Raw genomic sequence first — 57,671 nt, 5'->3', positions numbered from 1 at the left:
ATGGCGGAGTAATATAATCCAAAACCCAGAACCAGCTCCCGATCTGAAAAGCCAATTTGCTTTTTCAGTTTAAAGTCGGGTGAGTCGGCCAGGCTTATCTTTTCTCTATGCGCACGCCATAAGCGATCAAAGATGGGCATGTCCAAAACATTTTTTTGGGTTTGGCTATGCGTATAGAAGAGGGCAAGATCATGAAATTGCCAGTCAGACAACTCCGAAATAATTTCATCCACCGGTACTTTTGGCTGTTTTAGCAACTCACGTATTTGGGCTTGACTCTGCGGCATGATTGCTCGTTTTCATAACTATTTGTATACAGTGTAGAACTTTTTTGTATTTATGGCACACGCCTTGAATTTCACCGACTATATTTAAATTAAGAAATCTTAGAGGAAACTTGTGTGTTATGGACCCTACACAAAAAAATCGCATAATGATCCGCTTCTTAAAAGAAATCAGCGTGAATAAAGGGATTGACATTTCCGCTGAACAATTAGCGCCGTACCGAGATCTTGATACAGCCCTTGAATCCATTGAAGCTCATGGCGTGGGCGTAATCGATTATACCACCGTCGAAAATTCCGCCGGCCAGTGGGGACGCCTCAAAGACATTCTGCTTAAAAATGTAAAATTTGCCGATGGAAGCCCGCCAAGACCTGCCGGCTATAATGCTGGCGGACTACGCAGGCGAATTGAATTCTGGCGCAGGGACGACCGGCTAAGCGCCCTGCCGCAGAACGATTACTATAATCGCAATACCGTGGCTACGCCAGACACCCTGGAGTTAACCCAATTAAAAGCAGCTGCCCGGGCAAAGCTAGAGCCCATCATCAAGCAGTTTCTTCACCGGGACCACCCTTTTAGAGCGGCTAATGATGCCCATGTAAAATCCGTCATTGCCCAATTAGAAAAACGGATGAAAACGCAGACAGCAGGTTCTCCTGAGAACAATAAAGACAAAGAGCGCCTGGACATGATGAGAGATCTCGACAAGATAAACAACCTGAAATTAATCAGGGTTCCAGATGAAGTCGGAGGTTCGGCAACTTACTGTGAACTGGCGGAAAGTGCTGGCGGGGTCACTGAAAAAGTATCCCTGGTCAGTCTGGCCACTGTCAGACAGCAATTGGGTAATTTAAGGGATGGAAACCCAGTAAACCGCGCAACTTACACAGCAGCCAGAGGGAATTTTAAATTGGGTACTGAGGCAATTATCAAACTGCCTAAGCATGGAGAAATTGCAGAAGTTCAACGGGAGGCAATGGCTTTAAACGTATCCCGGATGCTCGGACTGGATACAACCCGCGCCACCACGATGACGCATAATGGCCAACCTGCTCTGTTTGTGCCATTTGACAATATTAGATTACTTAAAGATTTCGCTAAAGGAAAAACGTTTTCCTCTTTCGGGTCGAGTAAAACCTACGAGCATTATTCAACACTTAATCCAGTGGGCGCTGGTCTGCAACCCAATGAATATATAGACGATTTTGGCCCTTCTCTCGGTCTTTTCTATTTATGCAGCGATACAGACGCGATAGGCGGATATAATCAGAATAAAGCATTGCGCAATGCGCGAAGTCTTTTTGTGTTTGACCAGGTTATTATGAGCAAAGACAAGCTGGGACTGGACTCAAGGCTCAGCATGCAACCGATTGAAACCCTTGTCAAACACACGAGGCATGGACAGGGAAGAAATCGAACACTCATAGAGGACTCCTCCTTTAATGCAAAATTTGACAGTCTCGAACAACTGAAAAACCAGAGCGCCTTACTGCTGCAATATGCCGATCGTGTTGCCTGGCAACACAGCATCAGGGAGCAACAGTTGAACCGGCTTTTGCAACGTCGCGATCTGACAACAATCCAGCGCAAGACAGCTGAAAAAGAATTAAAAGATGTGACAGCCCTCAAAAAGGATGCAAACGAATTGCGTACTGTCATGTCAGAACGGATTAGAAAAATTGACAGTGTTCTTCCCCGGCATAATCCGGCACACATTAGCCGCCCAGAGCTTAGACAAGGGTTGATCCTTGAGAAACTCCTTCATAACCCGGTGCTGTTTACTTCACAGGGAAGACCTTATAAACACCCCTGGACAACCAGGCAAAATAACCCGGTTAAAACCATCGAAGCCATAGACGGGGGCAGAGTAATGCTCACCTTTGGAAAGGACTTGTCTCCTGATATGGTCAACTTTCTCCAGCGTCAGGGAGCGGGTGCCTCTTTAGCTTTACGTGGAAATCGTCAGCTGGTTATCAGCAGGGCCGATTTAGCCAATCTTAATGAAAAAATGCTGCATCCGGAGGCGCAGGCTGCTTATGCACATGATAAAAACTATCTGGATATTCGCGACTTACGCGCTATTAGTCCAGCCTATGAGGATGGTAATAAAGAAACAATATTGACCAGCGTGACCAATTACCATCGTATTATGGCCAGCCACATACCTGCCGATCAGAAGATTCAAGCCATGCAAGCCTCCCAGAGAGAGATTCAGGATGCGATTAATGGTACTGAGAATAAAGGCTTTGGCATGCATGTAATGAAAAAGCTGCAGTTTGATATGCAGCAGAAATTGCAGGGGATGATTCCACCCCTGGACAGACCCGGTAATCTCAATGCTGCCTTTAATGCAGCAGTCAGACTGGATCGTGTCAGTGAATTTAATAAAGTGCTGCAGGAAGCAATTCTTAAAAACAGAGTGAACTCCGCGGCATTTATAAGTTATCTGACTGACTGTGTGCAGGCTGCGGGTCTTGCCACAAATCATACCGAAGCAGTTGCACGAAGCCAGGAAATCAGTGATCGCTCAGCTGCTGCCCTGCTTCAGTTCAGCCAACCCTTACCTGCACCGGTAATGCCGGTGGTTCCCGTAGTTGATGTGCTCAGTGATGACGATGAAGACCTGGAGGTGCTGCCCGTTAGCCTAGTAGAAGTTTTGAGGGAAGATCAACAAGTACAGCGAGAGCTTGTGAGTGATGCAAGAGCGCCGACAATGATCATTCAACCAACCGATGGTACATTAAATGATAAACCCGAGGATCCTACAATTGAAGTTTCTGTTTAACTATGTCTGTGCTTAACTTAAAATGGATTTGGAGTAATTATGCCCGTACATGAACGAAGACAACATTTCAGAATTGATGATCAGGTCTATTTTGATTACAAGATTCTTCAGCCGGGAAGCCTTGTTTCTGATAAATCCCTGACTGAAGAGTTACTGGGGCAAAATGGCCAGCGTTTTCTGGAGACTACTCAATACTTTCAGACAATCGACTATGAATTAGCCGAACTGACGCAGTCATTAGCGCTGAAAGAACCAGCACTAACCCACTATCTCAATTTACTAAACGCCAAAATTGATTATCTTGCCCGCCATTTACTTATGGGCGATAAAATTCATTTGCGTAAAGTGAATATCAGCTTGGGCGGCATGGCATTCAAAACAAAAGAACGGATTAAGGAGAAGACCCTTTTAAAGCTGGTAATTTATACTAAACCCAAGATGGTACCTATCGTAGTGGATGCCATCTGTGTGTACAGCCAATATTTAAGCGACGATTTGTATCGAACTGCAGTCCAGTTTGATACGCTTTCGCCAGATCAGGAACAATTGCTTTCACAGCATATTATGCTGGCCCAGGTAAAATGCCGTGCTGATTGAGCGTGATATTGTTACACTGACACGGGTTCGCTGACAGATATTGTACGATAACAGAGGGCCGCTTTGAGAAAAAAATGGCCTTTGTTGTCAATAAAATTTCTTGTCAGGTATTTATAAAACTTGTAAATCTGGAATTTTGCTAATGACTCACCAAGTGTATTGTTTAAAACTAAAAAAGGAGGCCGAAGGCCTGGACAGAAAACCATTTCCCGGCACACTGGGCGAAAAAATATTCAATAATATTTGCAAACAGGCATGGAACATGTGGCTTGCCCATCAGACCATGCTAATTAATGAATACCGATTGAGTTTAATTGATCCCAAGGCGCGGGAATTTTTAACGCATGAAATGGACAAGTTTTTATTTGGGGAAGGATCGGAAAAACCGGCAGGTTATACTCCAGAAGAGAATGAATAATATGTTTCATGAGCTGTTACAGATTAACCCGGAGGTGGCTGAGGCCATTATTACTAATGAACCGGTGGTTGTGTTGGAATCGACATTAATTTCACACGGCATGCCCTATCCTGAAAATCTGGAAACAGCGCGAATCATTGAAGAGACCATTCGCTCGCTTGGCGCCATTCCGGCCACCATTGCCCTGCATGGGGGCCGCATTCATATTGGTACCAGCGATTCGCTCATGGAGGAACTTGCGCACTCGCCGCAGACAATGAAGGCGTCAAGAAGTGATATTGCCTTAGTCCTCAGTAAAAAACTGACTGCCAGCACCACAGTGGCTGCCACAATGTTTTGTGCCCATCTCGCTGGTTTATCCATCTTTGTAACCGGAGGGATTGGCGGGGTACATCAACATGTTATTGAGAATTTTGATATCTCCGCCGATCTTATTGAATTGTCTACAACCCCGGTTACGGTGGTCTGCTCAGGAGCCAAATCGATACTCGACTTACCCAAAACACTGGAAAAGCTGGAAAGCTATGGGGTTCCGGTTGTAGGTTACCGTACCAATGAATTCCCCGCTTTCTATAGCCACTCCAGCGGCCTTCCCCTGGTTCACCGCCTGGATGAACCACAGGAAATTGCTGACTTGCTTCATTATCAGCACCAGTTAGGAATGAGAAACGGCGTGGTTGTAGCCAACCCCATTCCCAGAGTAGCGGAAATTCCTGAGGCACAGATCAAACCAGTCATTGAACAGGCAAGAGAAGAAGCCAAAGGATTGCAAGGAAAATCCATTACTCCCTTCCTTCTGCAACGAATCAATGAACTAACTGCCGGTGAAAGCCTGCGTGCCAATATAGAACTAATTAGAAATAATGCCCTATTGGGGGCGCAAATTGCTGTTTGTTATTACCAGGCACTAAAACATTTAAGCCGTTAGGCTACTAAATAAAAATCCAACTAGACATCAAATTAATCAACTTAATGAGTATCTTTTCAACAGCTTAAATAATTTTGAAAATTTATAAATAATTCTATTGACTTCAAACCCAACAAGGAGTTTAATAGCAACCTCTTGACGCGGCCAGATAGCTCAGTCGGTAGAGCAGAGGACTGAAAATCCTCGTGTCGGCAGTTCGATTCTGCCTCTGGCCACCATTAGAATCAAAGAGTTACATTAAAATCCAAAAAACCTCGAAATTTTCATGTAGACGCAATGTAGACATTAAAAAATTCTTCTAGAAACTTAGGCATACCTGTTTTAACTATCATTTCAAATATTAACTTTTAGTCTATGCTATAATTATCATGTATTAATGTATGGAAATTATCATGGATACGGATTTTAAAAGTAAATTATTTAAGTTATTTGAATTCCACAGTTGCCTGAGCAATGGTATATGTGATCGCGATGGTTATTACGTTCCCATTGTTGATGCTATAAATAACGATTTTACTACAAACAGAAAACGTTACCGGGAAGGTGACGAGTTTCCTGATCATAACCCATGGATCAGAGTTCCTGAAGAAATTGGTGCATATAGCGAGTAAAGTAACTTTGTTTACAAGCAAGCTATAGAACAGTTGATCGTAAACAGATGCAAAAATGTAAATAGTTACTACGCTATTTGCAGATAGGCTTGGGTATAGGGATTGAGTTTCAAATAAATGTAGGAAATCTCTTATTTGGGTTGATTGTATGGCCAATCTTGAAAATCATTAGGGAGAGGCATATGGTTAATATAAATTCAATCGTAACAAGCATTTGGTGCGGAGCATGGTTTTGGGGGCCAGGCGGAAAGCTCTCAACCTATGAGGGATTTTGCATAAACATGAATTTTAGTCCTCCAGGAAAAACCATCGAGAGGTTCAAGTCCTCTCCCCCGCTTTGTTAACCACTATATCGTTTAATGATAGTTCCAGATTCACATCGTCCGAAGCTATTTCAAATTTCAATTGATTTTATCGATAACCTTAAAAGATAATTTACGAATTCAAATTTGTTATGGAGTTTCTTTTGTCTAAAGAAATAATTATTTATTGCGACGAATCAAATATCTCAGGAAGGTTTTTTTCCCATTTCTATGGCGGTGCTTTAGTCAACTCAAAAGACTTAGAATATGTAAATGAGCGATTAATTCAAAAAAAGATGCAATTAAATCTTCATGGCGAAATTAAATGGTCGAAAATAACTGAAAACTATCTGAATAAGTACATCGAATTTATTAACTTACTTTTTGAGCTTATTGCAAATGGCCATATAAAAATTCGAATAATGTTTACTCAAAACAGACATATTGCACAAAAACTATCAGAATATCATCGAGAGCATGAGTATTTTCTTCTCTATTATCAATTTATAAAACATTCCTTTGGTTTGATGTATTTGAATTTACAACAGCCAATGACACACGTTAGATTATATTTTGACAAAATTCCTGATACTAAAGAAAAAGCAATGATGTTTAAATCGTTCTTACTTAATCTAAATCACAATAAACAAATAAAGAAAAATGGGCTTATATTTACTCCTGAAAATATTACTGATGTTCATTCAGATGATCATGTGATTCTTCAGTCTGTAGACATCATACTTGGGGCTATGCAATTTAGGTTAAACGATCACCATAAGGACAAACCAGAGGGGCAACGAAAAAGAGGTAAACGGACTATTGCTAAGGAAAAGGCTTACAAACACATAAATAGCCACATACGAAAAATTGATCTTGCCCGGAAAAATCAGACACCTTGCTAAGCAACTTTTCTAACTTCATACGAATCTGGTGTTTGATACCCCAGCCTTGAATGAAGCCGTTTTCGATTATAGTAAATTTCAATATATTCGAATATATGATTTTTAGCGGTAGCGCGTGATAAAAATCTCTCCCCATGAATAGCCTCAACTTTGAAACTGTGATTCCAGCTTTCCATTGCAGCGTTGTCATAACAATCGCCGCGTTTGCTCATGCTGCAAACAAGACCATGACTATTCAAAAGTTTTTGATAATCATTCGAACAGTACTGGCTGCCTCGATCCGAATGAATAATCAATCCCCGCGAAGGTTTACGTCTCCATATAGCCATTTGTAATGCATCAATCACCAGTTGTTTGGTCATGCGTTCAGATAGCGCCCATCCAACGACCTTTCGAGAATATAGATCCATCACCACCGCCAGATAAAGCCATCCTTCTTCTGTATGACAGTAGGTGATATCACTGACCCATTTTTCATTTGGGGTATCGGTATTGAAATTTTGTTGTAACAGGTTCGGCGCAACCGGTAATTGGTGATTGCTGTTGGTTGTTGCCTTGAATTTTCTTGAGGCTTTTGCACGCCAACCTTGTTCACGCATTATCCGGGCAACACGTTGTTTGCCGACCCGCTCACCTTCATTGTTTAATCGTTTGGTAATCCGGGGTGCGCCTACTCTGGAGCGTTCCTCATTAAAGATACTCCTTATTCTTTCAGCCAAATCACGATCCCGCTCAGACCATCTTGATGGCTTGCGGCCAGCCCAGGCATAATAACCACTGACTGACACGGACAATACCCGGCACATTAGTTTGATTGAAAAGTGTTTCGATTCTTCCTTTATCATCGCGTACTTCACTCCGTTTCCCTGGCAAAGTACGCCGCCGCCTTTTTTAGAAAGGCATTCTCTTCTGCAAGTCTTGCACATTCTCGCTTTAAACGTGCCAATTCAGCCTGCTGAAGCTTTTGGTGTTCAAGTGTAGTGCCGCCTTGTTGCTTCTTTGATCTCCACGAATACAATATCGCTTCGGATACACCAAGATCTTTCGCCACTTGGGGGACACCGTCCTTCTCCGCTCGCTCTACCGCTTGATCTTTAAACTGTGGACTATATTTATTTCTGCTAATCTTTTGTTCTGTTTTATTATTGTTCATTCTTCACCTCTGTTAAGATTTTACTCTCTTAACAGGGTGTCTAACAAATCAGGGCAAGATCATATTGGTTTAAGCCCTATTTTTCAAATAGTCTCGAAACCTCCAAGCTTGAGAGTAAATATAAAGAAAATGAGTTATTTAACACTATTTCGAAAAAGCATCCCAAGGAATTTAATGACTTCATCAATCAATGTAAAAACTCTATAAATAAAAATGAACCGCCAGGAACAATTAACAGCTACGCCACCTCTTTAATTAGACGTGTTTTGAACAAACACCTTAATACCGCCTCTGATGAAGCCATTGTCAAGTTAATAACTGCCCAGCGTGATATGTATCAAACTCTCCTTAAAAAACATCCTGCAGCCGTTGCAAAATTTGAGCTGAACCAACTGGACGATTCGATATTCGATTTGGAAGATTTATATTCCGGTTTCTTAACTCAGATACAAAAAGTCGAAGCCGAAGTTATCCTCTCAGGAAATACAGCAAAGTCCCCAATTGATACCACACTCGCCAAGAAAAAATTAGCCAGCATTTATTCTAATCTGGAGAAAAAATTTGGCGAACAAAATGTCTTCCTGGCTTTCACCTTTCCCAACTCTCTTCCTCCAGCCACATCTGCAGAAATAATAGTGTCCTATTACCAGGCCTTGCTCGACAGCGGTAAAGAAAATACTGCATTGATTATTAAATATACCATGGCCACCTAAATAAGAAGGCAGTGTAGGTTGGCGCTGAACGGAGTGAAGCCCAACATTCGATTCCTATGCGGGATGTTGGGCTTCTGCTTTGCCAATAGGTTTATTTTTAAAATAAAAGCAAGAAGCATATTATTACAAGCCTCTCAACAAAAACTCACGTGTCAAACGATTAACCAACTTTTAATTACTGGTTCTTTATTAACAGTTTTAGCTCAGTAAGTTGGAATTTTGGTTGAATTAATTTAATATTCGCCATTCGCTATTTTTTTGAAGTAAGCAATGAAAAACATACTCGACGCTATCTACAATGATGATCTGCAAACTCTAAACACACTATCTCCTAATCTGCCAGGTTTGACGGATGTACATTCCCATCAAGATTTTGCAGGTACTTTGTTGATGCATGCAGTGCGAGCAAAGAATATTCATGCTTTACAATTACTATTAAATTTACGCGATAGTGATAATCAAATGCTTATCCCTATTAATAAAATCGTTAATGATAAAACAGCATTAGATTTGATTCTCGATGAAGAGCCATCGGTTGTCGGCAATCATATTAAAAAACTATTAAGAGACCATAAAGCTCAATCATTTGTAGAGTTATCACAAAATACTCATGACACAGTGGTTAATAGAACAGCTCTTGCTGCTGTCAATTTTTTACAAGAAAAATATGAAGTTATTAGTTCTGATTGGGAGCAGGATTTTAACAATTATAAAAAACATTTTTCATCATTAGAATGTCAAACAATTAAAATCGCATTTAAACGAATTCACCAGATAGACACTCAATTTTCGCACTTAGGAAATCGAACCCTTTTAATGGTGATGAACCTGGTTTGGACTGCAATCAATGATAAAAATAGCTTAACCACCGAACAAAAGGAATTACTAGAGAAAACTGCCATCGATAAACAAGATGCGGTATTAGATGAAATAGTTATTAATCGAAAACTATTGTTATTTCGTAACCTCTATGTTCTACAAAACGAATACGGATTTCAGTTAGAAAGTTGTCCTCATGGGCTTGCCAATGGGATTATTTCCTCTCTTAATGGTGTTTATCCAAAAGTACTTGTGTTAGATAAAACTGATCTGGATCAGTTAATTATTAATGACATCAACAGTTGTATCAGAGCTGTATTAAATGAATATTCATTTCAAAAATTATTAACCCTCTATAAAGCAAAATATGAAGATGAAGCTTTAGAAGATTTTTATCTGCAGGTAAAAGAGCGGTTTCGCGCTTTGGTAAAAGAGCAATATTTCTTATCCATTCTGGATGAGATGACGGTGTACAACCCGTTCAAGGATGAATTTGATGTAGTAATTCAGCAATTTTCTTTCCCTAATGAAGAATTTAAAATGCTGGAATATCTATCCTTACTACTCACCAACACCAAGCAAAAAATTGATTTTTTATATCAGAGTGAAGAAGAGCAATTCGATACGCATCTAGAGAAAAGCTTACAGCAGACAGCTAAACTCATGCGCGATAATTTTCAAGATTCACCCTTACTGGCAAATCTCAGCGATGAAGAAATAGAACAAGTTTTCTTAGCAGAAATGCGGCGCCAATCTTATTTAATTGATTATAACGGCAAGGTCAATCCGATCAGCTTGTTTATTGGTATCGCTAAGTATTTAGGGGATTCTCGTTTTTCACAATATTTACCTACAGTAATTAGCTGTCTTGAGTTCATTGGTCCAATGGAATTGTTGACCTGCTTCAAGTCGATTCAATTACCTAGCATTTGTGAACAAATATATAATGCGCTAAAAGATAAACTCACACTGAATCTAAGCCATAAAATTAAAATACTTCCATATATTAAATCTACTGAATTGAGAAATAGTATAATTAATGAACTTATTGAATCAGACATCGATACTATTCAAAAACTTCAAGAATTTTATCTAACTGATTTAGACGATCTATCAGATGAAACGATAAAACTATTACAAAGTCGTTTTATTAAACAATTTACTCAACTCAATTTCCTGGAGTTGTTGGAAAAGTTACCACCCAAGAATCGCATTCGTATTTGTATAAATACTGAAGAAAAATTTATTTATGACTTCCTGGAGAATGAAATTTTATTTTCCGCATTGTTGGAGAAAATTCCACCAAACGATTGGGGTCGTTTTTTCGATCTTTATCATCCATTTTTAATAGGAATTCTAAAGCAGTATCGATTGTTTACTTTAGCGCACATTATAAATGTTATTACCCCTGAGAATTGGGATGAGTTATTAAAGCAATTTAAAGAAAAGTTTAATTATCAGATAACCGACAATACGATCCATTTCTTAACCACTCTAACCTTATTAAGGCCAGAAAGAAGACTTCATTTATGTCGTATTATCCCTGCAGCTGAATTCCAGGAACTTCTCCATAGCCCAATTAATCTTGCGGTATTTTTTTCATTATTTAATGATGATCAGTTTCTTGACACATTAAGCACACTTGATTTAACCATATTGAGAGAGGATTTATCCAAAAATGAAGCCCTATTTATTGTTTTAACTAATTTATCTTTTGAAAAACAAAAAATATTAATCAATCACATTGGATTGGTGGAGCTAAAATCATTTATTTCTTCTATAGAAAAGCTCATCTTATTACACCAACGGATAGATATTTTTTCTAATAATCTATTCAGTTTTGATGAGATTTGCACGCTCATTAAATCAGTTGATGATTACAAAAAAGTGTTTGCCATTATCCCACAGCCCTCTAAAGAAAGTTTTTTCAATCATAACGATAGTTTGAAGGTACTGGGTGCAGATGAAACAGATTATTATCTTGTCCAATCGCAGTTTACTCAAATTGGATTAATTAAACCAAAGTCTTTTATTCAGTATATTAAGCTTATTAATTCAGTAAATATAGAGCAACGCTATGCTTTGTATCAGCAGTTAGGCGGCAAGGGTATGCTGCTTAATCTTGTGCAAAGTCTAGTCGAAGTCGGAACGTTCTTTGCAGCACTTCATGGGCATGGCAGTGAGAGGGTTTATCGAGAGATAGGTGGATTTGAGTATATCACCAGTTTGCCTTATGAGTTTTGTGGTATTTTTTTAGTATTGATAGAACTTTCTTCCGCTGAGCAAAATAAACTGATTCGAATGATTGGGGGAATAAATTCCCTTGAATCATTGGCAAATGCACTGGAGCCGGAAGAGGCACAAAGGCGCTTTCCGCAATTACTAAGTTTGCTCGATGAGTCGCTGTTACTGCAATTATTTGAAGAGAAAGATTTAGATAATGTTTCTAATTTTTATGAGCTTCTGGCATTACCAAGAGTTGTTTTCAATGCCTATATCAAGCATCTTATAAATACCAGAAAAATTGAGCATTCATTTGATTTTAATGCGCCTCTAGACTTAGAAAAATTGTCAAATTATATTGAACAATTTCATCCTGATAGTGAGTATTTTTTACAAAATCGAGGTTATCAGAATATCACTATCTCCGATCTCGAGGAAGTAGAGCTTTTAAAGCGGACAAAGCCTGCCGTGATTAATATTTTAAGGCATACTCTTAATCCATTTTATCTGTTAATGGAACAAACTCAAGCCTCTAGCCGAAAAGATCTATTACTCAATTTCGGCCAAGATTTTGTATCAAGGCACCATCAAAGTGTTACTCATTTTTCGCAAATGTTAATGCTTTTTCCAGAAAATGAAAGAAAGGATATTATTCAGTTTCTTAATTATACAACCCTTGTTGCTTTATTTGAGCCCAATGATTTATTTGAGAAAATAATTACCGAAATGGTTGCTATCTATTCTTGTGCACTAGAGTATGGTTTTAACTATCTATTGAGAAATGGCTTGGTGGCAGTTTTAGGTAAGTTTCCCTATTCCTCTTCTCTAATCTATTCTGAAAAACTCATCAGCGAGATGGTTAAGGATGCAAGAGACTTCTCTGGTACACCTGCATTTGGTTTTCTTTTTATGCTCTTGCAAGCTATACCAAGGGATGACTGGTCTTCGATACTCGCAAATTATGAAGTGGAGGATCTTCAGCAATATTGTAATGAGAAATTTTTTAAACTTGCCTTCGCTTATATGCCCTACCAAGATCAACAATTAATCGATTTGATTGACTCTTTGTTGCAACATCCCAAGCTTACTCCCTTGCGCAATGCCATTGTGAAGGCAGTACTGAGTGAGTTAGTAGCTGTAAAGCTATCGACCTTTGAATATCGCAGGAAATTCCTATCTTTGTTTTCTTCCAACGAACTTACTGAGATTTTGCGAAGAAACTCTCTTTTCCTTGACCCAGAAACATCACCAGTAGTGGCTATTAATATTCAGATGTGGGGTACTATAAAAGGACAAGATGATTCGATGGTGGTCTTCCTAGACTGGTTATTAACCCATTTTAACCAAGATGAATTATCGACATTATTCGCGAATTCTTTAGATTTATCTTATTTATTAATGGCTATACCAAAGTCTTATCAGGTTGCTTTTTTTAGTCATTTGAAATCCATCATTTTATCTACACATCGGGATCTATTGCCAAATCTCTTACGTTTATTGTCAGGTGATTCATTAATATCGATTGTAGAATTAGGAGGTTTCAAGGATCATGTAGCTACTTTTAATGAACTTTGCCAATTAATAAGAACTATCCCGTCTAAAGTACATAACCAATTTATTAATCAGCTTAAATACACAGCTCAAGAGATGGAAGCTGGCAGTCTCTTTTTTTTACATTCCATTATGGAAGGAACGGTTGAAGAGAAAAAATCTGTTTTTCAAAATATTCCTTTTGCGCGAATATTCAACACCCCTTTTCAATTTAATGCAACACGAGAGGTGGTATTTTTAGATAAGGCAATTCGTCCGATAGTATTCAATAGAATACTACAACTCGTTGATAAAAATGATATTCCTTCTCAACAAGATATTCATGTTTTAGCGTTTAGTCTTGGAGACGACTTTCCTAGTTATTTACCGGAGATCACCCGACATTTTGATCATGATATTAAATTTGAACTAGTATTATACACTTTATTTGTCGCTCACAATTCAATTACTCCCCGTAAGCATTTCTGGCCGGCATTGGCAGCAATTTCTCCCAGATATCTATTGTCGCAAATTCAACTAGAGGATTATATCTCAGTTCTAGAATATGAAAGTCGGCGTTTTTTCGAAACTATTTTTAGAGAAGACTCCAACCTGACTTTAGCGCATATTAATCTCTTCTATCGTCAGCTTAAAGACAGTAGATGGCTCAGAACTCCAGATCAAATACCCTATAAAAACATCAATTACAAAGAATCAACTACTGATGATCTCAATGAATTATTTAATTATCAACATCAAGAAGATTATTTGTCATTTTTTAGAGCTGTTTTTGGAAATTGTCCCGCAGATAATCTTCCAAGCCTGTTAGGTAAACCAGGTAATGCTTTCAGCTTTTTAGAGGAATTCCAAAGCCGACTTGCAGATAAGCATATCCATGGTTATCAAATGATCTTGCAACAGGAACTATTTCCTCGCTTATTACCCTTAGTTGCTATAATTCAAAACAGACTGAATGGGGATAAAAGCGATATACGGCTTCGATTTATCAGGTTCTTAAAACAGCAGCTGCAGGTTTCTCAAAATCCTGCTGAATCCATTAAGCTACTGGACTTTATCCTCGTTCATGACAACAATCCTAAGGAAACGGAACAAACTTGCAGCAAGTTATTTGTGGATAAATTAATCTCACAAATGCTTCAAGCTGATGATATGACCCCTTTTGTTCATTTGTTAAAGATAATTAGAAATAATAATCAAAGCCAACTGATTGACCAATATCCTTTTATCTTCAATAGAAAGACTGTAAAAGATCCCGCCTTTTTTAGTCCTCCAAAAGATACGCTGTATCTATACATTACAAACATGACTATGCATTGCGATGTGCCCTTGTTTGAGCAAATATGCGAAAAGATTGAGCAGTATGCTCAAAACAATAGGCACTCATTAGACGAAACCCAATACAATCAATTATCGCTTTGCATTTCCGAAATAAAAAATGTCCCCTATTCTCAGATAGGTGGACCATCAACTCCCAGTGAAAGAGATTACCTATCGCCTACAATGTAATTATGCGCTTAACGAAATGAAGCCCAACATTCGATCTTGTTCGAGATGTTGGGCTTCGCTTGCTCAGCGCCAAGCTACATAAAAATATCAAGTATCAATTACGAGGCCGGTGCGAGGGCTTTTGGGCATACGGGTTGATCACAATCCAGGTCTGGCTTGAATAATCCGAATTTAATAAGAATCCTGCGTCTGAATTGTTCATCGGGTTTAATTACCAGCTCCTCAGCCTTTTCAGGGTATCGCGGCTGTTTGGGCATGTTTCCCTGATGTTCGTTAAAACCATCACGTTTGCGTTTCACGCCTTCACTGTATGAATTGGAAGAAGGTTCGGGGATGGGTAATCGATCTAATAATTGCGCCGGCATCACTGGTGTGTATTGGGCACTCACCAGATAGGTGCCTTCCGTTCCATATCGGCCTTTAGAGAAACCAGTGTACTCTATCAAGGTCATTCTTGCATTGGAAAACAGGGAAGGATTTTGCGTAAAGCATTTATACAACTCTCCTGAATAGTCATATTTGAATTCCTTGTGTTTAACCGAAGAACCATTTCCTTTAATTTCATAAGCCACTACTCCGGAAGCTTTTAACACCACTTGTGCACAATGAACAAGACGGACCAGAAATTTGTCTATATATTCCCGGGGCGTCTTATAAACCTGACAGGCTTGCCCTTCAAAGTCACCATAACATTCCTGAGTCGTAGGCGGGCTGCTGATCAGCGCGTCAAAACGCATTGGCCCTCCATTTCTCCAGGGTAAATCTTCAGGCTGTATATCCTCCAGAGGCTTACGCAGGTAAGCAATATTTTTCTGCGATTTAAAAAATTGCCGCATGCGTTGATAAATCGGTTGCAGGTCGGCAATATCATTAACCATTATCCACTCAATCTGGGGGCAAGCCATAAAAGCGGTGAAACGATCCCCCCACCCGGCACTATTGTCCATTACAGAACGAATCACTAATGGGGAGTAGACACATTGTAGATATTGAAGAATATCAATGGTCAGTTGCGGGCTGAATTGCCCACAGCCTCTTCGTCCGATGATATCTTTTATGAGCAGTTTGTTACTTATCCTTCTTTGGCTGCCTTCACGGCAGGGTTTCTCAAGTTCTCGCAGATAGCGCTTAAGAGTATTTTCAAAAAGACTCATCTTTGTCTGAGTATCCTTCCATGCAAGAGCAGGTGACAATTTCTTTTGGGAATAACGCGCCTCTAACCGCCTGGAATCCATAAAATAGCCTGAAGCCATCTTCCCGTTAGCAAGCAACCCAAGAGACTCATTATATTTTAGCTGTGGCAGCTCAGAAGGAGCTGCGGATCCTAATTTTTCAGCAGCACGCTTTTCAAGATTTTTAAATGATCTTTTCACATCTCTTGGAGAAGCTTCCTGTGCCGCTGTTAAAGGCAGCGGCACATTTTGACATGTCAGCACCGCCTTTATTGCAAGCATTCGGCAGAAAAGACGAAAGGCTTCATTAAAATTACATTCGCGTTCTTTCGCCTTGCTATTCAAACGCAGCGCATCTGAAAATTGGCTTAGGAAAATATCCAGTAAGGGATTTACATGAATACTGATTTGCTCTTTCCCCAGCTCCTGGACAAAGACATTTTTTGGCAAACGCATCACCCTGTGGAAGCATTCAATTATTCTTTTCTCAACTGCGTCTTCCAAAGAAGATTTATCATTTTCCTTGGCATTAGCCTTAATGAAATTCCCAATAAGCTCTGCCGCTTTCTCGTATTGAAATCGCTTTATAGGAATATCCATTAACTGCAGAAATAAGGGATCGGTGCTGTATTGGTCAAGCTCCGTTTGCGGAATATATTTTCTAAGGGAATCACCAGCATTTTGGCTATTTTGGCTATTTTGGCTATTTTGGCCTTTCGGAATATATTGGATAAATTCGACTACTTTAGGCATGGTCATTTAAAAAAACTAAAGAACCAAATATTATCACCCTGCTCACTAAATGTCCACGGAATCACTTTCTAACCCAATCTCTATTACTTTACGTGTAGGTTGGCGCTGAACGAAGTGAAGCCCAACATTCGCTACTGTACGGGATGTTGGGCTTCACTTCGTTCAGCACCAACCTACAAAATCAGCATCTGTCTTGAACGCTCAGATTCCTTTATTAAGATCCGATATTACCCGCTCTGTTTCCTTAATCTGCTCTTTACGCGCCTCTGTAACTTCGGCCATAAAAAATCTTACTTTGGAAAACCATCCCTTATCCCATCCAGGATTACTATTTGCCGCGGCCTCCAATGTATGCCAGTTTTCCTCACTTAATTCATTGGCATAATTTTTCATAGCCTTCATAACAGCGACTTTGGGTTTATGGATTTGATCAGTGTTTTCACCCTTGTCATATTTCTTTAAATAGATTTCAATCGCCTTATCAACTTGTTGTTTTATAATTCCAAGACCTTTATTCAAGTCCCTGAATTTTTGATCATTCCTTGCAAGCCTTTCTATTAATGATTCCAGCTCGGGGCTTTTCTTTTCTGTGGGCTGGTTTTTATGATAGTGACTTCTCGCTTCCTCTACCCGTGTCCAGCCCGCTGATGTCGGATTTTGCTGGTCGCAATAAGCCTTTAGTTCAACATATAAATTTTTGAGGGGGAGATCAGTACTTGTCTCCTGAACCACTTTTTTAGTTGCGCTGAAAAGGTTACCAAAATGGGTACTCGTTCTTGTCTCCGTCAACCTTCCAGCCTCTATGTCTTTTTCTTCCTGGCAACGAATGAGGCCAATGATGTCTTCGCGTTCTGCTTTTGCATAAAGGATCTGCGTAGAGTGGCGTTTCAGGTTGATACGTAAGTCATTTATAAACGCTTCAGCCCCATAAATACTTCGCCAGAATTTATCGAAATAACTATCTTTTTTAAGTAATCTAGCCAAATACTCTTGGTCTCCTTCGATTTTTGGGGTAATGGACTCCAATTTAGTAGGGCGTACAGCAAGGTTCATTGCTATCGTTTTTGTCTTTAGGGATTGGGAGAGTTCATCTTTAACTTCCTTTCTCCAGCCGGCATTTGTTCCCTTTACATTGATTTCCAGTAAAGCGAAAATTTCTGATCGCCCCTGTGAAGGGTTCTTATTAATTTGCTCAATGATCTGCGCATAATATTGGGCTTCTGTCTCATGATGCAGTAGATCATGTAATCGTTTTCTCTCTCTTAAAAAAGCCAGGGCAATCACTGCATCAAGGCTGACTGATGACTGGACACCACTGGCTGTATAACAATTTTGCGGAGCATTGAGGTCTTCAATATTATTCAGTAATTTGATAAGGCAGTAATCAGGTGATTTTTCACTAAACCCTATAAAATTATTATATTTATCAGCAAGATTTTGCATTTGCTGCTCTTGCTCTTCAGTTCGCCCACCCTGCGGGTTTCTTGCAGTTTTATTAGGGATACGCTTTAACTGTTTCCATTTTATGTAGTCAGCAGTCTTTTGATTGCCATACATGACCGCAGTCACCATCCCGTCCTCATTACCGGACAATACAGAGATTCCAGCCTGGGTTGTTACAGACACTACGCCGCCAATTTTACTTTCTTTAGGATGAGTGGCCGCTTTAACCACCACATTGGTGAAACCTTGTTTATATAATGCTTCTGCAAATTGCTGAGCTAAAGGCCTCTCCCCGTATCCTCCCTCGCAAGCAACCAGTTTGATGGACTTCAGCTGGGATAAATTCTGGCCTTTAAATTGCGAAGCCAGCGTTTGTGCTAACTGCGTTGGCGTGAGATCTCCAATGTACTGGCGGGTCTGGTCACTATGAGCCATCAAAATGATCTCTTCTGGTATTACTCTACCTTTTGTACCAAACTTTGATAAGGGAATATCATTGGCTTTGTTACCAGCATGTTTAGTCAGGTTCTCCTGAAGCTTTTGCGCCATTTTTAATTCGGACTGACTACCAATATAGTAAATTTCCACTTTTGTACTCATGTTTATTCTCAAAAAAACCCATCAAATTAACAACAAGTGCTCTGAGCCCCTATTATACTCATTGCTCTGTCAAAAAAACCTGTTATGAACTTATTTAGCGTAGCTGTTATTGCATTCATGATAACAAATATTAATCAACATGAGCAAATATATTATATATGAAATTAATTTAGAAGGCGGACTTTAGTGCGGGATAATTCCTGGCATCTAGAGTTTTATTGAGGTAATTAGATCGATTTGCTTTAGCATAATAGGATTTTTGGATTATTTTCCCCATAACGCCCCCTTCTTAAGTTAAGGTAAATGAAGCGGAATATATTTGCCTTATATTCCCTACTACATATCTATCACTTTCCGGATATATAATTGCTTATATAGCTTTTGGCCTATTCACTCTGATGACAAGAAAGATTATTCACATCGATATGGATTGTTTCTATGCAGCCATTGAAATGCGCGATTTTCCCGAGCTTGCGGATAAACCGCTTGCTGTCGGAGGAGATTCCCGGCGCCGAGGAGTGATATCAACCTGTAATTATAGGGCTCGCCAGTTTGGCGTCCGCTCGGCGATGGCGACAGCGCAGGCGCTTAAACTATGCCCTCAATTGGTTCTTCAGCCAGTGCGCATGGAAGTTTATCAACAGGAAAGCCAATATATCAGAGCTATATTTGCTGACTATACAAACCTTATTGAACCTTTATCCCTTGACGAAGCCTATCTGGATGTCACAGAATCCACAAAATGCCAGGGAAGCGCCACCTGGATCGCCAGGGAAATCCGTGCCCGGATTTATGAAACAAGACAACTGACGGCCAGCGCCGGCATCGCACCAAACAAAAGCCTTGCAAAAATTGCCAGTGACTGGAACAAACCCAATGGCCAAATGGTCATCCGGCCAGAGGATATTGCTTCATTTATTCTGAAGCTGCCAGTACGAAGGCTTTTTGGAGTTGGTCCGAAGCTGGAAGAAAAATTGAAATCCCTTAATATCAATACCTGTGCCGATTTGCAGCAATATTCTGCCGACTATCTGACCGCTAAATTTGGAATCATGGGACTGAGGCTTTATGAGCTGGCACGGGGCATTGATAATCGTCCCGTTAACCCGGAGCGAGTTAGAAAATCCATCAGTGTTGAAGAAACGTATTCCCAGGATTTGGCGGGGATTGACGCCTGCCTGTCGGCACTGCCTGCACTCATCGCCCGTCTTGAAATCCGGATACAGCGCAGTGGTGAGCAGTCAAACATCCATGGCTTGTTTGTTAAATTAAAATTCAGCGATTTCCAGCAGACAACGGTTGAGCGTCTTGGCAGTCAAATCGATTTGCGCCTTTTGCATCAATTAATACAGGAAGGTTTTTCCAGAAAAAGCATGCCTGTCCGTCTGTTAGGCATCGGTGTTAAATTGAAGCAAAATAATTCAAAAGAAAGCATACAACTCCCCTTATTCGGCTTGTAAAACATTTACTGCGGACAAGCCATAATAACTATCTTCCCGCCCCGAATCCCGCGGTGGAGACATTCTCCGAATCCCCGCGGCTTCGACCGCGGGGCCCATGCCGAGGTGGAACAGGCTCCCCAATGAATTTTCAATTTTACCAAAAAATAGAGATTGAAAAGCAATCAAACCGAGCTTTTTAAACATTACCCTAACTAGCAAGATCGATGTTCTAAATAGGCTTCGGGTGGGCCCTGCGGTCGAAGCCGCAGGGATTCGGTGGTCTGCATTGTGTAGGGCCCTCTGTAACCAGACGCCGGACGTAGATAGCAGATCCTGAGATTATTAATCGTAAAATGCACAGCATTTTTATCCTATGTTAAGTCTATGAGTATTCACTCTCTTTTTTAGATTAATTAAAAACCAAATAGATCAAATTGCTTACATTAACCATTAATTTGATTTACAATTGAACAGATTTTTTCAGGAGGAGATAGGATATATGCAAACCCAATTCAAAATTAGTTCTGACAAAACTTCCATGTATCTGCGAAATGCATTACTGCAGATGAAACTGATAACCCCAAAACATATTAAAAGAGATCCTCTGGACGGCAGCATGTATTTGGAAACAGCCACTACCCGGTTGCGTGTACAAGTAAAAAACAATGAAGCATCCCTCTATTACGATAATATTCTATTGGCGGAAACCCATAAAACGGAAGGGATTCAGGTAAACACAAGCGCTTTGCAAAGCTTACTTGGCAATTCCCTCAATGCGAAACTTGAGTTGATTACAGAGCATCATCAGGCGCAAAACTTGAATCGGTTTTTGACTGATTCCCCAAAAACCAGAACTGCTAATCTCACATCAGCGAAGGGAATATTAACCGAGAAAGAACTGCAGGACTTATCCCCCTACATGGTAGACATTCTTAATGTAGACGCCGGTAAACGTAATCATTTTCTCAAAATAATATCCAGGCATCGCATTCAGAATGAGAACGCAAAACCGGGTGAATATGCGTTTACCAACCCTTTTTTAACTAATACCTGCCTCTTATTTTCTGAAGGAATACCAGTCGATGACTTTTTGTGTCTTGATGAGAAAGATCAGGTAGGTTTCGCTACCCAAGCAAAACAGGTAATCGCCCTTTTGAAAAATGGAATGGGTGCTGAAACTTTAATGCAGACTGGCGCTGAGGGTCTGATCAAAATACGCGAGAATTTAGGCTCTGAGATCTGGGTTCTGTACAATGGTAATAAGGAAGCAAAAGCTATAGTAATTAACAATGCAATCTCGCTGCTTAGCGAATTGACTAAACAATCCGGTGCCTGCCCGACTCCTTTCTAATTCTGCTACTCGCTCTGGTGGGCCATCAGAGCGGCCACCCTGTTATCGAGGGATTTTTAAAGTAAAAACACTCCCCTGCTGAACTCCTTTAGATTGTCCGCGCAATTCGCCGCCTAATTCACGCGCCAGAAGCGCACAATTGTGCAGCCCATAGCCATGCCCTTCTTTTTTGGTGGTAAATCCAAAAGAAAAAATTCTGCTCAAATCCTCTTTGTTTATTCCAATCCCATTGTCGCCGACAGTGATTCGGGCTATACCGGATGTCAGCTCAATTTTGATGATTAAACGTTTTTCCCGTTGGTTAGCAGCAATCAATGCATCGATTGCATTTTTTATCAGATTAATTAATATTTGCTGGACTTTGGTTCTAATCGAAACGATTGGCGGGATATCCCTATATTGACGTTCTACATTAATACTGGCTTTGCGCAGACGATTAGCATACAAAAGAAGAATATCCTCAATCAATTCTTCCAGCTCAATTGACTCTTTGATGATAGAACTTGCCTGCCCCGAAGTTTGCTGCATGGCAATCACTTGATTAACATGGGTAAGGTTATTATTAAGTTGCCGTAATTCCTCATACATCCTCGACTTTTCACTTTCCAGCTGCTCTATCAGTTTTTTAAAATAGGGGATAAATAATTTACCGCGCTCGTCCTCAGCTAAAAAAGTATCCAGCCTATTCTGATTTTCTTCCAAAATCGATAAGAGCTTGGGCAGCTGAACTATATAGCTTTGCTGTGCAGTTTCTGAAAGCATGGCCACAGAAGTATTAACACTGTTTAAAACATTTCCCACATTATGTAAAATGCTGGTTGCTATCTCCGCGACACCTGCTGCACGCGAAGTTTCAATCAATCGTGCTTTTGCACGTTCAAGCTTCTTTAACATTTCATTCAAATGGCTTTGCAAGCCGCCAATTTCATCCCGGGTAAGAATTGGCAGCATGGGGGTTAAGTGATCATAGTCAATATTTCCTGCAAACTGACTTAGTTTTATAATTGGTTTTGAAATGATATTTGCTAAAAATATGCTTAAACCAAGCGTTATAAGAAATATAAAACCATTCAGTGTTAACAATAAATTGAGTAGTGCAACAGAAGCATTAATAGTTTTATCCCTTTCTTCTTCCAGGAGTGTGCTTTCCTGCACTAGCAGCATATCGATAAATTCATTTAAATTCTTTTCTTTTTCTTCCAGAAGAACAGCTTTATTCTGGATCTCCGAAGCGGGCCTTTTGTTTTCACCTGCCAGAAATAAATCCAGTGCGGTCAGTATAACTGAGTCACGCAACTGGTTAAGGCGAGTTGCATTTTTATCTTTTCCGACCGGTGCATATTTCTGATATACGTTTCTCTGTTCGCCCATTTCTTCAAGTATTGATAGAAATTCATCCTTTACCGCTGGTAGGTTTTTAATATTCTGGGGTGAGAACTTCTCGTCATAGCTCATGAAAAAATTAATTCGCGTAATTAAATTTTTCATGGTTAGCAAGGCCTCTAATCGCGGTACTGTCCTTTCAATAATTATCAGAAAATTTTCTTTCACCTCTGTGTAACGAGTAAGCATAAACAGATTAACCGGAATAAACAGAAAGGCGACCAATAGCATGCTTAATAAAATTTTATGACGAATACTCATTTTATTCCCAGGGAATTTAATTCAGGCTGAGCACTAATAACGGCCTCTCCAACCCGCTGCCCCGTTACCAATCCTTCCTTACCATCAATTGGAAAATGAATTCCACCCCATACCCGGCTTGAACTCGCTTCATGGGCTTTATCCCACCAGATCTTTTTATTTTCTGGAAAATAATAGGAGAGAATCACTGCCGCGGTTGCTGAAATTCCTGAATGCCCAGCCGGATAACTGGGATGATTGGGAGTAGGCATTACTGTTTTTATTGCCGGATTGAGCATATAGGGACGCTTTATCCAATAGGTATACTTTGAATAAAACAGGTTAATCACTTCGTCAGCTATCCCCATTGCCAGTACAGAGCGTATAAACAGCATTTTTGGAAAGGATACCTGTTTATTTTCCATATACTCATTGGCAAATTTAATCCAAATACCCGGCGGGGTTATAGTGGAAGGGTTTCCTGCCCAAAATACCACTTCTTTTATTTGCTCTGGACTAATCTTTTTTAAGGCATCCTGAGTTTGCTTTAACTGGTTCTGCCACTCTTTTGAATCCGGTGCCGGCGGTGGTTTTGCCACATACTGAGTGGGCGAATGAATAATCCAGGTTTTCCAGGAACCGACTTCCTGCCCAAAATAGGGAGAGTCCCCCCTCCAAAAAAGACTCCCTTTTTTCTCCTCAGACAGCTTCTCCCTCTTTTTATCGACTGCCAGACGATTTTTGATTTTACTTAGGACCAAGTCAGCAATTTTTTCAGAATAGGGATCTGAATGGGTTTGGAATAGTATGGTTGAGCAATCTTTTTCGAAAAACAGACAGAGTACTTTAGCAGAGATGACATCCAGATTTCCCTTAAAGGAATGTTTAGCATTATAAGATATATATGCCGCATCACGCTGCGCCGTATAAACATAAGCATAAACTTTTGAAGCCGGCGCATCCCCCAACTTGTTTGATTTGACCAAAGCAAACATTAGCTTATCCCATTTATTAAGAGAAGCTTCTGTCATAGACTGGTTTGAATTTAAGCCTTTTAATGAGGCTAGCTCTTCAGGGCTGTAATCAAAATAGGTGGGCAACGACATAGTCTGCGCAGAACGATAGAAGTAAACAATGGAAACGATGACCAGGACCAACAGAGAAACCATTATTCCTATTTTTTTCATATCATTCCTTATTGATATCTAGTATTTTTTCAATTTCCTCCGGATTCTTTAATATAAATGTCAATTCATCAGCCGGCATTGGTTTGCTAAAATAAAAACCCTGAATCTGGTTACAATGATGCTGTTTCAAGAAATCGAGTTGTTTCGCTGTCTCCACACCTTCGGCAAGGACCTCCAAATTAAGACTGCGCGCCATAGCGATAATTGCGTGGATAATAACTTCGTCATTACGATTAAACTGTATATTGCTTATAAAAGACCGATCAATTTTAAGCCGATTCAACGCCAAATTGCGTAGATGATGTAAATTAGCGTAACCGGTACCGAAATCATCCAATGCTATTTCAATACCGATTGTCCTTAGTTCGTTCATCTTTTGGACAATCGCATCATTAACTAATGAAGTTTCACTTAATTCGAACTCCAGATAATGGGGCTCCAATTGCGTTTCCTGTAAGATATTTTTCACTTTTTGTACAAAATCAAGCTGACTGATCTGCTGTGAAGTCAGATTGACAGCCATCCGAATAGGAGGCAAACCCATTTCCTGCCAGGCTTTATTTTGCATGCAGGCTTGCCTAATCACCCAATCGCCAATTGGAATAGTTAAACCGTTTCGTTCAGCCAGAGGAATAAAATCAATGGGCAAGAGCATACCCTTCTGAGGATGATGCCAGCGGATTAAGGCCTCTACTGCCTCAAGCTTATGATTCTCAATGTGAAGTTGAGGTTGATACCAAAGTGAAAATTCATTATTACTAATCGCCTGATAAAGAGCGGACTCCAACTCCAACTGATCGAGCACTTTTTCATTCATTTCCTTTGAATAAAATTGAAATTGCCCTCCCCCCAGTTTTTTAGCATGATACATAGCCGCATCAGCATTTCGTAATAAATCATCCGCTTCCACTCCATCCTGGGGATAGATTGCAATACCCATACTACTGGATATACTCAGGCTGCGATTCGCTATTGATACGGGTTCTTTGATCAGTGCAAGCATTTTTTCCGCTATGACAGGTGTATAATTAACATCTTTAAGCTCAGTTATTACAATAACAAACTCATCCCCTCCCAGGCGGGAAATCGTATCAAAAGCACGAACGGTTGGCAGCAACCGCTTAGCAATGCAGGTTAATAACTCATCGCCGGCAGAATGCCCCAGGCTGTCATTGATTAGCTTAAAGCGATCCAGATCAAAAAATAACAGGGCAAAGCTAATCTGATGCCGCTTATAAGCAGCGATGGCCTGCTGGATCCGATCATGCAGGAGTGCGCGGTTGGCTAATCCAGTCAACATATCATGCGTTGCCTGGTATTTTAGCACTTCGGTTCGCTCTTCAACCGCCTGCTCGAGTGATTTAGTGTAAACCTCAGACTCTCTGATTAATTTCCATTTTCGTGTTAATGCATAAGCTAATTGTCTGACTGCAATATGATCAAATGGTTTTTTTAGAATTAAAAATTTATCGCTATGTCCCAATTCCTGTATAGTCTCTTCCCAATTGTAATCCGAAAAAGCAGTGCAAATCACGACATGGATATCCGGATCAATAGTCCATATTTTTTGAATAGTTTCTATACCATCCCAGCCCGGAGGCATTCGTATATCGACGAATGCCAGGGCAAAGGGTTCTCCCTCATTGATTGCTTTTTCAATAAGGGCAGCCCCCTCTTCCCCCTGGGTGGCGGTATCGATTTTAAAACGAGGCAAAACAGGATCATTGGAAATGAGCTGGTTCGAATTAAATAACTGAGCGCCGAGGTCATCCAACTCATTTTTGACATTCTTTGTCAGAATTTTTAGAAAATCCTTATGGATTTCGATATTGTCATCAATGACAATAATTCGGAAATCATATTGAGTATTATCCATAGTTTTACAGTTTCATCCTGGAATATAATAAAATTATAGCAATAATAAAACTTTTAACTTCCAAGCCTTAATGGGATGTAAGATGTCTAAAACCCGAAAAGTCCTTATTCTCGCTAACGGCTCAATTTCCCTGACACAGAATAATAAAGAAATGGGGTACTTCAGTTTTTTTGGACTGCGTTACGCAGCCAACTGGCTTATGCATAACCCTATTAATTTTATTAGTCAGCTCGCCCGGTATTGCCATGAAAAAAATACGCTTATTTTGGATGGCCCAGGAACAGATATTGCGGCGCCTCAAGGTTCTTTAGTCAAATCGATAGCCGCGCTGGTTGATGGGCACATTGGCGATAATGGAATCAATAATAATCTTGAAAAAATTAAACATTTTCTGATTCAACAGTCGATAGAAGCTGAAAAAGCAGGCGAAACCTTATCTATTTTTGGCGTAGGCTGGAGCCGGGGCGGCTTTACGCTATGTCAAATGAGGCAATGGTTATATTCGCAAATTATTGACAAGACGATGAAAGTTGAAACACTTGAGCTCTATCTAATCGACAGTGTACTCGGAGGGCCAACCGATCGCTTGCGTTATCTGTTTAACGACAGGAAACCGTCTGGCCTTCTCTCCACCAATGTAAAAATTCATGGCTATTATTCTCATAATGGCAACCTGAATTTATGGGAAATTTTACTCCAGTACTTCCCTGAGAAATGGAAATTTAACACGCCTTTTTTTAGCGCTGTTATGGATAAAAACAGTAATAGCATTTATTGTCATGAAGACAAACGATATAGGCATATTGTCACTAACTGGTTATTTCCCGCTACCCATGAAGCATTAATTGGCCGCTCAAACAGCCCAGTAGAAGCCTGGTCTGGTGATATTGTCCTGGCTGATATTGTCCGCAATCTGGCTGAGCAATCGTTTGCTTTCCAGGAACAATGGCAGCAAGCTATCCTGGCAAAGGGACAACTGGCCCTGGAGCAGCTGCGAGAATCCAGAATCGCCTGTCTGTATAATAGAAAATTTTTAAATAATGAAAGTTTGACCAATACGATTTTTGGACAGAGCCTGTCAGCGGAGGACGATATTAATTTGTTTTCATCGATAAGGGATTTTTCGAGTTCAGTCGGGAGACATGGAGCCTGAACGTCTTTGCGAGCTTTGTTCGCAAAGACGGGGAGTCCTCATTGCGAGCCAATCAATCCAGATCGGCGCTCGAGAAGGATCGCTCTGGTTTCACTAGTAATAACAACCCACACTGTCCCTGCTAATCAGCTCACAGTGTTTATAATTGCTAATATCTCTGACATAACTGGCGCCCTGGTAATTCAACACGATTTGCTGCCCTTTCAAATGAACTTCAGGTGTAAAATAAGCATCCTCAGATTGGCAACGTTTATTAATAAGCTTCCATTCACTATTCGTCAGAGGCTGGGAGGTCAACTGATGATTCCTGCATTTTTTCAGGTTTAAATCCTGAAAGCTTGGCGGGCTGATAATTGCATCAAAATTGGCGGCAGCTGTCTTCACTGCGTTTTCAGCATCCAGAATACCGTGTCCGCAGGGTTTAGTACCCGTACAGGACTTATTGCTGTCTGAGGTCTGACCGAAGGGATGAGTGGTGGCATACAATATCTGTTCCACCTTCTCTGGAGAGATTTGGCCATCGCGGATAGCAAACACAAGACCGGCGACCCCTGCAGCATGGGGAGAAGCCATACTGGTTCCCTGATAAAAGTCATAGCCGCTGTGCTGATAGCCGCCCCCAGGTTTTACTGTAGACAAAATGGCGCCAGTCCGGCCATAGCGGGCATCACCACCCGGTGCGGCAAAACTTACACCCGGTCCATAATTTGAATAATACGCACGAAGTCCCTCGGGCCCGGTTGAAGCAACTTTGATTGCGCCATTACAAACACCTGGTGCATTGTAATGTTCCCATTCATTGTCATTTCCGGCAGCGACAGTAACCACAGCCCCCTGCTTTCTGGCGAAAAACATGGCCTCCTGCAATGCTTCATCACAGTGATCGACTTCCTTGCCAGGACGCTCGTCCACGCCAAAGCTCATGTTCAATACTTTTGCGGGATAAGGATTATGTGGAACACCCGGCACCTCCCCACCGACAGCCCAATAGATAGCATTGATAACCTGGCTCTCATAAAACATTCCCGATGCATCAGGAATTTTTAGAGGTAAAATTTTAAGCTGCTGCCCTACACCCAGCATGGTATCGCTGACAGCTGCAATGGTTCCGGCAACATGAGTACCATGGTAGGAGCCCGTTTCATCGGATAAATTCCTGTTATTGCCAGCAAAATTCCAGCCCCAGATATTGCCATCGGAATCTTTGAGTAAATTATACATCAGAGCCATATGCTGCTCTACGCCGGTATCCAGAACCGCTACCACCGTAGGCTTGGAGCTCTCGCCATTGGTGTACAACCAGGCGCCATCCATTTTACCTGGGCCGCTTTCAAGCATAATACCGCCAGGAGCAGTAAACTCGTCCCATTGCAATGCGTGGTTAAGCTCAGACAAGGATGAGTCATCCGGCATAGCCATCGGTTTAAAATGCCCGATTCGATCCTTTACTACATACAAAACCCGCGGATCTTTCTTTAACTGGTTGATAACTCTCTGCAGTTCATTTTCTGCTGAGAGATTTGATTGGGTATGCAGACTTAGGTTGTAGGCACCGCCGGCAATAGGTGTCAGGGAATCCACAGTCCATTCTTTTGAGGTCTGTAATTGCTGTAAAAGAGATGCCAATGAAGAGTTCTCTTTATATTTAATGATTAATTTAAAAGGATAATCTTGTGCGAATGCTGAAAACGATAGCACAGAACCCAGTAAAAGGGATGGTAATCGCATGAGTCTGCCTCCCTGGCATTAGTCATTTGGAAATAGGGTAGACATCATCGCATGATTAGAGGCCATCTGCCAACAGTGTGCAACATTTTTACAGTAATGAATGTCAGCCGCCGATTAAACGACTTGACCCGCTGCCCAGCCGGAAGACCAGGCCCATTGAAAATTATACCCGCCTAACCAGCCGGCCACATCCAATACTTCACCAATAAAATAAAGTCCGGGTACTTTTTTGGCTTCAAAAGTCTGGGAAGAAATCTCATCACAATCGACACCGCCCAAAGTGACCTCTGCGGTTCGATAGCCTTCCGTCGCATTAGGCTTGATTGACCAGGCCTGCAGACGCTGGGCAATCTGCTGCAATTCCTTATGATTAAATTGTTTTAATGGCTTTTCCAGAACAGCCGTTTTATAGAATACGTCAAGAACCCTTTTTGCTGTGAACCGGGATAACAAGGTTTTCAGGAAAATATCCGGAGAGGATTGACGAGCTTGCATCAGCTCTTCATACAGGTCAATCTGGGGCAGGAAAGTAAATTCCACACTCTGTCCTGGCAGCCAATAGGACGAAATCTGGAGGATGGCAGGACCACTTAAACCCCGGTGGGTAAATAAAACATTTTCCTGGAAGGAGATATTATTGCAGCTCACTGAACTTTCTATGGAAATCCCGGTCAATTCCGCCAGCTGTTCTTTATCTTTTTCATGCAGGGTAAACGGAACCAGCCCTGCTCTTGTTGGATAAACATTCAAACCAAACTGGGCGGCAACCTGATATCCAAACGGGCTTGAACCCAAGGTCGGAATTGATAAACCCCCGCTGGCAATAACCAGCGAATCACTCTGATAAATGCCCTGATCGGAACTGACTATAAATTGATCTTCTTTTTTTATAATTGAATTAATCGCATGGTTTAAACGGATATCCACTTTATTTTTCCGGCATTCAGCCAAGAGCATTTCAACGATTAAATGTGATTTTTCTTCACAGAATAGCTGGCCCGCTGTTTTTTCATAAAAAGCGATCTTATGGCGTTTCACTAATTCGATAAAATCCCATTGCGTGTAGCGTTTTAAGGCGGATTTGCAAAAATGAGGATTATGCGAAATAAATTGCTCAGGGCTTGCATACAAATTGGTGAAATTGCAGCGCCCCCCTCCCGACATCAGAATTTTTTTACCCGGCTTATTGCTTTTGTCCAGAATCAAAACCTTCCGACCCCGGGCGCCAGCCTCCATTGCGCACATCATTCCGGCAGCGCCGGCACCCACAATAATTACATCAACTTTATTTATCATACTTAATCAGCTTACACTTGGTGAAACAGGCCAGGATAAAGGTTCGCATTTATAGTAACGTTCTACCTGCTGCTGAAATTCCCTGGATTGCGGGCAATCGATTATATCAAACTCCATTGATTGATCCTCATTTCCATAATCAAGGATTTGCGGCATTGTTAAATGGGATAGCGTGAAATTCTTGAAATGCTCCCCCCACAACAGCTTTTTCTGAGAATCAATTTGCCCAACCATTGCCCCCAGAGTAAGTTCTCTTTGCACAGTCAGTCCAGTTACCTCTCTCGCTATCCATATTGCAGGAACAGGAAAAGCACCAGGAACAATGACTTGCCGCCATTTCCCTCCAGGCGCAAAATAATGCTCTAACACACAGGCATAGATGTATTTCTTCGGCTGAGAGGGAAGTTGATCATAAAAAACCGCTGCCACTTCAGGAAGTAAAGAGAAGCAAATGGAACCGCGGTTCAGGCCTGTTTCAGAATGACGCGCCACGAAAATATTATCCTTTGTTTGAAAACCACCCGCATGAATCATCTCTTCGGGTGAAGTGGTGCATAAGCGATAGACTATTCTTCCCGGCGTGAAACGTCCCCTCAGCACACCTGGGTATTGTTTTTCCATCCTGTCGGTCATTTTTTTCTGCTGTTCTACCAACTCCTGAACTTTTAAAGGATCTGGCTCTGCCCGAAACGTTTTGAAATTCGAATTAACTAGGGTATCGGGCAGTGATGAAAAAAATCGTTTCCCCTGAGTCATTATGTTGTTTTTGAAGACAGTAGATAAAGAGTACATATTACAGCCTTAAATCGTTAGGGGTTAACCTTTGCAAAGCGTTCGTTATTTTAACGATTTGATATAATATAGCCATATAAATTTCATTTAAAAAATATCAATGGCACAAAAAACGGGCAGCGCTAATCTTCCTCTACATTATGGCCGCGTGCCTCTCTGGCTGGCAGAGCGCATGGCTAAACTGGCTGCAGTTATGACTCAGGCAATTTGTGCAGCACTGGCAGAAGGGGCTTTGGGTTTGAATGAATCCAGGTTCTAAATATCAGGAGAGGTAGCCAGGCTACCTCTTGATAAGGTATAAAAATTTAAGGCGCGAAAGCCCGAACACACCGGATCCTGACCTCGCTGGTTTTAATGGCTGACGTGAGGAGGTTAGAAATGAAACTCTGGAACCAGGCGTTATCATTTGGATTAGCAAAATACTGGGTTGAGCTCCAGTATTGAGTACTGACAATACCCCCTAAATTATTCATATACAAGGTGGTGAATAAGTTGGCGTTAGTAGTGCCGCAGCCTGGATCCTCACCAAGACCAAGATACCTTCCCAACTCACAAATTGCCGGCAGGTACCAGTCATCAAACCCCTGGTCAAGCCTGTCTAGACAGGCCTGCGCTGCTGGATACTGGCCCACCGGTGTTGTAAGGGCGTTGGTATTGGACAGCCCATCCGTAATACTATTAGCCGTCGAAACCCCTGTTGAATTTGCCCATTTAACATTTGGCACATCCGTTCTGGCCATCACTTTTCCACCAATACCTCCAGTATCAGGGGTAGTGTCATCCACAGAGAACAAAAATCCCCCCTGGTAAATACAACCGTATCCCAGAACCAGGACTTTGATATTTGTAGAGGGGGCATTATCAGCACTGACTGTGACTGAGCCTGGCACAGGCGCAGTTCCGGGCGATGTGGTACAGGGGTTGGCATTGGTATCAAGGCTGGCTGTACCGCCAGGTGTTATTATAATGTCGCAGCTGGCTCCCCCATTCAGCGTGCCTGTGCAGCTACTACTGTTGACAGAAGTGTCACCCGGCAATGCAGATGTATTGACCTGTACGTTAAGGGCTGGTATTGAACCCATATTGAATATTCGGATGATGCGTGCATTACCGGTCAATGCAGGATCAGCGCCAGGGCTGTTGATTGACAAAGTCAGATTTTGGGTAAGTGGTGTTAGTGTTGCCTGACCAAAGGTGACTTCAATGCTGTGATTGGCCTGGATATTGTTGAGCTGGAAATTCGTTCCGCCATTTTGCACCACATTGCCATCCAGCAACCACTGGCTGACTCCGAAGCCTTGATCAGGTACGGCAGTAAAGGCCAGGTTAGTACCCGCATTGACGACCTGAGTTGTTGCAGGTGAAATTGAACCATTTGCACCCGCTGAAGACATAACAGTATATTGTTGCACCGGCGGCGGCTGCTGGCTTAGGCGGATACGCAAACTGTTGGCTGCACTTGGCTGGAAACACTGCAGATTATTGCCCTGTTGACACAAAACAGGTCCACCCAATACATCGCCTTGCAGGGCCGGGCCATTAATATTAAGTATCAGTGTACAACTTCCTTTTGCAGGAAGCTGGCAGACTCCTGCCTGGCTAACGCCTGCAATCGGTTTCATCACCAGCATTTTAGGCCGCAATGACTGATTCTGTACCGTGTAAATAACCTGCGCAGTCCCTCCCTTTGCCACGGTAATGTCGGTCGGGGTTTGCGGAAGAAAGGTCCATAAAGGATTGGCCGCCTCTACGCTCGACAGCGTCAGGCAGGAAAATAAGAATGTCAGTATTGTCTTGTTGAAAATGGTCTTTGCATTCTTTAGCATAATCATCCTTTTATTCATAATGCTCCTTATTCTGTCTATAAAATTGATACCATTTAGAACCCAGTCTGATCCATCCTATCAAAATCCATTAACTCATATAAAGAAAAGACTTGGTTTTTCTTGGCATTATGAATTGAAAGTATGAGCTGATTGACTGTAAATTGGTTTGCAATACACTGATGGTCTTTACAAAAACAGAACCTTGCAAGCTAAATGCTCTCATACGGCATCTATACTATACAGTAAGTCAAGTAATCATTAATTAAGCTGATGTACACTAAAAAAGAGGTAATCAATGGATTGCCCGCCACTATCACGAAAACATCTATATATCCGATTCCCTGGACTGGCAATAAGACAGACAGGCCGAAAGATTATTTTGAGCAGATTGAAACTCGCATACAATACAAAGAGAATGAAAGAGATATAGAAATTATCATCCCCAAAGTTTCAACGGCAGCAGAAAACAGGACACGAAAGTTAAGCGTCAAAGTGGATGGTAAAGATTATCCCTTCAATAAAGAGGGAGCCGCGGTTCTGGATATGGCTCAAACTTTTGATCTTCCTGAAATGGATAAATTGTTAGGACTTGTTAATACTTCTGTTGCCCCTCCTGAAAACGACTCGACCTTACGCGCCAGCCTCCCCTTTTTTTATATTCCAGATGCAAACTATGAATTGCCTGAAGAAAAAGCCAGACTCATTGGCTCTGGTGATGGAGAGTTATTAAGAACACATGGCGATATTGAAAAATTGGTGCTGCCCTATCTCAATGCCATGAAATACCATCCTGGCCAGAGGAAGGAAGTTTATATTCCCGTAGTCACACTAGGAATTCCACATCACTGGAATGTTTGCATATTAACAATTGATGAAGCGAATAAGCCTTCTCTGACTTATCTTGAATCAACAGCGAATCCAACAAGCGAGCTTTATCTGAACTTTTACAAACACAATATTCTACCAGGTGTAAATCATGCATTAAAGAAAAATGGTTATGAGACGATTGACGAGAATGACATCATTATTGATGCATCAAAGCAGTTTAGCCAGGACGGCTGCGGTATTGCGGCATCCTTGAACATACAGAATCTGCTTAATGGCAGCCTGAAAGTCAACGGAACCAGTGCAGGCCCCACCGAAGATAAACGGATAACGATGGAGGAGGATGCTGTAAGGAGAGTCCAGCTTGGGATCAAACTTACCAGGCATGGTGAATTTATTGCCCAATGGCGGGATGCCTTTCCTGAACATCAAGAAATGAACGATGCAACACGGTATAAACAGGAAGGTGTTTTACGTGAACTGACGACGCATCCCCTGATTTTAAAACAAAAAGCGAAGGAAACGTTCCCGGATGTTGCAGCGGATGCAAAGCTTGAAATTGATTTAGAAATCTATAGAAAAAACTTTGATTCTTTATTACTTAAGCTTAAGGATACACGTGATTTGTTGCTTGCCCGTGCAGAAAAAAATGATAAATATAAACCTGTGGCATCACAAATAAGCGCTCTTTGCACTGTCCTGGAAGATGAAATGGGTGATTTTTTTAAGAACCCATCCGCTGAAAAATTTCAGGAGTCCCATACTCTCTGTAATAAAGCCATTCAAGCCGCAGAAAAGGAATCCGCTCATCATCGGGGCTGGCACACTGTCCACCCTATTGTGCGAGGTATAGCAGGGGTTCTCGCTGCTATTTCGATTATACCAGCATTAATTGTTTCGTTTAAATCTGATAATGGCTACCGTAAAACCTTTTTTGATGAGCCCCAAACTGCAACCTCCAGGAAGTTTCAGGTCTTTAAAACAGCGTTCGAAGAGATGAAGCAGGACTTTGAAACATCTGAAAATGAAGTGAGCGAAGCGATAAATAAGTCAAATCCCTAATGTCAACACCAGGCAAACTCGATATAATAAAAAGCCCTTGCTTCCGTCAAAGCAGCATGCCTGTTTGATCAGTTTATGGATGACAATATGTTCATACTTAATTTTAGTGGCATTAACCATAGTGAAATAGAGGGTAAGTTAAAACAGATCCCCTCCGATGAAACGCATGTAAAAATTGAAGCAGATTCAGAAAATCAATCTGAATTTGCAAGACTGTGCTATACACTTCCCAATTTGCCGCCACAGATTGACCAGCTCACTCTCGATGAAGATATGCTGAAGCAAATTCTGGATAAACCTGAACTTTCTTTTTGTGTAAAGGCAAAATTACGGTTAAATCAACTAGAAAAGCTTATTGTTCTTGATTCAGAAGGGAAGGAAAACGCCTATAAAGACTCTCAATCAATTACTCATTTGCTAGGCATTACAAAAAATTATTTCAAGCCTGACACTCAACTTCTTCGGTCCATTGAGTTATGGCCTCAATGGAAAGTGGATCGGCTACTTGCGAGCATCCCAGATGATCAAACAGAACTAGATTTTACAGAGGTCGATCTTACACAATTATCCCTTCAGCCTTGCAAGGAAAAGTTTTTTGATGCCCTACCTGATCGAATAACTACAATTAAGCTGTCTAACACTAATATCCATAAATTACATTATGTTGATTTTGACTATTTTTGCCAGCTATTAACAAAATTCAATAATATCTATTTTGACTTTGATGAGATTAGAATCAGCCTTCAAGATAGAGATCCGCATGTTTTGCACTCTAAAATCCTTTCTCTTAAAAATGGGACAAGCAATGCCCAGATTCATCTGATTAAAAATAATGATGAAGTCATTTCCTATACTCCTGAAACCTTTAAAGAAATGATTGAAAAACAGGATCCCCATCTGGTAAAACTGAATTCATCAGCACCAAATCAATCGCATACCCATTCAATTTTTAAGCCGGTTCAAAAGCTGGCTCTTGCTGATAATTATGCCATTCTGCAGTTAGCAGGCAAGATTCGCCAGGAGATCAGCGGCTTTAAACAGTCTTGCTTTGGATTAAATAATTTAAAAAAAGCGAATAAGCTGCAACAGGCCTTTGATCGTGCCCTTACCCAGGTTACTAAAAATACAACGCCTGATGAATTTTTAGATTATAAAGAAGATGATCAGGAGTCCATTCGCGAAGCGCTTTCCTACAATCGAATCGGGTTTTTCGACAAGCCCAAATCCCTGGTGAGAATTGAGACCCAGGCAAGGGTACTTAGCGTGTAACTCTTCTTTTGCATTAAATCCGTTCGACCGTAGGAGGAGCCATAGCTCCGTCTTGAAGGCTTCGCACCGAGCCATCGAGATGCCGCGCAAGCGGCTCCTCGGGCCGAACGGATCAAGATAACCTTCATCCCCGCCAATTGGCAATTCGTTTCATAAGCAAACCGCAGCCGTACAAAACCGCACCTGTCAAAATGAGACAGAAAATACGCACTCCTGTCGGTGTAGAGGCGGTATCGTAAAGCAGCGCTTTGCCTGCAGCAACACTTAAAATTAATAAAGCCGATTTGGCCATTGTTTTGTCTTTACGAAAATAAGCATAAGCAATCACGCTTACGGCGTAAAATAGCCAGGAAGCAGATACTGCCAAGGAGCTTATCTCATGAAAAAACTGGTACAGGGCGCTAACGCCCAAGAGATGGGCCGCAATTAATAGTGCCAAACCATATTCTTGTTTCTGAATCAGGTGATCTCGATGGCGGGTAATTAATAACCAAAGACTGGCAAATGAAGCGAAGGAAACGAGGAGCCAGGTGTAACTGCTATTCTCAAGCAAATGCATGAGCATGCTGGAATATTCAATGACCAGAACCAGAAAAATGGCAAGCGAAGGCAGATAATAAGCACCATCTCGCGGCTTATCCCATAACCTGGCCGGAAGAAAAGAACACAGGGCGATTATTGCAACGAACAGCCAGGGTTTAAACGCATCAGGAAGCAGCTCCAGATAAAAGGAATGAAAGAAAACGATGGTGGCAAAGGCCATAATCAAGGCTCGGGAGCTAATTACCCTATCAGGAAACCATTGTTTCGCTGAAAGGTAAAGACCGCTGAGGATGGCAGAAAAACCAATTGAAACCCAGGGAGCCAATCCAGGATAAGCCCTGTTGATATAGAAATATTCCAGGGAATAAAATATTAGCAACACGGGGAAAAAAGCCCAGGATTCCCGCTCTGTCATTGGTTCGGCACCCAATTTGGAATAAAGATAGGTGCCGATGGCAAACACCAGGAAATGCAATGCCAGAAACACAGCGATAAGAGTATCCATTTGCAAACTCAGACCGATTAATCCGGTCACCAGAATGGATAAATAAGCGGCCATGACAATCAGGATTCGAGATTCTACCCAAATGGAAATCGTAGCATAGGTCAGGGAGCAGATTAGAAAATAATAGAGTGAAAACAGGGCATTGGCATTAATATCTAACACAACAGGCGCCAGATAAGATCCGATCGCTGCAATGATGGAATAGATATCGTGCCTGAATCTCAAATACAAAGTAATACAAAGAATTGAGATAAGACTCGTCAATACAATCGCTGTTTCAAAAGAAATTAGAAAATAAAGACGATGCGCGGCAAAATCACTCAGATATAAAACGACTATTCCCGCAGCCGGCAGGAGGCTTGCATAATATTTATCAATTGCAATGAATACAAAGCCGCTTGCTATCAGGAGAGTTCCGAAGAGAAAAGCCAGTCCAATCTGCCTTTCCGGAGTCAGCCATCCAGTATCAATAGACAGTTTGATGATGAAACCGGCAGCGAGGATAAAACAAAGGGAGGCCACTAATCCCAGCCAGTTGCCCTGTCGGGCAGGGCTTCTATTTTCGAATTCTTTTGGCTGGCTTATCGCTGTCTCAGCCTGAACTGCATCCGAAGCTGGCAGGTGGAGTAAACTCTCTACCTGGCTCAAGCGTTTTTCGATAAGCAGCAGCCGTTGCTCCAAGGAACTAAAATCCATTTAGGCCTCCGTAGCCCAATTTATAACAAAGCTGCCAAACGGCAAGCCTGATCAATTGCATGACGCGCGTCCAGTTCCAAAGCCTTGAAAGCGCCGCCAATTAAATGGACAGACTTGCCGCCCTCCTTTAATGGTTCATAAAGATCTTTCAATTCAGTCTGGCCTGCACAAATAACAATGGCATCCACCTCAAGGCACTCAGGCTTATCCTGCACCAGAATATGAAGTCCCTGATCATCAATTCGCTGATACTGCACACCTGATATCATCTGAACCTGCTTATGTTTTAAACTCAGGCGATGAATCCATCCAGTTGTTTTACCCAGATTTTTTCCAAGCTTTTCTTTCTTTCGCTGCAAGAGATAAACCTGTCTTGGGCTTTTACTGACAGAGGCTGGTTTAATCCCTCCCCGATGTTCGCCTTCAAGATCAATACCCCATTCATCAAGAAAGCGATGCGCATCAGGGCCAGTATGTTCATGCGTTAAAAATTCTGCAACATCAAAACCAATACCACCGGCACCAATAATGGCTACCCGCTCACCGGGAATTTTATTTTCACGGATCACATCGATATAACTCATTACTTTAGGATGATCAATGCCAGGAATATCAGGAACACGCGGCTTGATACCCGTCGCGATAACTATCTCATCAAAGGATTCCAGAAGGCCAGGATGGCCCGCAGTATTCAGTTTCACGCTGACTTTGTATTTTTCAATCTGATGAGTAAAATAATTAATCGTATGCTGGAATTCTTCTTTTCCGGGAATGCGCTTCGCCAGATTAAATTGCCCTCCCAGTTCACTCCCTTTTTCAAAAATAGTGACATGATGACCACGTTCTGCAGCGGTGGCAGCAAATGCCATACCTGCGGGACCTGCCCCTACTACCGCAATTTTCTTCGGGGTAGAGGTCGTCAGATAAACCAGCTCTGTTTCATTCCCGGCTCTTGGATTCACAAGGCAGGAAGCACTTTTATTAACAAACACACGATCCAGACAAGCCTGATTACAGGCAATACAAACGTTAATCGCTTCACTTTCCCCCAAGCGTGCTTTTTCAGCAAAAGCGGGATCTGCCAGGAAGGGGCGGGCCATGGAGATCATGTCAGCAACCCCGTCGAGCAAAACCTGATTCGCTTTTTCCGGGGTATTGATCCGGTTTGAGGTAATCAAGGGAATACTAATTTCAGGCTTTAAGCGCTGCGTTACCCTTGTGAATACGGCCGGTGGAACCATCGTTGCAATGGTGGGGATACGCGCCTCATGCCAGCCAATTCCGGTGTTGATTAAAGTTGCCCCGGCAGCTTCAATTGCCTTTGCTAAAGTGACTACCTCTTCCCAGCTGCTGCCGTCAGCAATCAGATCGAGCATCGACAAACGATAAATAATAATAAATTTTTCACCCACCGCCTCTCTGACACTTCGAACCACTTCAATCGGGAAACGGATCCGATTAGTAAAAGAACCGCCCCACTCATCCTGCCGCTGATTGGTGTGGGTGACGATAAACTGATTAATGAGGTAACCTTCACTCCCCATAATTTCAACGCCGTCATAACCTGCCTGCTGGGCCAGTTTGGCGCAGCGTGCGAAATGCTGGATGGTTTTATGAATTCGGCCCTTGCTCATTTCCCAGGGTTTGAAGGGGCTGATGGGTGATTTAATAGCACTGGGAGCCACGATAAATGGATGATAACCATAACGTCCGGCATGAAGAATCTGCAGGGCAATTTTTCCGCCCGCCTCATGTACAGTTTGGGTGATAAGCTCATGCCGCAGCACCTCTTTGCTCGAACTTAGTTTTGCAGCAAAAGGCGCGAGCCGGCCTGAACGGTTCGGCGCAATGCCTCCAGTGACGATTAGTCCTGCGCCGCCTAAGACCCGCTCACGATAGAACGCGGCCAGACGCTGTAAGCCTTCCTTGTCTTCTTCAAGGCCAGTATGCATGGAACCCATTAATAAACGGTTTTTTAATTGGGTAAATCCTAAATCCAGCGGCTGAAACAAAGCCTCGAAAGGCGCGTTATTAATTTTCAGTTCCATGAATACTCACCAGGGTAGTAAAATAATGATTATAAAACTTTTCCTGAATTTTGACAGCCCAGGAATAAATAAGTGTAGTTCGGATCAGTAAAGTGCATCGCGCTTGAATTGTATTCATAATTCGTTAATCAATTTCATCTATAATTTAATATATAGCCACTGAAGAATTACACTCATGAGCAGCACAAATTTGCAACTGGGCGCTTCCGATGTTGAAGCCAGCCTCCATGATTTATTTGGTTCCGCTCCCCCATCAGAGTATTTTGAAGCTTCTGATCAAATCGCTATTGAGTTTTTTTCTGAAGAAAACGTCAAGGCTTATATTTACAAGCCTTCCGGATATGGAACGCCTAAAAAATATTGGGTTGAGGAAAATGACGATCAGATAATCATTACAACCACTGTATCAGCCCATCACTCCGTTGCCAATAAAGGCAGTTTCAGATTCAACTTCAAACCCGAAGAACTGGCTGAAATTCTTAATCATGTGAAAGCGCTCTACCCTGGTAAAACAATTCATCTTATTTCACCAAGGGTCGAAAGCGGTTTTCGCGAAGATCACATCGTTATTGAGTATTCATGCCATGCCAACTGTCTTAAGACCTGCATTATTGACAGTAAAAGCTCTCCAAATGGCAGAGGCCATGCTGAACTTGCTCGTATCTACACAGAAAAGCAGCATTTCTTTAATTCAACAGACTGTGGATACCACGTAATCCGTACCATTCCCTTGCTGTGGGATATGATTAGAAATCATAGGCCGATCAATCAGAATACATTAAGGCAATATATTTCAAGCTCTGACTTTGAACACTCAATTGCTTTGCAAAAGCTAAAAAAGCTCCATGAAATTTATAGTTTTCGCGCAGCGAATGGTGATAAAAAACATACTACTTTCCTGTTTTTCAGGGGCGGTTTTCTTCCATCCATTAAACAAGCCAGTGTCGAAAAAATATTGGAAAATATTGATAAAGGAGAAACTGATATTTTCAATGGAATGAGTGAAACTGAAAAGAAAGCTGCAAAAGATAGTGTTCTGGGTGAAACAGTAAGAGAATATCTAAAAAATTCCACAGCCAAAAGCCAGGAAAATCCATTTTTTAATCCGCACTAACCACAGGATCCTTACGGCTGATAATTTCCATTACATTATTTGCATACTCTATTGCGTCCAGATAAGATTGGGTCAGCACTTCACTCTCAATCCGAATATGTGTCAATTCATTAAAATTGGCGTGCTCATAATCAATAGCCGCTTTAAGAATGCTGCCTAATATTCCATTATAATTTAGTAAAGCATCATTTAATGCTCCACTTAGTCCCATTTTTTCGAGAAGAGACGGCATTGGTTCATTTAAAATACCATCCAGGGTGGAAAGTAAACCCACCGTATAGGCCTGCTGAGCGGCAGAATATTTCATCGACTTGGCAAGTAATTCACACATTTTGGCGCGGATTAAAGTTCTTTCCAGTAAATCCGATGCAATCTCGTCATGGCTTGCCAACAGTAACAAACTAAGCCAGTTTCTAATCTGATTTAATCCTAATTTTGTGATGGCATCCATTAATGATTCTATTTTGCGGCTGCTATAAATGGAAGCAGAGTTTGCCAGACGCAGGATCCGGTAACTTAATTTTGGTATTTGCAGAATTATTTCTTCAACGCGCTGAACAGATAGATCCTCATCATTTATTTCCGCCAATAACCGCAGGATCTGCGCTTTGTTTTCAGTAATCGCCTGCCCTGTTAATGCTTGTGGTTTATCGAGAAAAAAACCCTGAAAAAGATCGAATCCAAGATTCACACAAACATCAAATTGCTGCTTGTTTTCGACTTTCTCAGCGAGTAATTTTCCTTTAAATACCTGAAGATGTGAAAGTTGTTTTACAATTTGCTGTTCATTCAGGTTTAGGACATCGATTTTAACAATATCAGCGACTTCAAGCAGTGGTTTTATTTCTTCGCGGAAAACAAAATCATCCAGTGCAATTTCATAACCCTTATTCTTCAGCGCAATAATACTGGAAATAACTTCCTGGTTAATGACCACTGTTTCCAAAACTTCTATGGCAATCCTTTTTCTGGGGAGTAATGCCGGTATTTGCTCAATGAGATGCTGATAGGTAAAATTTATGAATGCGCGCTTGTTGCCGACGATGGCGTCTATGTTGAGGTTGGCAAACAAATCCAGTAGAACAGAGTAGGTCGCCAATTCGCCTGAACTATTCAATGCAAGATTCAAATTCTCTAATTCGCTGTTGCGATATAAGAGTTCATAAGCAAGCACAGAACTTGTGTTATCATAAATTCCCTGTCGTGCCAGTAATGTTCGAACTGGAGGCTGATTCAATTCCACAAACCATTTTTTATGTTTTATATATAGTATAGGTCAGCAGCACGCAGGTGCAGTGAAAGATTATAGCACAAGGAATATTTATGAAAAAAATTATGGCTTGCCTTTCTTTTTGCCTTTCGGTAACCCATGCCGCTCTGGCTCAGGAAGTTTCTACGAAGGTCTATACAACAGACAAAAATACCCTTTTAGGTGAAGTAATTTTCAAGGATAGTGATTATGGGTTGCTAATCATCCCTTCGCTCAGCAATCTACCAGCCGGGGCTCATGGCTTTCATTTGCACCAAAACGCGGACTGCAGTGAAGCCGGTATGGCTGCAGGCGGCCATTTTGATCCACATAAAACCAATCAGCACAAAGGACCTTATTCGAGTGGTCATCTCGGTGATTTACCGGTTTTATTCGTTATGGAGGACGGGAAAGCCAATACGCCTTTGCTGGCACCCCGACTAAAAACCAGCGATCTCAAAAATCTTGCGTTGATGATTCATGCCGGCGGTGACAATTACAGTGATAATCCTCCCTTAGGTGGCGGCGGTGCACGTTTGGGATGCGGAGTAATTAATTAAGCTGGGCTTTACAGCCCAGCCTACGATATGGATTCGCTATAACTTCAGGCTTATATTCGTGGCATGAATTATAGCGGCTATACGGCCTATTCTTGCAAGAGCGGTTGCTGCAATACCATGCTGGCCTAATTGCCTGCTATGTGCACTCATACAGGCTCCGCAGCCATTCAGGATAGAAACGGCAAGGCACATCATCTCAAAAGTCAGCTTGTCAACTCCGGGATTGGCCATTCCCTGCATTCTGAGACCGGCAGGAATCTGCGTAAGTTCTGGCTGTTCGCTTAAATGGGTAAAGCGGTAGTAAATATTACTAATTGCCATGAGGCTCGCAGCCAGTTTTGCCCCATTGCTCACCAGAGGATCGGAGTTGAGTGCCTCCAATTCCTCAATTATTAAGGGATCGCTTAAATGATAGGCCACCGCTAATGCACAGCCGACTACCTGTGAAGGAGTCAAGCCATCGGTTTGCTCCAAATCCAACACCTTGCCCAAATTCAGCCTGACATCTTTCGCGACTTCGGGTAAACGCTCAGTAATCGCAGTCAACATAATTATTACTCCTGAATATGGATGGTTTCTTCACCTTTCTTCCAGTTACAGGGGCAAAGCTCATCGGTCTGTAAAGCATCCAAAACCCGTAAAACCTCCTGCGGATTGCGCCCGACATTTAAATCCGTAACCATAACAAATCGGGTGATTCCATGAGGGTCTACGATAAAAGTCGCCCTTTGCGCTACGCCTTCCTGCTCATCAAGGATCCCCAGACTGCCGCTTAATTCGCGTTTGATATCCGCAAGCATGGGAAATGATAGTTCATGCAAATCAGGGTGTTGTTTTCTCCAGGCCAGATGCACAAACTCGCTATCGATACTAACTCCCAGGATTTGGGCATCCCTGTCCGCAAACTCAGACTCCAGTTTTCCGAATCCGGCAATCTCAGTTGGACATACAAAGGTAAAATCTTTTGGCCAGAAGAAGACAACAAGCCATTTACCGCCAAAGCTTTCATTGTTGATGGTTGTAAACGCTTCTTTGATGTCATTACTGACTGTTGCCTTTAATTGGAACTGAGGAAATCGGTTACCTACTGTGATCATTTTTTTCTCCTTTTCTGTTGTATATCCTAACTGTAGTTGACCGCTATTTATAAGTAAAATCGAATGTTTTTATTGTTTCGATAGATATAATCTATGATTATTTTTGATTGATTTGTGATTAAATTGCTGTTCAAATAATCTAAAAGACCCTCATTAAGAGATAGGAGATAAACGATGACAAAACAAGAAAAAATTTGCCGAATTGTCAGGGCAATTACAAAACACAAGGAGTGGCGAACAAGCTGCTGTCGTTTTCGATGACTTCTTTTCTGCCTTTAAATGAGCTGCTGAAGTATGATAATGAACGTCTTGTCACTCAGTACGCTCTAAAGCATCCAGAACGTTCACTTGAGCAATCGCGTCAATTATGGAAAGACTTACTGGGATGGATGTGGTTAACCCAATTTCGTAAAACTCAGGGCAAGGCGACCCATCTATTTGGCCCACTGTTACGACTTGACGATCTCTGGCATTTTTTCATTTTGAATACCCGTGATTATTGCGAATTCTGCGAGCAGTATTGGGAAAGTTATTTTCATCATGACATCGAAGCTCACGGGGAAGAACATCAGATTTCCCCCGATGAACTGGCTGATTTTCTGGAGGATGCATTCGAATTTCTCGGCGAAGCCTGGATAGACCGCTATTTTCAGCCCCTATTTACAGAGGAAAATTAATCTCCCCTGTCTTATCGCATAGCTATCTACACAAGTGGATGGGAATTAAACGCTATCGAATCCCCGCGGCTGCGACCGCGGGGTCCACACGAAGCCAATTTAATGTTAAAAAGACTTGTTTATGACTGCCTGTTAAACCCTATTTTTTGGCAGCATTGAAACATGTCTGAGGACCATACTACTTCAACAGGCATGGGTGCCGCGGGGATTCGGACGGGGAAAATATTTGTGTAGTTAGCTATGGTCTTATCGACAAGGTAATCGAGATGACGTATTATCGATACACTTTCTGTATTAAGCAGATAGCTCAGGTGTATTTTACAACACCCAATACACTGCTTGATTAATATTCATACCTCATTAATTTGAGAAGTAAGTTGGAGTCAAAATATGACAGCTGAGTCAATTTCGGCCTCACTTGTCAGCAATTTATCTATTATGGGCAAACCTCTATCTGCTCATGGCTATTATCGCTCCAAATTATTTATTGCGCCTTTCACTACTAATCCATTAGTAGCTGCAGCCGGGCCTGTATTATCTTTATTGGAGCGTTTATGCATCAGCCCATCGCTTCCTCCGATTGCTGATATACGGGAAAATGTTGAACATGAACTGCTTGCTTTTCATAGCCGCTTGCATGGAAAAGCCTATTCTGATGAGTTAAACGCGATTGCTCATTATTTATTATGTGCAACCATTGATGAAATACTGGGAAAAAGCTACCTCAGACTTTATAGCGTTCCGGCGGAGTTTCAGGCGTTTACCCCCCTGTCGCATAACGGCGTTGGACCTGAAGAACGCTTCTTTGATATCGTAAAGCATATCAAGGATAGACCGAATCAATATCTGGACTTAATTGAGTTGGCTTATTATTGCCTGATTACCGGCTTTGAAGGGAAACAGCACTACCGCAGCGATGGACGGCAAGTGCTTGACAATCTGATAGAGGAATTGTTTCAACTCATTAAACAATACCGTGTCAATAAATCCTATCGCCTATTTAAAGAGCCTAAAAAGGTTGAAAGCAGGGTAAGCAACCATAAACCTTTTATAACAGTTGCTTTTGTTTCCTTATGCATTTTGGCGGCAGGGTACGGACTGAGTTATTTGCTAGTCGAAAATAAAGCCAGAATGGTTCAATTTGGTCATACTGCTACCGCGAAACTGGAAAACTAATGGATAGATCACTGCAAGCGCTCTGTGACGCTCTAAAAAAAATTGTTAGCCTGTTAAAACCACAATCCAATCCCCTTTCCTTTTTGCTGGTCATCGGAAAAAGCCATCAAGGCAAAACAACCTTGCTTAAGCAGGCAAATCTAAACCATCATGCCGTAGATGAGTTAAATGGCGCCAATTTCTTTTATAATAACAGCGGCATTATTCTGGAGCTTGGTGAAACCTGGCTTCATGAAACCGACAATCTGCTCCATCATAACTTAAAACAGTTAAACCGCTGCCATAGAGGTCTTCGCGTTAGCGGCATTATTTTATGCGTCGACAGCCGTGATTTTTTAATGACGGAGCCCGTGCAGATTGCAAGCCAATGTAAGTCCCATGCCAATCTACTTGAGCGTTTCAGCAAAGCATTGGGTTATAAGACTGAATTAGCAGTTATCTTTACCAAGCTGGATACACTGGCCGGATTCTGCGATTTTTTCCAGTCGGAGCATATCCAGGACTTAAGTAAACCCTTGGGCTTTTCACTGGACTATAATCTTCAGCCTAAAAAACTCTTTGATCACTATCGTCTTCAGTTCGATCGTATGATTGAAGTGCTTGGGCAGGAAACCATCAATAAACTGCATCCAGCCCGTTCCAGTGTTAAACGGACATTGATCAGAGAGTTTCCTTTGCAGTTGGCCAGTTTGAGAATTCCAGTCCAAACCTTAATTCAGCAGCTGGCCGCAAAAGACTTTCTCCTGCAGGCGGTTTATTTTACCAGTGCAGAACAGGGCGGCGTTTCAGTTGACCGCTTAAATCAGAGAATTCAACATGAATACGCATTAACTATTCCCGATAAATATCATCAATCAAGCAATTACCGCGCTTATTTCATTGAAGGCGCAATTAAAGCCTTCCAGGAACAGACCAAAAAACTGGATGCCTCTTTAACCAAAGGTCACAAAATTGCTGCCCTGGGAACCACAGCAGTGGTTGCAGTATTTCTGAGCGTTTTGTGGTATCAATATAACCAGACCGCAGACTTGCTTGACGATGCAAGCAAAGAGCTCATGGCCTATGAAACACTGAGCAGCCAGAACAAGGATTTAGCCTCTGCCCTGTATCATTTATCGCAGGCAGAAACCAAGCTTAACCTGATTCCTGTAGGCTGGGTTTCTCATCCTGTCATCGAACAACTGAAACTGCAGTTGCATAATAGTACGATTAGTAAATTGCACGACAACTTTCTACCCGATGTATTATCATCTCTGGAAGAGGTAATTTCCAATCCATCCCAGACTCAGCTGGCTCGTTATCAGGCTTTAAAAATCTATTTAATGCTGGGAGAGCCGGAGCATTTCTCTGAACAAGCGGTAACTGCCTGGTTTAGTGATTACTGGAAAAACACTAATGCAGCATTTCAGAATGATAAGCAGCTGCTTCTGCTTCACAATGCGCTTAAGCAGCCGCGTCAGGCGCTTCCAATTAATCAACAGATTGTCAGCGATGCACGGAATTATCTTAATGCCCTGCCGGCTACCTATTTATATTACTCTTTAGCAAAAGCGCAATTTCCCCAGGGAAAGACCTCAATCAGCGTTGAAGGTTTTGACCTGGCTTCCAAGGAATTGCCTGATTATTTCACTAAAGCAGGCTTTATTGAAGTCCTAAGCTTACTTCCACAAATCACAGTCACATTACAAAAAGAAAACTGGGTGCTTGCACGTCAAGATCTCGATAACCTGCAAACTCAGCTTGAACAAGCCTATTGCTTTGATTACAGTAATTGGTGGCTCAACTTTACCAGGCGCACCAGACCGCAACACTATCAGGGTTATCAGCAAGCCAAACAATTAACACAAGCGCTGCAGCAATCTGATTCAATCAGACGTCTGGTTCAATTAATTCAGCAAGAAACCAGCCCGGAAGCCGCTGAAAACGCCAGTCTCTTTAATCAGAAAATTGCCAATCAATTTACGGCCCTGAATTTAATGACCAGCTCAGCTGCGCAGGAATTGACAGTCAATGTCAATGAGCTGGAAAAGTTTCTGACCACCCTGGCTTTAGTCAATGATCAAGGGCAAACCGTATTCGACCTCACTCAGGCGCGATTCCGCGGCGATACCCTGACTGATCCATTAAGTTCCCTTTATAATCGCTCACGACAACTTCCTGAGCCCATTGCCAGCTGGGCAAAACAAATTGCTGACGATACCTGGTTCATTTTTATCAATGAAAGCCGCGAATTCTTAAACAAACAATGGAATAAACGCGTCTATAGTGTTTACAAAAATGCCATAGCCAAGCGCTATCCTCTGGATCCAACAGAGAAAGAAGAAATAGGCCTTGAGGATTTCGATCATTTCTTCTCACCCCATGGAACCTTGAACAGCTTTGTTACTCATTATTTAAAACCCTTCCTGGATACATCGCATGCACAGTGGCAGCCTAAAGAATTAAATGGCTATCTAATGCCAATTTCCAATGATTTAATTAATGAATTAATCAGAGCCAATGTTATCAGCAATATGTTCTTCCCTGACGATTCAGATACCAGCCGCATTGAATTTTCCCTGCAGAAAATAAATCTGGATCCCGTTGTCTCCAGTTTACAGCTCACCATTGGTGAAACTTCACTGTCTGATAATCAAAACAGTGAATCTGATACAGAATTTACCTGGCCGCAACGCGGGGCAAAACTTAGCTTAAGCTCTATTGAAGGCAACCACTACGAATTGGAAGAAACAGGCACCTGGGCTTTCTTTAAAATGCTCCAGAAAGTCAATGTGCTGGTTGATAGCAATGACAGCAGCAGCCTGCAAATTCTGTTTGAAGTAAATGGTAACTCTGGACGCTATTTATTGAAAACACAAAATCAGATCAATCCATTTAGCCCTGGTATCCTGACAGGATTTAGCCTTAAGAAAGACATAGCCCAGGGATAAACGCCTTTGCACTTTTCCAACCGACCATCCGAATCCCCACGGCACGACCACGCCGAATCCCCGCGGCTTTGACTAATCCGAATCCCCGCGGCTTGACCGCGGGGCCCCAATGAATCTAATTCGGAGACTCAATTTACTAAGCAATTCATTCAATCTTTACTTCTGGCAGGATTGTAGTTTTTCTAAGCTCTTGTTTAAGGCCACCATGGGCCCCGCGGTCGAAGCCGCGGGGATTCGACTGGATTTGTGTCAATAGCTATGGGTCGCAGCCGCCGAATTCAGATGGAAAAACCTATAGGGCCTCTACTGAATCTTTCCGGGAAGACTCTTCATATTTGGATCTTTTGCATAAGCATTCAGCAAATCATTCACTAGCTGCTCTATAACGCTCGCTTTTGCATCCTCTTCAATTAATCCCACCTCGGATTTCATAAGAATCAAACGATTCTCCACTTCCTTGGCCACTGAGCCATTGGGGAATAATGCAGCAAGAAAACGTCGTGCTTCTGAAGGGCCGATATGACGATAAAGCTGGTTACGAACAGCCGCGTCTTCAGCAGTAGTACTAAATGCCCAAAGCTCAATCGGACCAAGCGTCAGCGTCAGTAACTGGACGTTAACACCGGTTTTGGTGGCATATTGGACCAGAAAAGTTGCCCCGCCCTGCCTTGGGCCATGCACCCGCGTGCGCAGGGCGATCTTGGCGGTATTGGTAAGACCGAAAATCTGACTGGTCTTTTCCACTGCCTGAGAAGGTCCGGCATCCATAATATAAATTGCAGTGGCGAAATCAATCATCACTGGATCAAAGTCATCTACAGATTGGGAAAGCAGGGAAATCTGGACTTTCCATTTCCTTCCTTCCCGCATATCGACAATAACCTGATCACGAACAGCAGAAGATTTGGCGGTACGGTGGAATTCGTCATAAACAATCCGTTTGGGATCTTCACGAATTTCCAGAACACGGTCTTTGTGATACTCCTTATATTGATCAGGAACAGTACCCATACTTTCTTCAGTGAGATAATAATGCCGGGCAAGTACATAGCGTGCCAGCATGTACATGACGGAGGTTTGTCTGTCGGCTGCATCCCCCCCGCTCTTCGCTACCTCGTCAAGATCCAGGGAGACCACCCTGGCATCACCAATATCGAAGCTGGTAACTCTTGATAATATGGAATATTCCCGAACAGCACCGGAAATCATACGCGAAAACGCGCTGATTAGCGATTCTCCAGTTGGAGCGACAACCCGCTCATACAAGTCCTCAATGGAGGGAGTCCGACAAATGGAGGCGGCATCGGCAAGCAAAGGCATCGCATAACGCTGTGCAAGCATTGCTTCATGGACAAAACCAGCTGAATAAAGCGCATCCGTAACCTCCCACCAAGTGGATTTCGAATCGCGAACGAAGCCTATTTCCTCGAGAATCGAATCAATAAATTCTTCCACCCCAGGTGCGTATGGTGTCGGGTTAAACTCATCAGCAAAACTCTTGTACAGCTCATCAACCACCATACCCGCCAAATCAGGCATCGCATCATAAGGCTTGCTTGCCCCAAGAGGGGTAGTCAACAAAGTTAGAAAGTTAACCAAAAAAGAGCGTTCAAGCGCAGTTGGGTAACGACAACCCAATTGGGTGTCGAAAGGGTTAATCGAATATTCCGGTGTCATTCGCAGACGATGATAAGCTACCAAATGCCTTTGTGAGGCCGGCAAAGCCTCTCTTAAAAGTGAGATCAAACCACTACTGGAGGGGCCAATATCAATAATTGCAATGCGGGGCAGACGGGTTAAACCACCAGACAGGCAAAGCGCCAGGTTCAACGCGTTCGACAAAACAGATTTACCCGATCCCGGACGCGCATAAACAAGATCAATCCAGGTTGTTTGCTGGGTAGAACCCGGTTGAAACGGCCAGGGTTTGCCATCCGGCGAACGAAACAGTAATGCACCGGTGCTCCAGGGTGATGCGGGTCTTGTAATCGGCAACATACTGATTACATCAGACAAGGGAGCCACCGAAGGTACCGCAGCACTTCGGGTAGTCGCAGCCAGCATACTGGACACAAAGCCGGCGAAGGCATCTCCGCAGACCTCAGATACTTCTGTAGAGCCCCAGCCCTGGATCGCTTTTACCAATTCCGAACTGCGGCGGCGAAGAAGCGCCATTTCACCCTCTTTCGCCCAGGTTGTTGCTACTACTCGTAAGCGTACAATCGCATCATCTGTGTTCAACTGCAGATATTTCAAAAGATTTACCGAATCACTGATTAAGCGATTTTGAGCAGAAGAAAAGCTGAGAATCGAAGCCAGCAACCCCTTGAACTTAATTGTATCAAGGCCTTCGCTTTCAATTAGAAAGGATATTCGCCAGGGAATATGGGCTGGTAATATACGGGCAAATAAGGTAATGAATGGCCGGATTTCCTTAGGAAACAAATCGATGAATACGGAGGAGTAAATTTTATCGCCCACCCGTACTGTCCGTAAATCGAGTATCTCCGCATCACGAGGCAACACCTGTTTGGATAGAGGAGGCCAGAGTAAATCAGAAGCATCCCCTTCAAAGCTATTAATCTCTTTGGGCAGAATTTTATCGCCAGGTAAAGTTGCCCGCCAATCATCACTGGTAAAATCAGGATCGCCAGTCATCCGGATGGCATGTACAGCATCGTGGACTTTTAACAGTGTGGCAAAGACATTTAAACTGTCGAGGTCATTCATCACCGCGCGTACATAAGCGTCATGCGTATCACGCAACTCAGGTATTGCCGCATAGATAGTTTGTGAGTTTTTAAATGGCGGCGCCTTGGAATCCCTGAGCATTTTCAGCTTAGTTTTATTTGCAGTTTTTAACTGGTCGGAAGGCAGATTAAAGGGACGCGTGAGTAAAACAAAATAGACACGCTCTTCCGCACAATAAAGTGAAAGGTAATCAATTCGTTCTTTAAACAAATCGTCTAGATTCAGATTTAGACGTTGGGCAGTAGACTCTGCCGGCCCATAGATATCTTTGATAACTTTACGGATATTTTGTTTGTCATGACTAAATAAAACCTGAAGTGCATGACCAGGGCGACCCATCGCACCTTGAAAGGCATTGCTTAAACCTTCTACCAAATGCTCAAATTCCTCAGCACCCGCTAAGGCAGTGACACCCTCGATTTTCAGAATTGAAAGCAGCGAGCCATCATGGTTAACCAGAACCGTAGGGCTATCCGCCGTTTCCAATTCCAAATAAGATTCAGTCGTCTGCTTAAGGGAGGTACTTAGCCAAGCAAAAAAAGTGTCAACCCCTTCGAAAAATGAATCTGCCCAATTCGCCATAGCTTTTCCTAATAACTTGCCTGTTAAGTAATACTTTTACCGATGTGAATTTGTTTGGACTAATTAAGTGCTCTCAGCCATTTCTTCCAAAGCACTAGCCGCCCATTGCTCTATTTGTCTTCTAAATTTGGCTCTGGATGGAAGTAACCGTATATTATTAAATAATTTATCAGTAATTTCAGGAGATGTTGCACCAGAGTCAATAATCAATTGTCCAAAGATAGAGGGATCGCTGGTACCTTCTCCGAATTTTTCCTCGACAGTCTGGGATCGGGATTTAAAACTTCTATATATATTCTGAGCGCTGCCTTTATAGCCCGTATCATTGGTTATTGCGCAAAAAAGGACATGGCATAAACTGTTCAGTTCGGATTGCTGAAGTTCTGGAAGATAGATAAGTGTACCCCCGCCATAACCACCAACCCCAACGGATTCAACAAAAAAACATTGAGCGCAGAAACAACATGCTGTAACCATATTGGAAATCTTGTTGTTTGTATAATTACCGTCAATATTAATAACTTCTTGAAAGAGTTTTGCCTGAAAACCACAGAATTGACAGGTATAACGGTCGCGTAGAAATACTTTTTGTTCGTAGGCTTTAAATCGCTCATCCGCTTTTCTAGCTGAATATAAGCGCCAGGCGCCAGGGCTGGCTACAAGCCTTAACTTATTGCGTTCCTGATTGACGGCCATTAGCTTCTATTACCTTGCAATTTTACAACAACGGGTATTATTTTCTGTCTAATTATAGACTGAAAATAATACCCTGCTATTGATTCTTATGAACCAGAAGAACCACTGCTGAAGATAGAACCACCTGGGCCAGCAGTCTGTCCGCCGCTGCCGCCAAACATTGTAGCTCCTGCTATTCCTAATATTGTAGGCAGGAATAGTAAGGCCGCCGCAATTAAAACAAGGGCAATTGGCGTACCAATAGGAATTTGAGTTGGATTATCTTTATGCTGTTTGAATTTCATAATAGCACCGATAGAAAATCCAAGACCAGCAAGATAGGATCCTGCAGTAATTAAACGGGTTAAGCTGGCAAAGGAGCCTGTGATACTTGAAGCCATACCACCTAGAGTAAGGGTGGATGATGCAGCGGCTTCCCCCGCCATAACCATTAAACCTAAACAAGCAAACCAAACGAATAGCCGCTTATTTAGAATTGTTTTATCAGCCAGCGTTTTCACAGTGATTCTCCTTTAATTTCAATTAAATTCAACTTGTACCATATAATGTATTATTAATCATTTCCAGCGTTGCTACAATGTTCATGGCTAAGATTCCACCAAAAACATGCATTAATCCCTTTCCTGTCCCTCCTGGAGGTTGCCCTTGCGATGCGGATCGGGCTATCAAGACCCATCCTCTGACAAAAGCAATAACCCCAATCACCTGAATTAACAGGGAAAGCGATTGTCCTACGGCACTGCCTGTGCCAAATAAAGTATCCAAAGCCTGATTTTGGCTATCCATAGGGGCATACTGCAGAATATTGGAGGAACCAAAAGTGGTATTGAGCATTATATCCAAGCCAGTTGGAAAATAGATTAGGATAGCAGCAACCATGATGTACATGACGGGCTCTTTGATGCTCGTATTGCTTGACATCATGGTTCTGGCTTCACCATAAACTTTCAAACTGTAAATTGCCTTAAATGCAAAAGCGATGCCTATGAGATAGGCAGCCCCTGTAACCAAGCGCTCGACAGGAAGTAAATTGGCTGCGAGATTATTAAAAATGCTTGCATTACTTGTTATCCAAGAAACTAAACCACCGCTACCACCATCACCCATATATGCCTCAACTGTCTTGGGGACTAAACCTGATTACCTGTCCTGAACTTGTAACGACGCGTCCCTGATGCGGGTCTATCAATCTAACGACCCCATATCCTGCAATATTTGTCCCTTCTCTAACGGTAAGTGTAGACCCATTTGTTCCAATTAACCAAGCTCTTCCAGGAATTACAGCCTGGAGATAATAAATATTTTTTGGGACAATCTGCTTGACTACTTTATGTACAATTTTTTTAGGTTGAGTCCTCACTGTCAAAACAGTAATCTGATTGGATTGCTCTTCTACTTTTCCAGCAAGTGTCGTTATCATTTGATTTAAGGAATTAATTTTATTGGTTAATTCGTTGATACTAGTATTCACGCCTCCCAGTTGCTCGCTCAGTGAATTGACCTCAGTACGAAGATTCTGCTGACTGAGTTCCAGGGCAGAAAGCTTCTGGTTCACTTGTTGATCGTTCGCGGAGGAACTGCTGGTATCGCCAAGCCCGGAAGCCACCTGCGTAGTATTTGTCGTGGTTGTCGTTGTTGTATCGGGTGCAACGCTGGCCGATGTAGATACCGGAATAGATGGCTCCTGATCTACTACTTCAGGCTGCTGTGTAGCTGTTGCAGGCGTTGTATCGGTAGGCGGTACAGTTGCAGTCACCGGAGCCTCCGTAGTATCCACGGGCTTGGGTTTACTTGTAAAAAATGATCCGAGAAACTTGTACCCCAACATGGCCAGAACAATGACAACGATTGCGATAAGCGCATTTCGCTTGACATTGGTCTCTCCCATATCAGACATTTTCTTTTTGGCTACAGCGGACGATTGCTGTGGCTCTTCACTGTCCATCGGCTCTGGATCCAGAGCATCTAAATCAGTGAACTCGTATTCATCATTACCTTGATAATTATCGGCCATTTCCTACCTGCTTAGCTTGTTAACGTGACATCTTGGGTAAAGAGGATACCCATTCCAGTACCTGAAAATACTTCAACTGTGGTCGGACGGTTGAACTGTTGTTGAGCGACCTGGCCCCAGGATTTACCTACGGTTGCCAAACCTATTACAGCGTTCTCCAATGCCGATCGTCCAATACCATTCTGCACAGTAATATTGTCGCCGCCTCCGGTGCCGCCAACAGTTACAGTCGTGTTTGCCGATTGGAATGCATTACCAAACCCTTCCAGGAAGGAGGAGGCAAATAAGGAACCATAACGTTGCAGATAATGATGGTTGGTGCGACTAGCCAATGCAGTGCGTGCAGTGTTGGGATCAATAGCAAAGGCATTAACTGAAATCGTATGTGGCGTTCCGGGAATGGACAGTGTATTAAAGCTAATCACCATTTTGTCCGAGTTGCTGGGCAATGTGAAACTTCCAATCAACTTCGAACCTTTTAATTTTCCAGACACTATGGTTGCTAAAATCGGACCCGGTTCATCGCTGTTCACTGAAGTATCCAGCACTGCGAAAATGATATCCCCTGTCTTAATTACGGCTTTGGGTGCTGTCTGGACAATTGTCGTTGTTTGAGAGCTGCTTACTGCTATATTGGTCTGGGAGCCTGGGACTAACACCCCTGTACCTGCTTTGGGCTCTTCTTCAGGAATACTGCTGGCTGTATAAGCCTGCACCGATACTCGAGACCAACTCTGGAGAGAGGATGTCGCTGCACCCATCATGTCAGACGTACGCTGTTGTATCCGTTGCTGATAGCGTTGGTCAGCCATCTGCTGATTTTGCCTGTTGAGAATTTCCTGAAGCTGCCTGCTATTGGCAGCAGCCTGACTAGAGGCTGTTGTAAGCCCGGTCCCGGACAAACCAGGAACACCCGGAACACCGGAAGTAGCTCCAGGAATCTGATTCTCGCCCAGACCAGCAACTGCTGAGCCCGGCTGTATACCTGCAGCCTGAAGCTCTGCATCACTAAACCCGGCTTTCCGCAAATCATCTGCCGAGAACCCGGCATCCTTTAATGCAGAAGCAGAAAATCCGGCATTTCTTAACTCTTCCGCTGTAAAGCCTGCATCTTTAAGATCTTTTGCAGAAAAACCGGCAGTACGTAATGCCGCTGCGCTAAATCCGGCATCTTTCAGATCCTTGGCTGAAAAACCGGCGGCTCTTAGTTCTGTTGCACTAAAACCAGCATCCTTCAATTGTTTAGCGCTATAGCCTGCATCTTTTAATTGTTTCGCGGTGAATCCAGATGATTTTAGCTCCGCTGCTGAATATCCTGCTTCTTTGAGCTGACCTGCAGTAAACCCTGCCGCTTTTAATTCTTCAGCTGGAAAACCCGCATCACGGAGTTCTTTTGCACTAAAGCCAGCTGCTTTCAGATCAGGAGCACTAAAACCCGCATTTTTTAGTTCTGCAGCAGTGAACCCAGCAGCGCGAAGGTCAGCAGCATTGTAGCCAGCAGCCTTGAGTCCAGCAGCGCTGCAACCCAAAGTTTGCTTGATCACTGTCGCCGATACACCTGCCGCATGAGCAGCCTGCAAAGAAGAAACATTACAATTCGCAACGCGACCGGCTGCAATAATATCTGCCGCACTGACACCTGCCTGTCTTAGTTGATCAGGAGTAAAGCCAGCCTGCAATAGTTGTTGCGGTGTAAGTCCGGCATCGAGTAATTGCCTGGCAGTAAATCCGGCATTCTTAAGATCCTGAGGGGTAAACCCGGCGTCTAAAAGCGAACGAGCGCTAAAACCTGCATCCTTCAGAACTGCAGCACTACAACCACTCAATTCGTGGATACGTTTTCCAGTGACGCCTGCAGCTTTCAATTCGCCCAGCTTATTAATATCACAGCCTGCTGCCCTGATTGCCGCATCTGTCGCTAACTGTCCCTGGCGAATTTGTTCCGGGGTAAATCCGGCAGCTAGCAGATCCTGGGGAGTAAAGCCCGCTTCCAGTAAAGATTTTGCATCGTAGCCCGCTGATTTTAGAGCAGCAGTGGAACAGCCATTTAAATCATGGATCCGTTTCGCAGACACACCGGCTGCATAAAGAGCCTTCAGCTTGTCAGGATCACAACCAGCAGCCTTAATTGCTGCATCAGAAGCTTGCTGCGCCGCACGTATTTCATCCGGAGTAAACCCGGCAGCGGTCAATTCCTGGGGTGTATATCCAGCATCCAGCAAAGCCTGCGCTCCATAGCCTGCAGCTTTTAGAGCTGCTGCCGTACAGCCATTCAGATCTTTGATTTTACGCGCAGAAACACCTCCAGTATTAATCGATTTTAATTTGTCTGGATCACATCCCGCTGCTCGAATGGCGTCATCAGATAATAGACCGGCAGCCTTTATTTGGTCGGGAGTAAATCCAGCATAGGCCAAATCACCATTTGTGAATCCCGCGGCTTTTAATGCCTGGGCACTGCAATTGGCATACTGACGAATCAATTTTGCACTCACGCCGGCCAACCTTTCTTTGGTCACCCCATTAATATCACAACCTGCATTCTTTACATCAGTTGGTGTTATACCAGGGGGCAATTCTGATTCAGCCGCTTCAATTTCGGCTGGCGTATATCCTGTCTTAAGCAATTCATCCGGTGTATAACCCGCGTTCAATAAATCTCTTGCGCTATAACCAGCCTGTCTTAATTGCTCCGGGGTAAAGCCTGCATTTTTAAGATCAGCGGCAGAAAATCCGGCGTTACGTAAATCCTGGGCAGTAAAACCTGCAGTTTTTAATTGATTCGCACCACAGCCATTTGTGCGGCGTATTGCTGCAGCAGAGACCCCTGCTGAACGCAAAC

General features: G+C 42.4%; 41 protein-coding genes and 1 tRNA gene (2 of these 42 running past the window's edge). 20 read left to right on the top strand and 22 right to left on the bottom strand.

Annotation, left to right across the window (positions count from 1 at the left end):
* Nucleotides 1-287: the beginning of a Dot/Icm T4SS effector metaeffector MesI gene (mesI, locus tag DYH42_RS04885; protein ID WP_058524670.1), read on the bottom strand. It extends 661 nt beyond the left edge of the window; only the first 287 of its 948 coding nucleotides appear in the window; its start codon is at nucleotides 285-287; the stop codon falls past the left edge of the window.
* Between the two features lie 173 nt (nucleotides 288-460).
* Here mesI and DYH42_RS04880 point away from each other — a divergent pair, with 173 nt between their 5' ends.
* The 7 genes from DYH42_RS04880 (at nucleotide 461) to DYH42_RS04850 (ending at nucleotide 6,828) form a co-directional block, all read left to right on the top strand.
* Nucleotides 461-3,070, top strand: a complete 2,610-nt coding sequence (locus DYH42_RS04880; protein WP_131793006.1) for a hypothetical protein — start codon at nucleotides 461-463, stop codon at nucleotides 3,068-3,070.
* Nucleotides 3,071-3,109: 39 nt separating this feature from the next.
* The gene (locus DYH42_RS04875) at nucleotides 3,110-3,667 is read left to right on the top strand and encodes a PilZ domain-containing protein (protein WP_058524672.1); all 558 of its coding nucleotides are present in this window, start codon (nucleotides 3,110-3,112) and stop codon (nucleotides 3,665-3,667) included.
* A 142-nt stretch (nucleotides 3,668-3,809) separates the two neighbouring features.
* Nucleotides 3,810-4,085: an oxidative damage protection protein gene (locus DYH42_RS04870; RefSeq protein ID WP_058524673.1), complete on the top strand. Its 276-nt coding sequence runs from the start codon at nucleotides 3,810-3,812 to the stop codon at nucleotides 4,083-4,085.
* Between the two features lies 1 nt (nucleotide 4,086).
* Nucleotides 4,087-5,013, top strand: a complete 927-nt coding sequence (locus tag DYH42_RS04865; RefSeq protein ID WP_058524972.1) for a pseudouridine-5'-phosphate glycosidase — start codon at nucleotides 4,087-4,089, stop codon at nucleotides 5,011-5,013.
* A gap of 142 nt (nucleotides 5,014-5,155) precedes the next feature.
* A tRNA-Phe gene (locus DYH42_RS04860) sits at nucleotides 5,156-5,231 on the top strand.
* Nucleotides 5,232-5,405: 174 nt separating this feature from the next.
* Nucleotides 5,406-5,624, top strand: coding sequence for a hypothetical protein (locus tag DYH42_RS04855; protein ID WP_058524674.1), 219 nt, complete (start codon nucleotides 5,406-5,408; stop codon nucleotides 5,622-5,624).
* Nucleotides 5,625-6,090: 466 nt separating this feature from the next.
* Nucleotides 6,091-6,828, top strand: coding sequence for a DUF3800 domain-containing protein (locus DYH42_RS04850; protein ID WP_162263112.1), 738 nt, complete (start codon nucleotides 6,091-6,093; stop codon nucleotides 6,826-6,828).
* Here DYH42_RS04850 and DYH42_RS04845 read toward each other — a convergent pair.
* Nucleotides 6,825-7,981 (bottom strand): IS3 family transposase gene (locus DYH42_RS04845; RefSeq protein WP_115316892.1). Its coding sequence is split into 2 segments (ribosomal slippage): nucleotides 6,825-7,723 and nucleotides 7,723-7,981, totalling 1,158 coding nucleotides; the frame shifts between segments, so codons are not numbered across the junction. The two genes, DYH42_RS04850 and DYH42_RS04845, sit on opposite strands and share 4 nt — an antisense overlap.
* Nucleotides 7,982-8,247: 266 nt before the next feature.
* Between DYH42_RS04845 and DYH42_RS04840 the strand changes: the two genes are divergently transcribed.
* Both DYH42_RS04840 and DYH42_RS04835 read left to right on the top strand, forming a co-directional pair.
* Nucleotides 8,248-8,694: a hypothetical protein gene (locus DYH42_RS04840; RefSeq protein WP_058524678.1), complete on the top strand. Its 447-nt coding sequence runs from the start codon at nucleotides 8,248-8,250 to the stop codon at nucleotides 8,692-8,694.
* Between the two features lie 270 nt (nucleotides 8,695-8,964).
* Nucleotides 8,965-14,793 carry a hypothetical protein gene (locus DYH42_RS04835; RefSeq protein WP_058524679.1) on the top strand — a complete coding sequence of 1,943 codons (5,829 nt, stop codon included), beginning with the start codon at nucleotides 8,965-8,967 and terminating at the stop codon, nucleotides 14,791-14,793.
* A 98-nt stretch (nucleotides 14,794-14,891) separates the two neighbouring features.
* Here DYH42_RS04835 and DYH42_RS04830 read toward each other — a convergent pair whose 3' ends face one another.
* Nucleotides 14,892-16,718 carry a hypothetical protein gene (locus DYH42_RS04830; RefSeq protein ID WP_131792980.1) on the bottom strand — a complete coding sequence of 609 codons (1,827 nt, stop codon included), beginning with the start codon at nucleotides 16,716-16,718 and terminating at the stop codon, nucleotides 14,892-14,894.
* Nucleotides 16,719-16,919: 201 nt separating this feature from the next.
* Nucleotides 16,920-18,761: a hypothetical protein gene (locus DYH42_RS04825; protein ID WP_058524681.1), complete on the bottom strand. Its 1,842-nt coding sequence runs from the start codon at nucleotides 18,759-18,761 to the stop codon at nucleotides 16,920-16,922.
* A 398-nt stretch (nucleotides 18,762-19,159) separates the two neighbouring features.
* Here DYH42_RS04825 and dinB point away from each other — a divergent pair, with 398 nt between their 5' ends.
* Both dinB and DYH42_RS04810 read left to right on the top strand, forming a co-directional pair.
* Nucleotides 19,160-20,221, top strand: coding sequence for a DNA polymerase IV (gene dinB, locus DYH42_RS04820; protein WP_058524682.1), 1,062 nt, complete (start codon nucleotides 19,160-19,162; stop codon nucleotides 20,219-20,221).
* A gap of 481 nt (nucleotides 20,222-20,702) precedes the next feature.
* Entirely contained in the window at nucleotides 20,703-21,554 is an 852-nt protein-coding gene (locus DYH42_RS04810; protein WP_058524684.1) for a hypothetical protein, read from the top strand.
* Between the two features lie 42 nt (nucleotides 21,555-21,596).
* Here DYH42_RS04810 and DYH42_RS04805 read toward each other — a convergent pair whose 3' ends face one another.
* From DYH42_RS04805 to DYH42_RS04795, 3 genes are read right to left on the bottom strand one after another with little or no spacing between them, the layout of a single operon-like run.
* Nucleotides 21,597-23,198, bottom strand: coding sequence for a sensor histidine kinase (locus DYH42_RS04805; protein WP_058524685.1), 1,602 nt, complete (start codon nucleotides 23,196-23,198; stop codon nucleotides 21,597-21,599).
* Nucleotides 23,195-24,364 (bottom strand): vanadium-dependent haloperoxidase, encoded by a 1,170-nt coding sequence (locus tag DYH42_RS04800; RefSeq protein WP_058524686.1) that lies wholly within the window; start codon nucleotides 24,362-24,364, stop codon nucleotides 23,195-23,197. Before DYH42_RS04800 ends, DYH42_RS04805 begins: the two co-directional genes overlap by 4 nt.
* A 1-nt stretch (nucleotide 24,365) precedes the next feature.
* Complete coding sequence (locus DYH42_RS04795; RefSeq protein WP_058524687.1) at nucleotides 24,366-26,240, bottom strand: putative bifunctional diguanylate cyclase/phosphodiesterase; 1,875 nt, start codon at nucleotides 26,238-26,240, stop codon at nucleotides 24,366-24,368.
* Between the two features lie 82 nt (nucleotides 26,241-26,322).
* Between DYH42_RS04795 and DYH42_RS04790 the strand changes: the two genes are divergently transcribed.
* Nucleotides 26,323-27,393, top strand: coding sequence for a hypothetical protein (locus tag DYH42_RS04790; RefSeq protein ID WP_058524688.1), 1,071 nt, complete (start codon nucleotides 26,323-26,325; stop codon nucleotides 27,391-27,393).
* Nucleotides 27,394-27,486: 93 nt separating this feature from the next.
* Here the strand turns inward: DYH42_RS04790 and DYH42_RS04785 are convergent, their stop codons facing one another.
* The 3 genes from DYH42_RS04785 to DYH42_RS04775 form a co-directional block, all read right to left on the bottom strand.
* Entirely contained in the window at nucleotides 27,487-29,121 is a 1,635-nt protein-coding gene (locus tag DYH42_RS04785; RefSeq protein WP_058524689.1) for a S8 family serine peptidase, read from the bottom strand.
* Nucleotides 29,122-29,235: 114 nt separating this feature from the next.
* Nucleotides 29,236-30,414 (bottom strand): BaiN/RdsA family NAD(P)/FAD-dependent oxidoreductase, encoded by a 1,179-nt coding sequence (locus DYH42_RS04780; RefSeq protein WP_058524973.1) that lies wholly within the window; start codon nucleotides 30,412-30,414, stop codon nucleotides 29,236-29,238.
* Nucleotides 30,415-30,423: 9 nt separating this feature from the next.
* On the bottom strand, nucleotides 30,424-31,209 hold the full coding sequence (locus tag DYH42_RS04775; protein WP_058524690.1) for a hypothetical protein: 786 nt from the start codon (nucleotides 31,207-31,209) through the stop codon (nucleotides 30,424-30,426).
* 100 nt (nucleotides 31,210-31,309) lie between these two features.
* Between DYH42_RS04775 and DYH42_RS04770 the strand changes: the two genes are divergently transcribed.
* Complete coding sequence (locus DYH42_RS04770) at nucleotides 31,310-31,468, top strand: DUF763 domain-containing protein (protein ID WP_115316960.1); 159 nt, start codon at nucleotides 31,310-31,312, stop codon at nucleotides 31,466-31,468.
* 46 nt (nucleotides 31,469-31,514) lie between these two features.
* Here DYH42_RS04770 and DYH42_RS04765 read toward each other — a convergent pair whose 3' ends face one another.
* The gene (locus DYH42_RS04765; RefSeq protein WP_174905237.1) at nucleotides 31,515-33,053 is read right to left on the bottom strand and encodes an InlB B-repeat-containing protein; all 1,539 of its coding nucleotides are present in this window, start codon (nucleotides 33,051-33,053) and stop codon (nucleotides 31,515-31,517) included.
* Nucleotides 33,054-33,305: 252 nt separating this feature from the next.
* On the opposite strand from DYH42_RS04765, the gene DYH42_RS04760 reads away from it, so the two are divergent.
* Complete coding sequence (locus DYH42_RS04760) at nucleotides 33,306-34,922, top strand: hypothetical protein (RefSeq protein ID WP_058524691.1); 1,617 nt, start codon at nucleotides 33,306-33,308, stop codon at nucleotides 34,920-34,922.
* Nucleotides 34,923-35,009: 87 nt separating this feature from the next.
* Nucleotides 35,010-36,191: a hypothetical protein gene (locus tag DYH42_RS04755; RefSeq protein ID WP_058524692.1), complete on the top strand. Its 1,182-nt coding sequence runs from the start codon at nucleotides 35,010-35,012 to the stop codon at nucleotides 36,189-36,191.
* A 124-nt stretch (nucleotides 36,192-36,315) separates the two neighbouring features.
* Here DYH42_RS04755 and DYH42_RS04750 read toward each other — a convergent pair whose 3' ends face one another.
* Together DYH42_RS04750 and DYH42_RS04745 are read right to left on the bottom strand one after the other, a co-directional pair.
* Nucleotides 36,316-37,935, bottom strand: a complete 1,620-nt coding sequence (locus tag DYH42_RS04750) for a DUF2339 domain-containing protein (protein ID WP_058524693.1) — start codon at nucleotides 37,933-37,935, stop codon at nucleotides 36,316-36,318.
* Nucleotides 37,936-37,955: 20 nt separating this feature from the next.
* The gene (locus DYH42_RS04745) at nucleotides 37,956-39,983 is read right to left on the bottom strand and encodes an NADPH-dependent 2,4-dienoyl-CoA reductase (protein WP_058524694.1); all 2,028 of its coding nucleotides are present in this window, start codon (nucleotides 39,981-39,983) and stop codon (nucleotides 37,956-37,958) included.
* A gap of 175 nt (nucleotides 39,984-40,158) precedes the next feature.
* Here DYH42_RS04745 and DYH42_RS04740 point away from each other — a divergent pair, with 175 nt between their 5' ends.
* Nucleotides 40,159-41,097: a hypothetical protein gene (locus DYH42_RS04740; RefSeq protein ID WP_058524695.1), complete on the top strand. Its 939-nt coding sequence runs from the start codon at nucleotides 40,159-40,161 to the stop codon at nucleotides 41,095-41,097.
* Here DYH42_RS04740 and DYH42_RS04735 read toward each other — a convergent pair.
* Nucleotides 41,084-42,340, bottom strand: a complete 1,257-nt coding sequence (locus tag DYH42_RS04735; RefSeq protein ID WP_058524696.1) for an EAL and HDOD domain-containing protein — start codon at nucleotides 42,338-42,340, stop codon at nucleotides 41,084-41,086. The two genes, DYH42_RS04740 and DYH42_RS04735, sit on opposite strands and share 14 nt — an antisense overlap.
* 80 nt (nucleotides 42,341-42,420) lie before the next feature.
* Between DYH42_RS04735 and DYH42_RS04730 the strand changes: the two genes are divergently transcribed.
* Entirely contained in the window at nucleotides 42,421-42,906 is a 486-nt protein-coding gene (locus tag DYH42_RS04730) for a superoxide dismutase family protein (protein WP_058524697.1), read from the top strand.
* 36 nt (nucleotides 42,907-42,942) lie between these two features.
* Here DYH42_RS04730 and DYH42_RS04725 read toward each other — a convergent pair whose 3' ends face one another.
* On the bottom strand, nucleotides 42,943-43,455 hold the full coding sequence (locus DYH42_RS04725; RefSeq protein WP_058524698.1) for a carboxymuconolactone decarboxylase family protein: 513 nt from the start codon (nucleotides 43,453-43,455) through the stop codon (nucleotides 42,943-42,945).
* 5 nt (nucleotides 43,456-43,460) lie between these two features.
* Nucleotides 43,461-44,003 carry a peroxiredoxin gene (locus DYH42_RS04720; RefSeq protein ID WP_058524699.1) on the bottom strand — a complete coding sequence of 181 codons (543 nt, stop codon included), beginning with the start codon at nucleotides 44,001-44,003 and terminating at the stop codon, nucleotides 43,461-43,463.
* 194 nt (nucleotides 44,004-44,197) lie between these two features.
* On the opposite strand from DYH42_RS04720, the gene DYH42_RS04715 reads away from it, so the two are divergent.
* The 3 genes from DYH42_RS04715 to icmF all read left to right on the top strand — a co-directional run bounded on the left by DYH42_RS04715 (nucleotide 44,198) and on the right by icmF (nucleotide 48,786).
* The gene (locus DYH42_RS04715; RefSeq protein WP_237759056.1) at nucleotides 44,198-44,680 is read left to right on the top strand and encodes a glycine-rich domain-containing protein; all 483 of its coding nucleotides are present in this window, start codon (nucleotides 44,198-44,200) and stop codon (nucleotides 44,678-44,680) included.
* Nucleotides 44,681-45,070: 390 nt separating this feature from the next.
* Nucleotides 45,071-45,856, top strand: a complete 786-nt coding sequence (gene icmH / locus DYH42_RS04710) for a type IVB secretion system protein IcmH/DotU (RefSeq protein WP_058524701.1) — start codon at nucleotides 45,071-45,073, stop codon at nucleotides 45,854-45,856.
* Entirely contained in the window at nucleotides 45,856-48,786 is a 2,931-nt protein-coding gene (gene icmF, locus DYH42_RS04705) for a type IVB secretion system protein IcmF (protein WP_058524702.1), read from the top strand. The genes icmH and icmF overlap by 1 nt, the downstream gene beginning before the upstream one ends.
* A gap of 303 nt (nucleotides 48,787-49,089) precedes the next feature.
* Here icmF and DYH42_RS04700 read toward each other — a convergent pair whose 3' ends face one another.
* The 6 genes from DYH42_RS04700 to dotG form a co-directional block, all read right to left on the bottom strand.
* On the bottom strand, nucleotides 49,090-52,119 hold the full coding sequence (locus DYH42_RS04700) for a type IV secretion protein IcmB (RefSeq protein ID WP_058524703.1): 3,030 nt from the start codon (nucleotides 52,117-52,119) through the stop codon (nucleotides 49,090-49,092).
* A gap of 63 nt (nucleotides 52,120-52,182) precedes the next feature.
* Entirely contained in the window at nucleotides 52,183-52,815 is a 633-nt protein-coding gene (icmJ, locus tag DYH42_RS04695; protein WP_058524704.1) for a type IVB secretion system protein IcmJDotN, read from the bottom strand.
* Nucleotides 52,816-52,901: 86 nt separating this feature from the next.
* Nucleotides 52,902-53,246 (bottom strand): type IV secretion protein IcmD, encoded by a 345-nt coding sequence (locus DYH42_RS04690; protein WP_083503201.1) that lies wholly within the window; start codon nucleotides 53,244-53,246, stop codon nucleotides 52,902-52,904.
* A 97-nt stretch (nucleotides 53,247-53,343) separates the two neighbouring features.
* Complete coding sequence (locus DYH42_RS04685; RefSeq protein ID WP_058524706.1) at nucleotides 53,344-53,922, bottom strand: hypothetical protein; 579 nt, start codon at nucleotides 53,920-53,922, stop codon at nucleotides 53,344-53,346.
* 7 nt (nucleotides 53,923-53,929) lie between these two features.
* Nucleotides 53,930-54,829, bottom strand: a complete 900-nt coding sequence (gene icmG, locus DYH42_RS04680) for a type IVB secretion system protein IcmG/DotF (RefSeq protein WP_058524707.1) — start codon at nucleotides 54,827-54,829, stop codon at nucleotides 53,930-53,932.
* Nucleotides 54,830-54,840: 11 nt separating this feature from the next.
* Nucleotides 54,841-57,671, bottom strand: partial view of a type IVB secretion system protein DotG/IcmE gene (gene dotG, locus DYH42_RS04675; RefSeq protein ID WP_058524708.1) — the 3' portion only. It continues 844 nt past the right edge of the window; only the last 2,831 of its 3,675 coding nucleotides appear in the window; the start codon falls outside the window, past its right edge; it ends in the stop codon at nucleotides 54,841-54,843.

Origin of the sequence: Legionella birminghamensis (genome assembly GCF_900452515.1) — a bacterium.
Classification (GTDB): domain Bacteria; phylum Pseudomonadota; class Gammaproteobacteria; order Legionellales; family Legionellaceae; genus Legionella_C; species Legionella_C birminghamensis.
The sequence above is the reverse complement of the archived record's forward strand: the minus strand, read 5'-3'. Positions and strand labels throughout refer to the sequence as shown.

Bases quoted from the DNA above. Each gene is read 5' to 3' on its own strand.
- DYH42_RS04875 (WP_058524672.1), top strand. From the start codon at position 3,110: ATGCCCGTACATGAACGAAGACAACATTTCAGAATTGATGATCAGGTC.
- DYH42_RS04870 (WP_058524673.1), top strand. From the start codon at position 3,810: ATGACTCACCAAGTGTATTGTTTAAAACTAAAAAAGGAGGCCGAAGGC.
- DYH42_RS04865 (WP_058524972.1), top strand. From the start codon at position 4,087: ATGTTTCATGAGCTGTTACAGATTAACCCGGAGGTGGCTGAGGCCATT.
- DYH42_RS04855 (WP_058524674.1), top strand. From the start codon at position 5,406: ATGGATACGGATTTTAAAAGTAAATTATTTAAGTTATTTGAATTCCAC.
- DYH42_RS04835 (WP_058524679.1), top strand. From the start codon at position 8,965: ATGAAAAACATACTCGACGCTATCTACAATGATGATCTGCAAACTCTA.
- DYH42_RS04830 (WP_131792980.1), bottom strand. From the start codon at position 16,718: ATGCCTAAAGTAGTCGAATTTATCCAATATATTCCGAAAGGCCAAAAT.
- DYH42_RS04825 (WP_058524681.1), bottom strand. From the start codon at position 18,761: ATGAGTACAAAAGTGGAAATTTACTATATTGGTAGTCAGTCCGAATTA.
- dinB (WP_058524682.1), top strand. From the start codon at position 19,160: ATGACAAGAAAGATTATTCACATCGATATGGATTGTTTCTATGCAGCC.
- DYH42_RS04810 (WP_058524684.1), top strand. From the start codon at position 20,703: ATGCAAACCCAATTCAAAATTAGTTCTGACAAAACTTCCATGTATCTG.
- DYH42_RS04805 (WP_058524685.1), bottom strand. From the start codon at position 23,198: ATGAGTATTCGTCATAAAATTTTATTAAGCATGCTATTGGTCGCCTTT.
- DYH42_RS04800 (WP_058524686.1), bottom strand. From the start codon at position 24,364: ATGAAAAAAATAGGAATAATGGTTTCTCTGTTGGTCCTGGTCATCGTT.
- DYH42_RS04795 (WP_058524687.1), bottom strand. From the start codon at position 26,240: ATGGATAATACTCAATATGATTTCCGAATTATTGTCATTGATGACAAT.
- DYH42_RS04790 (WP_058524688.1), top strand. From the start codon at position 26,323: ATGTCTAAAACCCGAAAAGTCCTTATTCTCGCTAACGGCTCAATTTCC.
- DYH42_RS04785 (WP_058524689.1), bottom strand. From the start codon at position 29,121: ATGCGATTACCATCCCTTTTACTGGGTTCTGTGCTATCGTTTTCAGCA.
- DYH42_RS04775 (WP_058524690.1), bottom strand. From the start codon at position 31,209: ATGTACTCTTTATCTACTGTCTTCAAAAACAACATAATGACTCAGGGG.
- DYH42_RS04770 (WP_115316960.1), top strand. From the start codon at position 31,310: ATGGCACAAAAAACGGGCAGCGCTAATCTTCCTCTACATTATGGCCGC.
- DYH42_RS04765 (WP_174905237.1), bottom strand. From the start codon at position 33,053: ATGAATAAAAGGATGATTATGCTAAAGAATGCAAAGACCATTTTCAAC.
- DYH42_RS04760 (WP_058524691.1), top strand. From the start codon at position 33,306: ATGTACACTAAAAAAGAGGTAATCAATGGATTGCCCGCCACTATCACG.
- DYH42_RS04755 (WP_058524692.1), top strand. From the start codon at position 35,010: ATGTTCATACTTAATTTTAGTGGCATTAACCATAGTGAAATAGAGGGT.
- DYH42_RS04750 (WP_058524693.1), bottom strand. From the start codon at position 37,935: ATGGATTTTAGTTCCTTGGAGCAACGGCTGCTGCTTATCGAAAAACGC.
- DYH42_RS04745 (WP_058524694.1), bottom strand. From the start codon at position 39,983: ATGGAACTGAAAATTAATAACGCGCCTTTCGAGGCTTTGTTTCAGCCG.
- DYH42_RS04740 (WP_058524695.1), top strand. From the start codon at position 40,159: ATGAGCAGCACAAATTTGCAACTGGGCGCTTCCGATGTTGAAGCCAGC.
- DYH42_RS04730 (WP_058524697.1), top strand. From the start codon at position 42,421: ATGAAAAAAATTATGGCTTGCCTTTCTTTTTGCCTTTCGGTAACCCAT.
- DYH42_RS04725 (WP_058524698.1), bottom strand. From the start codon at position 43,455: ATGTTGACTGCGATTACTGAGCGTTTACCCGAAGTCGCGAAAGATGTC.
- DYH42_RS04720 (WP_058524699.1), bottom strand. From the start codon at position 44,003: ATGATCACAGTAGGTAACCGATTTCCTCAGTTCCAATTAAAGGCAACA.
- icmH (WP_058524701.1), top strand. From the start codon at position 45,071: ATGACAGCTGAGTCAATTTCGGCCTCACTTGTCAGCAATTTATCTATT.
- icmF (WP_058524702.1), top strand. From the start codon at position 45,856: ATGGATAGATCACTGCAAGCGCTCTGTGACGCTCTAAAAAAAATTGTT.
- DYH42_RS04700 (WP_058524703.1), bottom strand. From the start codon at position 52,119: ATGGCGAATTGGGCAGATTCATTTTTCGAAGGGGTTGACACTTTTTTT.
- icmJ (WP_058524704.1), bottom strand. From the start codon at position 52,815: ATGGCCGTCAATCAGGAACGCAATAAGTTAAGGCTTGTAGCCAGCCCT.
- DYH42_RS04690 (WP_083503201.1), bottom strand. From the start codon at position 53,246: ATGGTTATGGCGGGGGAAGCCGCTGCATCATCCACCCTTACTCTAGGT.
- DYH42_RS04685 (WP_058524706.1), bottom strand. From the start codon at position 53,922: ATGGGTGATGGTGGTAGCGGTGGTTTAGTTTCTTGGATAACAAGTAAT.
- icmG (WP_058524707.1), bottom strand. From the start codon at position 54,829: ATGGCCGATAATTATCAAGGTAATGATGAATACGAGTTCACTGATTTA.